This window comes from Rhizobium sp. BK376 (assembly GCF_004341625.1).
In the GTDB taxonomy this organism is placed as follows: domain Bacteria; phylum Pseudomonadota; class Alphaproteobacteria; order Rhizobiales; family Rhizobiaceae; genus Rhizobium.
Map to the genome: position 1 here is coordinate 1 of NZ_SLZG01000025.1, position 57,671 is coordinate 57,671.

Below are 57,671 nucleotides of genomic sequence, written 5' to 3' on the forward strand. Positions count from 1 at the left end.
ACCGACCAGTTCCCGAACAACGTTCCGGAAATGGCGCTGGCTTACTACCACGTTCTGGCAGGCGGCGGCTTCAAGAACGGCGGCACCAACTTCGATTCGAAGCTGCGTCGCCAGTCGCTCGACCCGGCAGATCTCTTGATCGGCCACATCGGCGGCATGGATTGCTGCGCCCGCGGCCTGAAGGCTGCTGCCAAGATGATCGAAGACAAGGCCCTGTCGCAGCCGCTTGCAGACCGCTACGCCGGCTGGGATTCCGCCGAAAGCCAAAAGCTGCTGCGTGGCGAATACTCGCTCGACGAGATCGCCCACTGGGTCGAAAGCAGGGACATCAACCCGCAGCCGAAGTCCGGCAAGCAGGAACTGCTGGAAAACATCGTCAACCGCTACGTCTGATCGTAGCGATCGCACCGACCCAATCCAAAGAGAATGAGGATATCCATGAAAAAGAAAGTCTTGATCGATTCTGACACCGGACTCGACGATGCCATGGCCTTCGTCCACGGCATGCTCTCCGACGACATCGAAATCATCGGTGTCACCAGTGCGTTTGGCAACGCCGAAATGATCGACTGCGCGTATCACGCCCTTGAAATCATCGAGCTGATGGGCAAGAAGATTCCGGTCGTGAAGGGAGCTACCGATCCCCTGATTTCGGGCTGCGGTCCGGCGGCCCACGTCCACGGCCAGTATGGTCGCGGGCCGCTTGGCAAGCAGGATCGCGAGAGCGAAATCACGCCCGGCTACGCTGCGATTTGGATGCTTGAGCAGATCCGCAAGTATGGTGACGAGCTCACAATCGTCGCAATGGGCCGTTTGACAAACATCGCGATCGCGACCCGTATCGACCCGGAACTGATGCGCATGGTCGGCCAGATCTACTGGCTGGGCGGCGCGATCACTGCCTCCGGCAACACCAGTCCTGTTGCCGAGGCGAACGTCGACGGCGACGCGGAAGCTGCCAAGATCGTCTGCACGTCAAAGCTTCCTCTCACGATCCTGACGCTAGACGTATCGATGAATGCTCGAATTTCGGACGAAGATGTCGAGAAGATGAAAAGCGTCAGGCATCCTGGCGTGCAGCATCTGGTCAAGGTCCTCCCGTACTACATCGACTATTATGAGACGATCTATGGCATCCGGGCATGCGCGGGACACGTCGGCCTGCTTCTCGCGCTCGTGATGGATCCGACCTTGATCAAAAAGGTTCATCACCTACCGGTGGATGTAGAAACGAAGGGTGAACTCACCCGCTCGATGCTCGTCGTTGACCGTCGGAAGCTTCGTGCGCTTTCGGAGCCCGACACGTCGAAGGATGGCGGCGCCCGGATCGTTGTGGACGCCGACACCGATCGCTATCACGAGATGTTCATGAACGCACTCATGAGCGCGGACAAGACCGCATCCGCGGTCTGATCGTCTTGACGTCATCGGAGCCGGCAACCAATCTTGGCGGTTCCGTTTCCGCATGGTCTTGTCGCGCGGTTCTATCCGCGCCGACGACCGATAGCAGCGGACACTCGCACTATTCGAGGAGACACGGGAATGCAGTGCGCTCTCCAGGCGGTTGGAATTAACAAGAAATACGGCGCCCTCGTCGTCAACAAGGACATTAACCTCGATATCATCGCAGGCGAAGTCCATGCAGTCATGGGCGAAAACGGCGCGGGCAAGTCCACGCTGATGGGAATGCTTTTCGGCCTCATAAAGCCGACAGGTGGGACGATCAAGCTGAAGGGCAAGGACGTGTCGTTCTCGTCTCCGCTGGATGCCATCGCAGCAGGCATCGGCATGGTTCATCAGTCATTCAAGCTATTCATGTCGCTCACCGTTTGGGAGAATATCACTTTCGGTTCGGAGCCGACCAGCATGGGGCTGATCGCAAGGCGGCAGGCCCGTCAACGGGTCCTCGAACTTGCAAGGCAACACAATTTGCCAATTGACCCAGATGCCACCGTCGGCAAGCTTCCGATTGGAATGCAGCAGCGGGTCGAGATTCTCAAAGCGCTCTACAGGAACGCTGACATTCTGATACTCGACGAGCCGACGGCGGTTCTCTCGCCCTCAGAGCGAGACGGTCTGCTCGCGACGATGCGTTCGCTCGCCGACAATGGCAAGGCCCTCGTTTTCGTCACTCACAAACTTAACGAAGTCATGACGGTGTGCGACCGGGTGACGGTCCTGCGAAAGGGCGTGGTGACCGAACGTTCGCTCGTCAGGGAAACGACCGCTGACGAGATTGTCACCGCAATGACTGGCCGCGAGGTAAGCAAGCATCTCGATCGGCCGTCGGCCAACTTGGGCGATGATGCGCTCGTGGTTGAAGGGCTGACCGTCGGCCCCAGTTCCAAGCCATTGGTGGACGGTCTTTCGCTCACGGTGCGTTCGGGAGAAATCGTCGGCATCGCTGGCGTCGCCGGAAATGGGCAGACGGAATTGGCAAACGCGATAACCGGCATCGGAGAGATGGCGAGCGGGAGGATCCGGATCAACGGCACGGACATCACTGCGCTGTCCGTGAAACAGCGCCGTCTGACTGGTCTGTCGTTCATTCCAGAAGACCGTCACGACGTCGGTTCGGTCTGGAACATGGGAGCGGACATCAACGTCGGCATGGGCAGCCTCGAAAAGGCGCCGCAAAGCCGACGTGGGATCGTCGACCGTGCAGCACTACGTGAAAAGGCCAAGAGACTGATCTCCGCCTTCAGCGTCGCCATTGCGGGACCCACGACGAAGGTCGGCAATCTCTCGGGCGGAAATCTTCAAAAGCTGATCGTCGCGCGGGAATTGGACTACGGCTCTCCGGTCCTCGTCGTGGAGCAGCCGACCAGAGGCGTCGATGTCGGCGCGATCGAGTACATACACCGCGTCCTTCTGGACGAGCGGACGAACGGCAAGGCCATCCTGCTTATCTCATCCGAGCTTCCTGAAATCTTGGCACTCAGCGATCGGATCCTTGTCATGTACGAGGGCAAGTTCGTCGCCGAGTTGGATCCCCGCAGGACCGATGAACGCGAGATTGGTTTCTACATGGCTGGCGCCAAGGAAAAAGGGAGAAGCGAAAATGCTCGCTAGTGTTTTCGGAAACCGTTGGATGGCCGCGCTCGCAGCGCTGGTATTTGGAACGGTACTTGCTCTGGCCATCCTTGCTGGATCGGGCACGAACCCGTTCGTCGCGATGGCGTCCTTAATCCACGGCAGCCTGGCGCCGGAGAGCCTCAGCGACACCATCAACTGGGCCGTGCCCCTCGTCGGAATGACCTTGGCGGCTGCCATTCCACTTCGTGCGGGCATCATCAATCTTGGAGGCGACGGGCAGCTCGTCGCCGGTGGCCTGGTCGCAGCACTCGTCGCGATCTACGGTCCTCAGATGGGCGCTCTTACGACGGCGCTCGCAGTCCTCGCCGCTATCGTTGCCGGAGGGCTAGTGGCGCTGGTCGCGGCATTGGGGGAGACAAAGTTTCGGATTCCGCTGCTGATCTCAAGTCTTCTCCTTAGCTATCCCATTGTCGGCGTCGCCTCTTACCTAGTGACCACACCGCTGGCCGATGTCGGGTCTGGTCTGGCTCAGACCGTCCAGGTGCCTGAAGCAGTTCGTCTCGGCCTCCTCGGCGGATCGGTCAACGCGGGAGCGATCCTCATCTTGTTGATCTGTGTCGCCGTCGTCGTCATCGACCGCTTCACCGTCTTCGGAATGCATGTTCAGGTGCAGGGCAGGAACAGCAAGTTTGCTCTCTATTCGGGCGTGAACACAGAAGCGCAGACCCTTCAGCTCATGGCGGCCGGCGGAGCGATCGCAGGTCTGGTCGGTGGCGTACTTGTACTGGGAAGTTTCTACCGTTTCATCGACGGCGCGCTTCTGACGCCTGGCTATACCTACTCAGGACTGATGGCTGCACTGGTCGGTAACGGGCATCCGCTTCTTTCAATCGTTACGGCGCTATTCTTTTCCGCTCTGCAGACCGGCGGTTTCGCCATGCAGCGCGCTACCGGCGTCCCGAGAGTGTTCACGACGATGATGCAGGCCGCAGTCGTGCTCGTCCTCACCCTGAAACCCGGAAAGCACGAATCCCATGACTGACATCATCTCACCATTTCTTGTGTTCTCCGCAATTCAGGCCGCGACGCCGTTGCTTCTCGCGGCTCTTGCCGGACTCCTTTGCTCCCGTGCAGGCGTCTTCAATATGGCGCTGGAAGGGCAGATGCTCGTCGGCGCCTTCGCCGCGGTCTTCGGATCCTATGTGACCGGAAGCCAGCTGGGCGGCGTCGCTCTTGCGATGGTCGCTACGATGGCCTTCTCCATCATCCTGGGCGGCGGAGCCACCTATCTGCGAGGCAACCCAGTCGTCATCTGCGTGGGAATGAATCTGCTGGCGTCGGGGCTGACCGCCTTTCTACTGCGCAGCATATTCGGTGTAAGTGGGACATTCACCTCGCCTCGGATCGCGCCGCTTTCCAAAATCAGGCTGCCCTTCCTCGAGGCTCTAGGATCATACGGCCGGGCCTTCAGCAACCAGACTTCGCTGACCTACCTGGCGTGGGTGCTGCTCATCGTCTGCACCGTGGTTCTGTTCAAAACCGCCGCAGGGCTTCGCATCAGAGGTGTCGGCCAGAATACTGCCGCTGCAACGACCCTTGGAATAAATGTAATGAGATTTCAGCTCCTCGTGGTCGTCCTAACTGGAGCACTTGTGGGCCTGGCGGGAGCGCAGCTCTCTTTGGGCGCGGTCACCTTGTTCTCCGAAGACATGACGGCAGGGCGAGGATGGATTGCTCTTGTGGCGATCATGCTGGCGCGTGACAATCCCCTAGGGGCCGCGGCCGCGGCGCTCCTTTTCGGTCTCACCGACGCACTGGGACTGCGGCTGAGCTCGTTCGGGGTGCCCTACCAGTTGACAAACACGATTCCTTACGTGGTCACGCTGGTCGCTCTAGTCCTGCTCTCCCGCGACAGAAGAACGCATGCCACCACCTGAACATCTACCGATTGCTCTTGCAGTCAAGACGGGGCGATGGAGATGACATTGCAGCATATGCATAGTCCAATCACTACATTACGCGGTCGAGTACAGTCCGATTAAGAGCGACTCGGAGTGCGCCAGTCGGCAGTTCACGACGCGAGAGTTTAGTCGATACGAAGGCAAGACAAGCCACCCAATCATCGTCGTTATGAATTCGGTTAAATTGAACGGGTTTGGGCATCACTAATAGTTTGACCACGAAACAGAACTGGAGGTTCAAATGTACATTCCTGCGCCAGATCGCTATCAAGGAACCGAGTATAGAAGGTGCGGAACTTCCGGGCTAAAGCTCTCTCCTATTTCCCTTGGCCTTTGGCAAAATTTCGGCGGAACGGACGTTTTCGAGACAGGAAGAGCAGTCATTCGTCGAGCATTTGATCGTGGTGTCACCCACTTTGACCTGGCGAACAATTATGGTCCTCCCTATGGTTCGGCAGAGGAGAACTTCGGCAAAATCCTCAACCTGGATCTTCGCTCACATCGTGACGAACTGCTCATTTCGACAAAGGCCGGCTATGATATGTGGGGCGGACCTTACGGATCTGGCGGATCGCGGAAGCACTTGATTGCCTCGCTGGAACAAAGTCTCGATCGCATGGGCATTGAATACGTAGACATATTTTACTCACACCGGCCGTCAGAAGATGTCCCACTGGAGGAAACAGTGGCAGCTCTCGCTCAGATCGTCAGACAGGGAAAAGCACTCTATGTCGGCATATCTTCCTATAGCCCCGAGCGCACTCGCGCAGCGTTTGAAAGCCTGAAAAGCGAAGGCATCACACTGCTCATCCACCAGCCATCTTACTCAATGCTCAACAGATGGATCGAGGACAAGTTATTGGCAGTACTTGACGGCCTTGGCGTCGGCTGCATCGCGTTCTCTCCCTTAGCTCAAGGGCTTCTGACTTCAAAGTATCTGGATGGTATACCGGCAAACGCTCGCGTTACGCGTTCTACATCTTTTGGTGAAAATCTCCTGAGCGGAGACGTAATCGAAAAGGTACGTGGCCTAAACGAGATCGCAAAAAAACGCGGTCAAACACTTGCTCAGATGGCTATCGGCTGGACATTGCGGTCTTCGTTGGTGACGTCTGCATTGATCGGCGCAAGGAATGTTGAACAACTCGATGACTCGCTTGATGCATTGAAGAATGTTGCTTTTTCCGCCGAAGAACTTACTGCGATAGATCGGCTCGCCACAGAGGGCGGGGTTGATCTTTGGCGAAGCCAGTCACGCATCATCTAGTTCCAGATGCTTTTCGTCCTCGTCGCTGCTCTCGCCAGCGATCCGCCGGAAGCAATCAAGCAAGGCAGTGCGTGAGCGCGGGATGATCGTGACGCGAATTGCAATAGTACATCGTCCGGCAATATAACGCATAATGCGCCGCTAGAGATTTCGTCTTTGATGCGAGCTTTGGGAAAAATAGGTAAGTCCCAAGGCAGCCTTGACGGCACTTATCGTCATCGGGGTATCATTGATCGAAATCAGGCCGGAGTCTTAGCTTTCATCTTCCGGCGCGCTGCCCCGAGTTCCTATCGATAACTGGGGCGTCGCCCAGTCTAATCTGAATCCGAAATGATCAGCTAATTCTGATCGGTCGGTCGGCTTGCCATCCTTCGCCAGGTAGCGCGGTGAAGCCGCAATGACCCATGTTGGCACCCCCGCAAGAGGAACAGCTAGCTGGCAATTCCAGTGACCATTTTCAGATCTGGAGATAGCCTCAATGAAGGTTCGTATATCAGATATTGCTCGTATTATTCGAAGTAAGACGCCATGAGCGCGGGGTCGAGCGTCACCGGGTCGGAAACGACGCCGACATTCAGCGTTCCGCCCCTCGCAGGATCATGGGCTTGCGTTCCGGCCGCAGCGAGCAAGAAGGAAGCTGCTGCGGCAACCACTTCGAGTAATCTTCTGATCACTTGAGTTCCCCTTTGTTAGACATTTGATGGGGGCGCCCGATGTACTCGAGCGTCCCTGATAACCGCGAAGCTTATGTTCTGACGAACGCGAGGTTGCGCGCGAGTATGAACGGCGTCAGATATCCGCAAAGATTACTCATCGGCATCACCTCCTCTCTCAAGCTGATGCCTAGATACTCGACCATGAACTCTCTTCGAGCCCTCATCCTGTCCCAGCAATCGGGATATTTTTCCCGAATCTCAGCCCGCCCGCGTTCATCCAAAAGCACAATGCCGTCCTCCGCGTTCGCCGTTTGATAGGCTGATCCTGTCGCGGGAATAATGTCCATTTGAAGCGCCGAATGACTGTGAAGAGTCTCCACGCTGTTCGGATACACTGGCGAATTTATCCACTCCTCAAGGTGAAGTAGATGTCCCGGATTCAGGAGGACGTTGAAGAAGGGATCGCCGAGGCGTTCACGCACCAGCGCATCAAGGCGGCCACCCTCGACGCCGATTCCGACAGTCGAATACCAATCACACACTGTCTCGAAATAGGGAGCTGCAAGACGCTGTACGTAATCTCGAATGTTGTCATCCAGGTCGTCTGGACCTTCCGCAACGAAGCCGGCACGCGCTGTGAGTGCACCAACATATGAGAATGCAATCAGAAACGGGTCGCCACGTTGGATCGTTTTGCTGGAAGGGCTTCTCAATCCGTCCGCCACGGACTCGCCCGATGTCAGCAGTGTATGTGCGCTGAGAGGCAAGCCGATCGGTGCGAGTAATTGGCTCGCCTCAAGCTCGGTGATGCCGGGCTTGACGTTCCGCAGAAGGCGACGGACAGCCTCGGAGCCATGGGTTGCCGCGAACTCAAATTGAGCAATCTCGTCGACCTCAATATGAGTTCGAAGGCCAGTACTCGAATCCATGAGGACATCGGCCGCATTACCGACAGGGCCAAAACCACGGAGAGCATCGGCAATATAGGAAGGTATGTCTAGACAAGTCGAAGGCTTGGGATGCTCCTTCTGCGTAAAATATTTCCAACCGACCGCAGCAATTCTTGAGCCGGTCTCCAACCCAGCTTCTGCCAAATAGTCCGGAAGGAACTTGGTGTCCGTCCGATCCTGACCGAGCAGACCGAAGGGCTTATAAACGACTACCTCAGCTTCGATTGCGGACTTACGGGCCACACCCTGGTTCTCTATGCCCGTCAAGAGCACCGGCTTTTTTCCCTTCGCAACGATAAGCAGCGCTTCCTCGAAGCGTGGGTCAAAGCCAGTGAGATAGGCGATATTGGCGCAATGCTCTCTGTCGCCGTAAACGGCCACCGCATCGAAACCGCGAGCCCAGACTGCAGTCAAAAATCGATGAAAGCGGTCTTCGTAAACGGTCTTTGCAATCTCCGGTCTTATCGTGGGTGTTCCGAAATCTGGCAATTCGAGATGTCTCAGTTCGACGGGCATTTGCCCCTCCATTTTTTTGATATGGTGCAGCCGCCCTTCTCGCGAAAACCGGAGCGGCACGTTGGATACGTCGTCAAATAAGTTGATCGACCGCTGACTTGACCCGGCGCAATCTTAAGAGCGCCGGGTTGGCGTTTTTCGAAGCGCAGCCGTAGCTACGTACAAACGGCATTCGCGCCGTCTTTCGGCAGCAATGTCCAACCTCGTCCGGCGGGAACCGGAAGAGCGAAAAATCAATTGACGTATGGCTTCTAGAGCAGGCGCTCGACCACCGAGTTGAGCGCGACCACGGCCTGGCGAATGTCGTCGTCGTCCGTAAATTCCGCAGGCGAATGAGAGATCCCATCGCGGCTTCTGACAAAAAGCATAGCCGTGGGGATACCTGCCGCGGCCACTTCGGCGGCGTCGTGGAGTGGTCCACTTGGGATTGTTATGCTCTTGCCTTGCTCGTTCCCAACCACTTCTTCGAAAATCGATACCAGATGGGGATCAAACCTGACGGGTGGCGTCGACCAAAGATCGTCAAGCCGGACATCGACACCTTCTTCGGCCGCGATCTGCCGTATCGCGTTTCTGACTATGCGACCTGTCCTTTGCAGTACTTCTAGATCGTCGTGCCCGTGCTCGATGATGATGGAGGAGCCTTCCGCCACTGTCGTTGTGAAATTGGGGGTAACTTCGCACCGCCCGACGCTTCCCACCCCCCCCAAGCGCAGTGCCGTATCACGGACAAGAGTGATCACTCTGGCCGCTGCGACAAGTGCGTCCTTGCGGCCGATCATCGGGCTTGCCGCAATGTGATCCAACCGCCCACTGAACGTGGCCTGGTATCGGTCAGCACCATAGGTTCCGCTGACTGCGGCAAGGGGCTTGCCGAGACGCTCTAGAACCGGCCCTTGCTCTATATGTAACTCGACATAGGCTCGCGCATTCTTGAGCCACCGTCCCGTGCGCTCAAACTTTTCAATCGAGGCACCGTAGGCATTGATCAGTTCTTCGACACTCTCGCCCTTGAGTGATCGCAGCTTTCGAATGTCCTCAAGACGTAGTGTATTTGCAACCGCGCCAGAACCGATCAGACTTCGGCCGAACTGAACCCCTTCTTCATCTGCAAAACTCACTACCCTAAACGTCTTGCTCTGCCTTTTTCCAGTCTCAGCGAGCGCTCTTCCGATCTCAAGTCCGGCCAACACACCCAGTGCTCCGTCGTATTTGCCGCCGTCACTTACCGAATCGAGGTGGCTTCCGACAACTATGGCTTCCTCGCTTTCGCCCGTGAGTGTAAGCCACTGATTTCCTGCTTCATCATTGTCGGACTGCATTCCGACTTGGCCTGCCTTATCGCGCAGCCATATGCGCGCGTTCTCCCAGGTTGGCGTCCAGCACAATCGCTGCGCCCCGCCACCATTGCCGGTCAATTGGGCAAGTTCCTCGAGATCTCGGAGGACTCGATCAGGATTAATGGTCATGTTTCACCTATTTTCTGCGCTGACCCAGGCCCTGCAGCAGTACCGCAATGACTATCAGCACGCCTCTGGCGATGCGTTGAAGGAAGGGGTCGACCCCCGTGAGATTAAGGATATTTGCGAGTACGCCAAGGATGGCCGCTCCGACGAACGTGCCGGCAATCGTCCCCTGTCCGCCGAAAAGGCTAGTCCCCCCTACGACGGTTGCCGCGATCGCGTCCAGTTCCGAGCCGTCGCCTGCAGTACCGCTTCCAACGCCAAGTTGGGACGCGTACAAGACGCCTGCGAGCGCTGCGCAAACACCCGAAATGACATAGACTGCGAGCTTGGTGAAGCGGACGTTGATGCCGCTGAGACGCGCGGCTTCTTCGCTCGATCCGATCGCGTAGACGCCTCGGCCAAAGACGGTGTTGCGAAGGATGAAGTGGGCAACGACGGCCAGGATAAGAAAGACAACGGTCGGATTTGGGACACCCAGCGTCTTGCGGTTACCGAGCTCATACAGAAAGTCTGCGTCGATCGGAATGGCTTCGCCGCCGCTCAAAATCAACGCTAATCCGCGCGCGGCTGCAAGCGTTCCAAGCGTCATGATAAACGGCTGGATCCGTCCAAATGCCACTCCCACGCCATTGACACCGCCCAGCAACGCTCCCGACAAGATTGCTGCGACAATGCCGGCTGCGGCGCCATAGTCCTTGGTGACATGCGCGATGATGACCGCAACTACCGCCATCATGGAACCGACCGACAGATCGATTCCCGATGTGAGGACAACGAATGTCATGCCAACCGCGAGCACGCCGACAATCGCAATTTGGCGTGAAACATTGAGCAGGTTGGGTTCGGTCAGGAACTGCGCCGACGCGAGCGAGGAAAACAGCAGAAGTGCTATCAGACCGACAACGGACCCTTTCGGTACCTTTACGCGCCAGCGCCTCTTGGCGACCGGCAGTTCTTCAGATTGAGTTTGCAAGGGGTTTGTCCTCCACGTCTTCGGAAAGTGCATATCTGCTGATGGTGTCCTCTGAGATCTGCGGGCGATGCAACATGGCCCTGCTTCTTCCTTTCCGCATGACCATCACGCGGTCGCAAATCAGAATCAGCTCATTGATCTCGCTAGACACAACTAGGACTGCCACGCCGTCCGAGGCGAGTTGATGGATGATTTTGTAGATGTCAGACCGGGCCCCTACATCGACACCCCGTGTCGGTTCATCAAGAATGAGGAGTTTCGGCTTCGTAATGAGCCAGCGCGCCAAGAGGACCTTTTGCTGATTGCCGCCCGAAAGCTCCCGAACTGGCTGGTCGACGTCCTGGTATCGCGTCTTGAGCGGCTTGAGGGCTTCAATCGCGAGAACTTTCTCCTTTGCGCGGGTGATCCAGGACATGGGTGACCGTCCGAACATCCCCGCCAGCGAGACGTTCTCTCGGATGCTGCGGTCGAGAAGAAGTCCGTCGGTCTTGCGGTCCTCCGAAAGGAACGCCATTCCGAGTCTCCGTGCGTGTTTGTGGTCGCCAGAGCGCACAAGCTGATTGGAGAATAGCACATCGCCGCTGATCCGCTTCTCAAACCCGGCTACAGCCCGCACAAGCTCACTTCTGCCCGAACCAACGACGCCGGCTATCCCGAGCACCTCGCCTGCCTTCAATTCGAAACTTACATTCTCGAACATCCTGCCGCTCAAAGCCGCCACTTTCAGCGCTGTGGCGCCGGGGGTACTCGCATCGCGAATTGTCTGAACAACATCTCGGCCCGTCATATGCTTGATGAGTTGCTGCTCGGTCATCTCCTTCGTCGGCCATGTTCCAACACAGCGACCGTCTCGCAGAACGGTTACCCTGTCCGCCAGTTTAAAGACTTCATCAAGATGGTGGGTGATGTAGACCACCGTGACACCTTCGGCCTTCAGACGCATCACGGTCTGATGAACGACCTCAATGTCATGTTTGCCCAGCATCGCCGATGGCTCGTCAAGAACGAGGATCTTGGCATTCCTGAACACAGCCCGAGCGATTTCGAGGAGCTGTCTCTGACCGAGGGACAGGTCGGAGACGAGCGTGTCCACGTCGAGATTAATCTTAAGACGGGCGAGCGCCTCTCTTGCTTGCTTTCTGGCCTCGCGCCAGTTCACAACGCCGAACCGGCTGGGAAGCTGTCCCAGCAATACGTTTTCAGTGACCGAAACACTCGGGCACGCCGTCAACTCCTGGTGGACCACGCTTATGCCCTTGCTTAGCGCTTCGCGTGGACCGAAGGAATCGACGCGGCCGTCATGGAGCCAGAGCTCGCCTGATGATGGAGAGACACTTCCTGACAGGATATTGATCAAAGTACTCTTACCTGCGCCATTCTCGCCGGCGATGGCATGGATCTCGCCGGCTTGGAGTGAGAGGTCTATGCCGCTCAAGGCATAGACCCCCCTGTACTCCTTGGAGATTTTGCGCAGTTCAATGACCGTAGTCATGATTGCGCAACTCCTCAGCAGGGATTTGACGGAGGTGCGAAACGGCCCCAGCCCGTTTTAATTGCTTCGTTCGCGTTCGACTTGGTCACAGGATCGCCGTTTGGAAGGCGCAGTCTCAGACCTGGCTGGTCATATTTCTCAGCATTCGGGAATTCCTGGCCGCGAAGGGCATAGATCGCCGCGCGAAGGCCAATGTCGCCGATCAGTGCGGAGTAGCCGATATTGCCTGCAAGCTGGCCGTCGGCGACCGACTGCATGCCGGCCCGTGAGGCGTCGATGGTGTAAACACCGATCTGCTTACATTTTCCAGCACGAGCGACCGATCGGGCAGCAGCCCAACCCATGTCCTCGCCATGAGTGAAGATCGCGTTCAGGTCCGGAAACCGTGATATAAAATCGTCCGTCACCGAGGCCGTCTTCTCTCGTTCCCATTCTCCGTCGCCGCGGGCCACAAGCTGTACGTCCGGATGCTCCTTAAGAGCTTCCGCAAGACCTTTGCCCCGGTCAATTGCTACGGAAGTTCCCGATAGGCCCGTAATTTCCGCTATCTTGCCCTTGCCCCCGATGTCACTGATCATCTGCTCGGCTTCTGCCTTGGCAAGTGAGATGTTGTCTTGGCTGATGAACAGAGTTTTGGGACCATAAATATCTCGGTCGATTGCGATCACGGGCTTTCCGGCGTCCATGACCCGACGAACGGCATTAGACAATCCGTTTGCCTCGAGAGGACTTACGATCAGTGCATCGACGCCCTTGGCAAATAGGTCGTCAATATCGTTGCTTTGCTTCGATAGGTTGCACCCGGCATCTGTGGTAATAATTTCGACATCGGGATGACGCTTAGCCTCTGCAAGCACGCTTTCAAGCATGGCGACGCGATAAGGAAACGTAAAGCAAGTCTGGGAAAATCCAACGAGGATCTTCTTCTTGCCTTCGATGTTCACTGGCCCTTCCGGAAGAGGAAGGACGGACGTGTATGGTAAATCGGCATATGTCTCCACCGACTTTTCTTTAACGAGGGCTTGTCCATTGCCTGCTTCCTCCCCATGGGCCGAGGCAAACGCGGCGCAGACAAATAGAGGTGCCGCGAAACCGAGCCAAGCCCGGCGCGTCTGAATATAATTGATCATTTCAAGTGCTCCCAGTTACGATAAGTTTTGTCAGCATACAAATGCGTGGCGCTTATCTTCACGCCTTTACCTCGGATTGACTGGCAAAACCATCTTGCAATTCCGAAGATAAGTTGATTGAATAAACTAAGTCAAGCGGGCGGAGATAATTTTGTTTCGGCCTCGCCGAGGTCGCATGACGTCGTTGTCTGCTGGCAGATGATCGCGGTATCAGGTATCTCACGTCGACTGGCGATGTAGAATCGACCTGCTGGAGGAGCTGCCGTAGGAGGCAGATATCCTCTTCGTATGGGCGGCAAGGAAATGAATGTGGACAATTTGATCAGAAAGGGAAGACAAACCCGGCAGATGACAATGGACCGGGAAGGCATGCGTCGGGCGAACCTTGCAGTGATCCTGAAAGAGATTGTGCTTTCCGGTCCAATCTCAAGAGCACAGCTTACTAAGTTGACAGCTTTGAACAAGGCAACCGTCACAAACCTGACTGACGAATTGCTTGAAACGAACTGGATACGAATGAGCGGCACGAATCGCGGCCCCGTGGGGCGTCCTCAGGAACTTTTATCTCCAAATCCTGCTAAAGGCGTCATCGTTGGAGCAGAGATTAACGTCGATCACGTGAAAGTTCTCGTCTCTGACCTTTCGGGGAGAGAAAGGATCGTTTCCAAGGTAGAACGGGTCCTCGGTGCGATGACCTTTGGGGAGAGTATCCAGCTTGTCGGTGATACTATACGGGCTGCTCTAAACGAATTGGGTCTCTCGCCATCGTCGGTGCTTGGCATTGGGTTAGCAGTTCCGGGTGTCGTGGACGAGAAGAAGCAGTTGCTCGTAGCCGCGAATCTCGGATGGCGTCGCCAAGACGTCCAGCGACTACTCCGGGCCGAGTTGCGGGATTTGATCCATCCTAATGTGATCATCGCCATAGACAACGAAGCGAATCTTGCTGCGATAGGAGAGCAGGTTTATGGCCCCCTGGGGTCGCTGGAGAATTTCATTTATCTTTCTGGCGGGCCAGGGATCGGGGCAGGGGTCATGGTCAATGGGCATATCCTGCGGGGCGCGCACGGCGCCGCCGGTGAAGTGGGCCACATCACGGTCCAGCCGGATGGGCCGCAATGCGAGTGTGGAAAGAAAGGCTGCTGGCAAGTCTACGTCGGTCGAGATACCCTGGCGCGGCGGTACACAGAGAGGTTGCGGATCGCGGGAAGAGAAGCTGCTGGGGCTCTCACTCATCTTGACATTCGTTCGCGTTCAAGAGCCGGCGATGAGAACGCCGCTGAATCGATGCGCACCCTTGGACATTATCTCTCGGTCGGGCTCGGAAATCTGGTCGAGATGTATGATCCGGCCGCAATTGTCCTTGGGGGTTTTTTTGCAGAGATTTACGATGATGATTTTGCGGAGTTGAAGGCCGAGTTTGTTGACTGGTTGATGGACAGCTTCGGCCGCAACGTTGATTTGAGGAGCCCCGTAAAGGGTCAAAATGCGGCGGTTTGGGGGGCGGCTGGCGTGATCACCGGCCTGCTTCTTGAGGATCCGCGGTCATGAGATCTTGAGGCTTTGACTGCATTGCTCAATATCAGGTTGTAGCGCAGCGGCCCCGAGCAGATAGGAGTTCGAGTAAAGCGCCCATCGCGAGACAAGTTCTTGCCCGTGAAAATGGACCAAGCAAAACATGGCCGTGGCACAAAATGCACGTAATCGTTCCGGGGCCGAAGCAGCACGCCTTGCCACTGATCACGATTGCGCGCAACTCGGGCCTTACGCTATTGGCCGCTGACGATTCAGAATAGATGGTTGCGTGATGTCCGCCGAGCTCTACATCGGAACGAGCGCGCCTGTCCGAGGTGCGATGCGCGAGGCCATCCATCTGCCAGGGTCCTAGCTCGCTTCCCGCCGACAGCTCGGCCGGCGGGAGGTGGCATATTCGCCGTTTGTCATCCGGACTTCAACGCGACGCGTTTTGCAGTCTGGCCTGGATTTCTTCTAAGAAGCCGGGCAGTGGGTACCAGCTGGAGTGCACGAGATGAAGCGATCCGTTGATCGTCGAGACGCCGATGGTTTGCTCCGTGTCGTGGCCTCGAAGAACCACAGGTGCCCACAAGGCCTCAATCGTCAGTTCTCCGATCGAAGACGAGAACGGGACTTGCCCCAAGTTGGACACGAGCATGGTATCGGAGAAGGCGTCTGCATTGAAACGAGCCCCATCAGTTTCATCCATGTCGGTCGACATTGCTTCATAGACCGCACTGAAGACCGGGGCTCCGCCCTCGAGTGTCTTCACCGAAAGTAAGGAAGCAGCGACTGACCTAGCCATCTCCCAAATGTCGCTAGGCGCTTTGGGATCTATCACGGTTGATGTCTTGCTGACAGCGACAACACATTCATCGTTTAGCTGTAACAGCTTTCGAAGATTGACCGGAGAGAAGATGCTGACGGCTTGATCGCGCCACGCGGCGTCAATGGCGCGCCCTGCCAAAGTCGCTGCGGCACAAATAATCCCGTGCATTGTCGTGCCTTCCCGTCGTGCGCGCTCCCTCAACAAGGTGGTCGTTTCGGACGCAACGGCTAGGCCCTTTACGTGCACAGGCTTCTTTAAGCGTTCAACCGCTAGAGCGTGCGACAGCCGCTTGCCGGGCGCTGATGTCGGTCTAGTCGGGGCGCCCAATATCTGGTCGATTGACGGCGGAAAATCATAAGGGGCCAGCTGCTGCCCTGATAGTGCCTCCAGCAAATCTCGAAGCATATAGATCGACGACAACCCATCGGAAATGGCGTGATGAGTGACAAGGAGGACGAATACTTTTTCACTTTCGTGTATCAACACTACACGAGCGAGCGGTCCTTCGGTCGGATCGAACAATGTGGCGATTTCCCGCTCCACTTCCCGCTCCCAAGTTGTTCCTAGCGGAGCAACCCGCAAAGGAACCCTGCCGCCGGACGTTCTGTAGAAATGGGGAACCCGCTGCTGCGAGGAGTCGATAGAGACGGACAGCATTGGGTGCCGCGCCTGGAGCGCATCCACTGCAGCGCGCCAATCGGATACACGTGTCCGCCCTTTCACCTCCGCAGCGATGCAGAAATGCATCGGGGAACTATGATCGAAAAGCCAGAAGTACTCTTCAATGACCCCGAGCGGGCGTAGAGTAGGAAAACAGGTGTCCATCGCGTATCCTCAAAATCCTGATGATTGTTTTGTCGGTTGTCGGGTGCCTATCCGGGGGCAAAGTGTGAAATTCTGTGACGTCTCCGTCGGTACTGACCTGCCCAAAAAGCGACGTCGCTTGGGACAAGCGCAATCCTTCAGAATGAGCGTGATCTCAGGTTCATTGTCCTGAAGATTGCTGTAATGGGCTTCCCGGCCGGAAGAACGCTTCCTGACCAAATCCTATATCCCCGCCGTCGGCGGGTTCCGAACGCCGTTATGTCACTACAGGAGTGACCAACAATCATTGTCCCGCATCAGGAACCGCGTTGGGCCCACGGGGAATCAGAATGAAAAGTTCTAAAACAACACTTATACGCCAACAATGCGGTTGTGCTGTGAGTTTAATTTCGCGTAGCGCACATTGCCTATCTGGACCAACGGGGGCCGAGATTGCGACGACGTCTGGCGGTCGAAAAGGTTGGACACATATCGTGTTGCCGCGCGACTACCACGGCGTAAATAGACGGCGTGGCTGTTCCAAATCCTGTCAGATCGTTCTCATGATCACCGAGTGACGATCGAAAAGGATAAAATCATCGCGTTTGATGGGCGCTGCGGTGCCGGATATCGAGTTACCAGCACCCGATTGTGATGGCAGCTCAAAGCTAGGTAGTTTGCGATGCGAAGGCCGTGATCAGTTGCTGAATTTGATAGTCGGCGTTTTGCCAAGCAGCTAGTCTGATTGGTATTTTTTCGTCACCTTAGACACGTGCCGCTCCCATCTTCGAGAGCGGCACGTCTATTCCATCAAAATTTTATGCCTCGCTAACCGCAGCGCGACCGGAGTCAGCGGCGCTCCCCCGAGCGAAGGCGAGCCGCGGTCGCCGGGACAAGGCGAAAGCATCATCAGAGTCCAGCTTAGCGGATCGAGGCCCTAAGTCGAACCGTGAGACAATCCTTCGAAGTGTTGTAACCTCGGCCTTCAAGGATGCACTCGCAGCATTGCTTTCCTCGACCATTGCTGCGTTTCTCTGGGTGACCTGATCCATGTGATTGACCGCCGTGTTGACCTCTGAGAGCCCGGCAGCCTGCTCTTTCGCGGAGGTTGCGATCGCATCCATGTGTCGGTTTATTTCGACAACGTTACTTTCGATACTCTTCAATGCCACCCCTGTTTGGCTCACGAGTCTCACCCCTCCCTCGACTTCCGTGGTGGAGGTGCGTATCAGGCTCGTGATTTCACGCGCCGCCACCGCCGACCGCTGCGCCAGTTCGCGCACCTCTTGAGCGACAACTGCGAAACCTTTGCCAGCCTCGCCAGCTCGCGCAGCTTCGACTCCTGCGTTGAGCGCAAGAAGGTTTGTCTGAAATGCGATGTCATCGATGACCCCAATGATGTTGGAGATCTGTTGCGATGAGGTTTCGATCTTTTGCATAGCCGTGACTGCGTCGGCGACGATCACGCCGGAACGCGCAGCGCTGTCATTTGTCTTCTGTGCAAGCTTTCTTGCTTCATTTACCCTATCAGAGGCGTTGACGACATTTGTCGTAATTTCGTCGAGAGCTGCAGCGGTCTGCTCAAGCGAGGCAGCTTGTTGCTCTGTACGTTTTGAGAGGTCACCAGCACTGACGCTGATCTCTGTTGTCCCGCTATCGATGGAGCCGGTTGCATCCTGCACGTTAGCGAGTGTTTCTCTTAACTGAGCGACGGCAGCATTATAGTCGGCTCGCAGACTTTCGAAATCGTCAGCGAACGGTTCGGCGAGCTGAAAGGTCAGATCCCCCGTTGCGAGCCGCTGCAGGCCTTCAGCCAGTTGAGCGGTTGCCACCTGCATCTCTTCTGAGCGTGCGCGTTCGATTGTCGCATTGGCTTCACGCTCCTTCTCGTTCTTGTCTCGCAACAACTGGGCTTCGTCCTCAAGTTGGCGGGCGCGAATACCATTGTCCTTGAAAATCCGCACAGCCTTCGCCATGCTCCCGACCTCGTCTCTCCGCTCCGCGTTCATAACGGGCGCAGCCAAATCACCGTTCGCGAGTTGCACCATCGTTGCGGCAAGTAGTTTGATCGGTTGGACAAGTGAGGATCTGGCTGCAAATATCGCAAGGGTCATCACCACGACGAGGCCTGCGATGATGATGACGAATGTTGCATCGATCGCGTCTTGGGACGCCGCTGAAAGCTCAAGATTTCTGGTCTCCACCATGTCGCTAAGACGCTGGGCTGCGACGCTAATTTCGGCGCTGAGAGACGGAAAGCGTGGTTGGCAATCGCGAAGGAACGTCGCTTGTGAAGCTGCAACGTCGGATGCTGCTGTCGCGATCATCGCCGCCTTAACGGTCGCTTGGCAGACACCGTCAAGAACATCAAGACCTCTGGCCTTTAGCCGTGGCAGGGCGGCGTCGTCGGATGCTGCCGCGATTGCCGTGTCCATTTCGCGCAGAAACCTGTCGTGCGCATCTCTCAATTCCCCGATCGCCTTTGCGTTCAGGTCGTCGTCCGTTAACATCAGCAAGTCGCCGATGGCAGCACGACTGTTCTCAAATGCTTTATCGGCCTTGCCGAGGGCCAGTGCTGCAATCGAATCATGCGTCAGGACTTCCGTATAGCTTGAGTTGATCTTCGATATCTGGCTGACCGAGTAAGTGGCGACAAGGATTGTAAAAATACCGAATGCTGCAATGAGCGTAGCGAGCTTTCCGACGATGGGTAGGTTGTTCATATGGTATGCCTCCGCGCCACCGCAGCGGTGGTGTGCTTGATGATTGTGACGACGTGGGACGGACCATCAGCAAATTCATTCTGCCAGGGATACCGGACGAGGCGGGGAAAACATGTCTCGTTCATTGGTGGAAACGGTCAAGGAAGCCGGACCGATATTCTTCGTGTGAGTAGCTTCACCGGATCTCTATTCACTATGAAGCGCTAAGAATAGAGAACGGTGAAGTAGTACCTTTATTGAAGACAGATTTACGCTGGCGCTTTAAGTCTGGTTCAACGCAGCATACGGATGTCAGCAAGTGGTCGGGGATGGTCAAAAAGATATCCCTGCATGTCTCGGCAACCAATACGCGATACCCATTCTTTTTGGGCTTCTGTCTCTATACCTTCTACGGTGACAGGCGTTCCTAATGCCGCAAAAAGCTCCATAATGGCTCGGAGTATCTTCTCAGATTGCATTGACGTCCCTATGCGCTGCACGAACGAGCGGTCGATCTTCACTGTGTCGAAGGGGAAGTTTTGGAGATAGCTGAGTGAAGAAAACCCGGTGCCAAAGTCGTCGAGCGCGATTGCGACGCCAGCCGCTCGAATTTTCCGCAAGATGTCCATATTTGCATCGCTGTCGTGGAGAAGGACTGACTCGGTAATTTCAAGCACCAGACGGCTTGACGAGAGTCCCGCTGCCGCTAGGGCCGCCTGCACCGTGGAGGGGAAAGAGCCATCCAGGAACTGCCGTGGCGAAACGTTGACTGAAACTTTTATTGTCTCCGGCCAAGCCACAGCATCCTGACAAGCCTGGTAAAGCACCCATTCCCCGATTGACGATATGAGCCCGGTTTCTTCAGCCAGCGGCACAAATTCCATCGGCGAAATCAGGCCATGCTCTGGATGTTTCCATCTTAGCAGCGCTTCGTAGGACGACGCACGTCCGCTTTCGCTGTCTACCAGCGGCTGGTAAAAAACACAAAATTGTCCGAGTATCAGGGCTTGGCTGAGATCTCTAAGGAGCGCTTGCCTGCGAAGAAAATCCTCCTCCATCAAAGGCTCATAAAGCAGGAAGCAGCTTCCCTGCTCCGATTTGGCTCGATAGAGAGCCAAATCAGCCCTCCGCAAAAGGTCGTTCGATGACTTGGTCCCTTCTATCTCCACCACACCTATCGAAACTTCTGGGATCAAGACCACTCCATCAATGTCGATCGGTTCGCAAATTGCGGAAATCAGTCGTCGGACAAAAATTCCAAGATCAGCCCCGCCGCTGAATTTTTTAAGAATTACGGCGAATTCGTCGCCACCAAGACGGCCGACGTTGCCTCCGGACTGAACGACTTGGATCATTCGAGTAGAAACGATCCGCAAGAACGCATCGCCTGTCGCGTGTCCATGAACGTCATTGATTTTCTTGAAGTGGTCGAAGTCCAACATCAAGATGGCGCTCCCGGTGAGATCATCACCTTTGCACGCGAGCCAGCGTGTGAGCTCTTCTTCCAGCGAGCGACGGTTCCCTAAACCTGTGAGGCTGTCGTGATAGGCAAGATGTCGAGCGCGCCCTTCCGCAATGATCCGTCGTTCAATCTCTTGTCGTTGAACGACGTACTGCCATGCTCCAAGACCGAGAAGCCCTAAGGTGATCGTCAGTCCAAGATACAGGGACTCATCAAGTTGTACGATTATGTTGTTTGGACTGACGCTTTCGCTCTCATCGAGAGCATTGATCGCCCACGCGAGGTAAGTTATCGAAGTTCCGCCCAGCAATACGAGGGCGCGCAGCCAAGACGTTGTTTTCCTGGCTGCAAAAGAGTGAGCTGTTAGCATTCGACTGACCCAAATAGAAGTCTGCGATCCATGTTGAGCGTTACCGCCGCTCATATGAACAGTCGCTCAACATCAGTCGCTGGCGTTCCAGTCGCAGGCGAAAGGCGGATTGACGAACCGCTGGTCCTTTGGCAAGGCCGCGATCAGCGCGAGGTCTTCTTCATCCAGACGTACCGACATTGCCTCAAGATTGCTCTTCTGGCTCTCGACCCTGGCTGCCTTTGGAATTGCGATTACACCGTCCTGGCCAAGGAGCCATGCGATGGCAACCTGTGTCGCCGAGACAGCGTGCTTCCGTCCAATGTTCTCAAGAACTTGGTCGCTTGCTGCCCGTCCCTGGGCCAGCGGTGCGTAGGCCGTCAGTGCAATGCCCTTAGAGCGCAGATATTGAAGCATCGGTGTTTGCGAGAGGTACGGGTGGTACTCGACCTGGTGGACGGCGATCGGTACCTGGACCTCCTCCACAGCGCGCCGGATCATCGGCATGTTGAAATTGCAAACGCCGATCGCGCGCGCATAGCCGTGTTCACGAAGTCGCTCCATCGCGGTCAGGGTTGCCGCAATGTCCATGTCTGCCGATGGCCAGTGCACGAGAAAGAGATCGACATAATCCATCTTCAGCTTTTCGAGGCTTGTAGCAAAGGCTCGCTGCAAAGCTTCCGGCGCCAGTTGATCGTGCCAGACCTTGGTTGTGACGAAGAGTTCGCGGCGATGAATACCGGAGCCTGCGATCGCCGTGCCGACCGCCGCCTCATTCTCATACATCGCCGCGGTATCAATATGTCGATATCCGAGCGAAAGCGCGCTTTCGACTGCCGGCTGCGCACTAACACCGGGCATCCGGAACGTTCCAAGGCCAAGACGAGGCATCGCCACACCTTGAGTTTCGATTGTGTCCATTGGATATTCTCCTTCCACGACAAAGCTGCAGATGCAGGCGGAAAAATCCCCCTGCATCCTGATCGTTCTCTTAGACTCGATCGTCCGTATTGTACCCGGCGACCAGCGCGTTGATGACCTGCTGTAGCAAGGTGTTTCCCTTTTCCGCGAAGCGACCGGCATCCTTGAACTCGATCCAGCTTTCGTTGAAGCCATCGAGCATACGGATGCGTGGCACGGGATTTTTCATCCCCTGAGAGCGGAACAGCTCCTCCCAGGTGTCACGTTTGACAATTTCGACCTTGACCGGCCTGTTGAGTGCGACTTCGAACGCATGCGCCAGGTCGTCCGGCGAAACGCGTTGTGCAGCCTCGAGCTCGACAACGCGCTTGCCGGTCCAGTCCTGCTGGATCAACTCTGATGCCAGGATGCCGATGTCCTTCGTCGCGATCATCGGGAACTTCTTGTCTGCTGGCTGCAGGAAGCTGTAGAGAACACCTGTGTCACGCGCCGTGGCGACATCCCAAAGCGCGTTTTCCATGAACCATGCAGGCCGCAGGAAGGTGACGGGAAGATCAAGTTCGTTAAGGGCCTTTTCCAGCATCGTGCGCTGAGAGAGCAGATTGTCCTCTTTAGCGTCAGCGCCGATCGTCGACAGGCAAAGCACCTTTTTCGGGCGGGCTGCCTTGAGTGCCGCGACGACACTATCGATTACCCTCTGGGCCTCGGGATAGCCGGGCTCCGGATCGAATTCGGACGGCGGAAGGATGAACACAGCTTCGGTGCCGGTGAAGGCGGCCGACAGCGCCTTTGCGTCTTCCATTTCTGCTATAGCGATCTCGCAGCCGAGAGCGGCCCAGGGAGTGCCTTTCGCTCGATCGCGAACGATTGCCCGCACGGGCTTGCCGTTTTCAAGCAGGGTCCGCGCAAGTGCGCCGCCGACTTTTCCGGTGATACCAGTTATTGCGTACATGTCTGATTTTCCATTCAGAAAGAGGGGAGGTTAAGCGAGCCCGTCATAGAGCCCGCGTTCGAAGTCGCCGTAGAGAGCGACCACACGGTCGTCATAGAAGGGGAGAAGCTGGGTAAAGAGCGATCCAGTCACTTTGCGAACCGGATCGATCCAGAAGTAGCAGTTGAGCAGACCTGCCCAGGAGACGCTTCCCGCAGAGCGGCCATGTGGGCCGGCTTCGGTGTTGATGTCGAAGGAATAGCCCCATTTGTGTTTCTGCTCGGGAAACTGGTCAAAGCTGTTGGAGTAGGCGGGCGCCGACGAAATCATCTTGCGAACATTCAGCTCGCCAATCTGGTTCTGCATCATCATCGCGACCGTCTCAGGCTTCAGGATCTTTGCCCCGTTGAACTTGCCGCCATGCAGAAGGGCCTGAAGCAACATCATGTAGTCACGGGGTGTGCTGTATGCACCGCCACCGCCCATGAAGAATTCGGGACGCTGAGGCATTTCGAAGGGCATTGCTTTCAAGCCGCCATCGCTCTCACGGCTGAAGCATGTCGCGACGCGACGCTTCTGTTCGCTGCTGATCAGGAATCCTGAGTCCTTCATTCCCAGCGGCTGGAAAATATTCTCCCGGAAATAGACCTCCAGAGACTGATCGCTGACCGCCTCAACCAGCTTGCCAGTCCAGTCCATGCTGATGCCGTACTGCCAGCGCTCGCCGGGTTCGAACTCGAGCGGTACATTGAAGGCCGCGTTCTCACAGGTTGCGATATCAGGCAAACCGGTGGCCGTCTCGTAGCGCGGTATCACGTCACTCCAGTTCGCATAGGTGTAACCGGAGGTGTGGGTCAGCAGGTGATGAACCTTGATCGTATTCTTGGCCGGGCGCAGTTGCGGCTGACCGTTGGCGTCAAACCCCACCAGCACCTTGGGTGCGGCCAGCTGCGGCAGATATTTCGATGCGTCGTCATCCAACTTGAGCCGGCCCTGCTCGATCAGCTGCATGCATGCCGTTGCGGTGATCGCCTTGGTCATCGACAGCAGCCAGAACACCGTGTCGGGCTGCATTGGCGCGCCGGCTTCCGGGTTTGCCTTGCCGAAGAGACCTTCATAGATCATGCCCTTCTGCGTTGCCGCCATCGCGACAGCGCCAGCAACTGTGCGGTCGCTCACGGCCTTCGACATTGCAGCATCGATGGATTTGAATTTTCCATTCGAGCGGCGCGGGGCTTCGCCGGCTGCCGCCTGCACGGCTGTCGCCCCGAGATAGGCCGCCGCAGCCGCCATGCTGCCGCGCGTCAGCACGGCTCTTCTCGTCATCTCATTCATGATTTTCACCTTCAACCCAGACGTATGGCGGGTCTGGTAAACCGCTCGCCTTCTCGAGGCGGACGGAAATTTGCTAACACAGCGATGTGCGTTGCTAAAAGATCATAATAGTCATAATCAAAGTGATAAAAAATCACTACCATTCGTGTTCACGGGATGCGAGACCATTTGCATGAGCTTTGATGGACGTCTTCTAACTGGAGTGAGTGTCTTCCTGGCGGTTGCCGACGCCGGCAATTTCGCCAAGGCCGCTGACGTATTGGGGGTGACGCCTTCCGGTATCAGCCGGGCGATTGGACGACTTGAAACGAGAATGGGCGTGCGTCTTTTTGACCGCACTCCTCGTTCCGTCGCCTTGACCGAAGAGGGTCGTCTGTTTCGTCTGCAAGCCTTGCCGCTCGTTGCGGGTCTCGAAGAAGCGGCCGCGACCGCCGCGGGATCGGCAGCTGCGGTTGCTGGGAGGCTGCGTGTCTCGATCGACCCATGGTTCGCAAGGACGGTGTTGGCGCCTCAGCTACCTCGCCTTAGCGAACAATATCCCAATCTGAAGATCGATTTGATGACAGCCAATGGTCGTGACGACATGATGAGCGGGTTTGATGTTGCCGTCCGCTTTGGCTCGACTAACGCCGGCTCGCTGATAGCGAGAAAGCTTCTGGACGTCCGCGTCGTCACCTGCGCGGCACCGTCATATCTTGAGAAGTTTGGCGTTCCGGCGCGACCCGAAGAGATAGCCAATCATGAAGCGATCCTGTTTCGAGACCCCGAGACTGGCCGAGCTTTCCCATGGGAATTTCACCGCGGCGACGAAATCGTCAGGGCGAAAGTCGAGGGTCGGATTGTTTTTGACGACCCGTCTGCCGCCGTCGCGGCCTGTGTCGCCGGTCAAGGGATCTTTCAAAGCCTCGAAATCGGCCTTGAATCATGGTTGCAAACGGGTCATCTCAGACAGATCCTAAAAGACTGGCCGGATGAACGTTACCCGCTTTATGCTTACCATCCGGCGCGCCATCTGCCTCCGGCAAAGGTTCGAGCGTTCCTCGATTTTGTCCAGCAGATTACAAGGGAGAAGGCGCGTCGGAGCTGACGATAGAGGACATTGGACGGCTGCGTGGTTTCGATCCGTCTGTCACCGAACCGAACGACGCAACTTTGAGAATCGAGTCAACTGCTGTTTCTGAGTGTCAGGGATCCCGTGAGCATTCGGGTGATGCCGTCATCGGTCGGCTTGATGTTTGGATCATCAATGAGGCTCAGAGCCTCCTGTACCATGAGTTCCACCGGCTGCCTCACCGTCGTCAGCCTGTAAGCGTTCCATGAGGCCATGGGAATGTCATCGAAGCCGACCACAGCAAGATCGTCTGGAACCCGAATGCCTCGTTCGCGAGCAACGTCGATCAAGGCAAGCGCCATGATGTCGTTGCAGCAGAAAATTGCGCCCGGAGGGTCATTCATGGAGAGTAAGGCCTGTCCGGCTCGGTAGCCACCAGGATATTCGAAGTCGCCCAGGGCCTGGGCGTGGATTCTCACCCCTGCTTCGGCAAGGACCTCACGAAATCCCCGTGCCCGCTCCGCATGCGTTGATGTATTGGCAACCCCGCCGATAAATCCAATCTTGCGATGACCGCGCTCTAGCAAAAGTCGGCCGACATCTCGTCCCCCTTGATAGTTGTCGCAAGCAACCGCGTTAATTCGAATGTCTCTTTGTACCCGGTTGAGGAGGACCACTTTGATCTGATGTTGGCGGCAAGCTCGTGCCATCTTTGAGGTGAGCTGTGCCGAGGTCACGATGACCGCCGATGGTCGCGACGCCAAAATTTGATCTGTAGCTGCGTCAACATCGGAGTTGGCGGGAAGGGCATAGACCACGAGCTGCCGGCCGCTCTCTTGAACCCGCCGTGCCAGAAGATCCAATACGGTGGGGTAGAAGGGATTCAACAGGTCGCCTGCGACAAGGGTTATTGTCCCCTCTGCGATGATCTCAGCAGTTCTTCGGGCAGGGCTGACGTACCCGATAGCTTCTGCCGCAGCCAATATCCGCTTCCGCTTTTGATGGTCGATCGGCGCATTTGGGCTGAAGGCGCGTGAGACAGCTGAAATCGAGACGCCGGCAGCATGGGCCACTTGCTTGGCGGTAGGCTTGTTGGTCAGCGGCATTGAAAATTTTTCACTTTCTCGATGAAAACTTGCAATGAACTTTTAGCACCGTAATCTCTGTGCCGGAAGGGAGAACATTATGGCTATTACCTACCTTAAGCACGGCAAACCTCAATCTGAGCGCTCCGAGGATGACACCAAGGTCAGCAACGTTGTCGCTGACATCCTGAGGAACATTGAAACCCGCGGCGATGCGGCGGTTCGGGAACTGTCTGAGAAATTCGACAATTACGCACCACCATCGTTTCGGCTCTCCGCCGGCGAGATCGAAGCCCTCGTAAGCAAGGTTTCGGCGCGTGATATGGCAGACATCGAGTTCGCCCAAGCGCAGGTGCGCAATTTTGCGCAGGCACAACGAAATTCGATGCTCGATATCGAAGTCGAAACGCTTCCCGGCGTCATCTTGGGTCACCGCAATATTCCGGTCCAATCGGTCGGATGCTATATTCCTGGCGGCAAATTCCCTATGGTCGCCTCTGCCCACATGTCGGTCGTCACCGCCGCCGTTGCCGGCGTTCCGCGCATTGCGGCCGCAACGCCTGCGTTCAAAGGGGCGCCAAACCCTGCCGTTATTGCGGCGATGCATCTTGGCGGGGCCCATGAAATCTATGTTTTCGGCGGCGTTCAAGCGATCGGTGCTTTGGCGCTTGGCACTGAAACGATCAAGCCTGTTGACATGTTGGTTGGCCCAGGCAACGCCTTTGTCGCGGAAGCCAAACGCCAGCTCTACGGTCGCGTCGGGATTGATCTCTTTGCGGGTCCGACTGAAACGATGGTGATTGCAGACGAAACAGTAGACGCTGAGCTTTGCGCGACGGACCTGCTTGGGCAGGCCGAGCATGGCTACAATTCGCCAGCTGTGTTGCTTACAAACTCTCGCAAGCTTGCCCAAGGCACACTTGAGGAAATTGACAGGCTTCTCGCGATCTTACCGACAGCTGACACCGCTTCGCGAAGCTGGAGTGACTACGGCGAGGTTATCCTCTGCGACACTTACGGCGAGATGCTCAAAGTCGCCAACGACATTGCTTCAGAGCACGTACAGGTCATGACTGACCGCGACGATTGGTTCCTCGCCAACATGCATTCCTACGGGGCGTTGTTCCTGGGCCCGAGGACAAATGTGGCGAACGGTGACAAGGTGATTGGCACAAATCATACGCTTCCGACCAAAAAAGCTGGTCGCTACACCGGCGGCTTGTGGGTCGGAAAGTATCTTAAGACGCACTCCTATCAGAAGGTGTTGACCGACGAGGCCGCGGCCAGAATCGGGGAATACTGCTCGCGCCTCTGCATCCTGGAGGGTTTCGTGGGTCATGCCGAGCAAGCGAACGTGCGCGTGCGGCGCTATGGTGGCAAGAATGTTGCATATGGAGCGGCGGCTGAGTAGCCGCCGCCAAGACAAGGTTAGGTGATCTCATGACGTTAAAGTTGCCCCGCACCCCGTCCTTCAGGTTGGACGGCAAGACCGCGCTCGCGGTTGGAGCTTCCTCCGGGATCGGCCAAGCCGCCGCTGTCGCACTCGCCGAGGCGGGTGCCAAGGTGACGCTTGCGGCGCGTTCAATCGACAAGCTCGACCTAACTGTCGGCGCTTTGCAAGCCCTGGGTCTTTCCGGCTCCGCTCTCGTGCTGGATGTCGGAAACGTCGAGGCGTTGGAGGAGACGATCGCGTCTCTTCCTGCCTTCGACATTCTTGTCAACAGCGCGGGCCTTGCGCGGCATGGTCCTGCGTTGACCACAACTCCCGCGGATTTCGACGCGGTCGCGTCGATCAATCTGCGAGGAGCCTACTTCCTGACACGGGCCGTCGCCAAACGCCTTATTGAAGCTGGGCGGCCCGGCTCGCTCATTAACGTTTCCTCCCAAATGGCGCATGTCGGCGGTATAGATCGTGCCGTCTATAGCGCCACCAAGCATGCCATTGAGGGCTTCACCAAGTCTATGGCGATCGAGTGGGGTTGTCACGGGATTCGGGTCAATACTATCTGCCCGACGTTTATCAGGACGCCGCTCGCCGAACAGACGCTTTCCAATCCTGAGCGGCTCCGCTGGATCCAGGACAAAATCAAGCTCGGCCGCATTGGTGAGCTTGAAGACATCATGGGACCGGTTACCTTCCTCGCCTCCGATGCCTCCGCAATGATTACCGGAAGCGCTCTGATGGTGGATGGCGGCTGGACAGCGGGCTAGCATCGAACGAGGTTTCAAGATGAGAATCGGTGTCCCGCGAGAGCGAACCGAGGGTGAGGCGCGGGTTGCGTTGACGCCCGAGAGCGCATTGCAGCTGCAAAAACTTGGCCACGAATGCTTCATTGAGGCTGGAGCTGGCTTAGCGGCCGGCATTTCGGACGACGCCTATAGTTTGGCGGGCGTAGAAGTTGTCAATACGACGACAGCGCTGATCGCGACAAGCGATTTGATTGCCAAGGTGCGTCCCCCCACCGCCGACGAGATCGGACAGTACCGCAATCGACAGACGCTGATCTCATTCTTTTATCCGGGTCAGAACAACGACCTTCTGGAAGTCGCTTGTGCGAATGGCGTGAATGTGATCGCCATGGACATGGTCCCGCGCATCTCGCGCGCGCAGAAAATGGATGCCCTGTCGTCGATGGCGAACGTCGCGGGCTATCGCGCAGTGATCGAGGCCGGCAATCATTTTGGCCGGTTCTTCACTGGTCAGGTGACCGCCGCCGGCAAGGTGCCGCCAGCTAAGGTTCTGGTTATCGGCGCCGGTGTCGCCGGCCTTGCGGCGATCGGCACAGCGACCTCGCTCGGCGCCATCACCTATGCCTTCGACGTGCGGCCCGAAGTGGCCGAACAGATCGAAAGCATGGGCGCCGAGTTCGTCTACCTCGATTTTGCCGATCAGGCTGCCGATGGTGCAGCGACTGGCGGTTATGCGGCCCCGTCCTCGCCGGAATTCCGCGAGAAGCAACTAACAAAGTTCCGTGAACTCGCTCCCCAGATCGACATCGTCATCACGACCGCGCTAATCGCCGGCCGCGATGCACCAAAGCTCTGGCTCGCCGACATGGTAGCGGCGATGAAGCGGGGTTCGGTCGTCATTGACCTTGCCGCCGAACGCGGCGGCAACTGCGAATTGACCGTCGCCGACCAGAAGTTCGTCTCAGACAACGGTGTCGTGGTGATCGGTTATACCGACTTCCCGAGCCGCATGGCAGCCCAGGCCTCGACGCTTTACGCCACCAATGTACGCCACATGATTGCCGACCTGACGCCGGGCAAGGACGGCAAGCTCCTCCACAACATGGAAGACGATGTCATCCGCGGCGCGACTGTCACCTTCGAAGGCGCGGTTACCTATCCGCCGCCGCCGCCCAAAATCAAGGCGATTGCCGCGAGCGTGCCCAAGGAGAAGGTGAAGGAGCTGACACCCGACGAGAAGCGGACACGGGAAGTCGCCGCCTTCAGGGCGCAGACCAGGAACCAGGGCCTGCTGCTTCTCACCGGCACGGCATTGCTGCTTCTTGTCGGCGCCTATGCCCCGGAAAGCTTCATGAGCCATTTCGTGGTCTTCATGCTCTCCTGCTTCATCGGTTTCCAGGTGATCTGGAACGTCTCGCATTCACTGCACACACCGCTGATGGCAGTGACCAACGCCGTCTCCGGCATCGTCATCCTCGGGGCGCTGCTGCAGCTCGGCTCCGGCAACTGGCTGGTCGTGGTTCTCTCAGCGCTCTCGGTGCTGATCGCCACGATCAACATCGTCGGCGGGTTCCTTGTGACACGGCGCATGCTCGCCATGTTCCAGAAGTCCTGAGCTGGCAAAAGGGGAATAATCTTGACCATCGGTATCGCTTCTGCGGCCTATGTTTCCGCAGCTGTTCTTTTCATCCTGTCACTTGGCGGGCTTTCCGGCCAGGAACGTGCCAAGCGCGCTGTCTGGTACGGCATGGCCGGCATGGCGCTTGCCGTCATCGCCACAGCCTTAGGACCGCAGGTTCTCGGATCTCGGGCTTCCGGGTCCCAGATCGTCGGGTTAGAGATCGGCAAAAGCGCCGGTACCTGGCTCATCGTCCCGCTGATGATCGCCGGCGCTCTGCTCGGCACTGTCGCCGCAAGGCGGGTGCAGATGACCGAGATGCCGCAGCTCGTGGCGGCACTTCATTCCTTCGTCGGTCTGGCTGCCGTCTTTATCGGCCTCAACGCCCACCTCGAGGCGGGACGCATCGCCGATATGGATGAGACGGCTCGGGCGACCCTTGAAGGGTTTGCCGGCATCCTCGCCCACAAGACACCGGTCGAGCTTGCGATCATGAAGGTCGAGGTGTTTCTCGGCGTTTTCATCGGTGCCGTCACCTTTACCGGTTCGGTCATCGCCTTCGGCAAACTCGCCGGTAAGGTGGACGGAAAGGCGAAGAAACTGCCAGGCGGCCATATGCTGAATGCCGGCGCGGTCCTCCTCTCGTTCGTCCTGCTTATCGTCTATGCCAATGACGGCAGCGCCGGGGCGCTGATTGTGATGATGCTTCTTGCCTTCTTCATTGGTTATCACCTGATCATGGGCATCGGCGGCGCGGACATGCCCGTCGTCGTCTCGATGCTGAACTCCTATTCCGGTTGGGCTGCCGCCGCGATCGGCTTCACGCTCGGCAACGATCTGCTGATCGTCACCGGCGCGCTGGTCGGCTCGTCGGGTGCCATCCTCTCCTACATCATGTGCAAGGCAATGAACCGCTCCTTCGTCTCGGTCATTCTTGGCGGGTTCGGCGCAACCAGCGGCCCGGCGATGGAAATCATCGGTGAGCAGATCGCCATCGATGCCGATGGTGTTGCAGCGGCGCTGAACGATGCCGACAGCGTCGTGATCGTCCCCGGTTACGGCATGGCGGTGGCGCAGGCCCAGCAGGCCGTATCCGAGCTGACCCGCAAGCTGCGCGCCGCCGGCAAGACGGTCCGCTTCGCGATCCATCCGGTCGCCGGCCGGCTACCCGGCCACATGAACGTGCTGCTTGCCGAAGCCAAGGTGCCCTACGATATCGTGCTCGAAATGGACGAGATCAACGACGATTTTCCTGCCACTGACGTCGCAATCGTCATTGGCTCAAACGACATCGTCAACCCGGCCGCCCAGGAGGATCCAAACTCGCCGATCGCAGGTATGCCGGTTCTCGAAGTCTGGAAGGCAAAGCAGGTATTCGTCTCTAAGCGTGGGCAGGGAACCGGCTATTCCGGCATTGAGAACCCGCTGTTCTATAGGGATAATACCCGCATGTTCTATGGTGATGCGAAGACGTCGATTACAGCGCTCATCAGCCAGATCTGACCCATCCAGCACCCTTAGCGTTTTTCGCTGTCCCGTGAGAGCCTCGACGTGGAAGTCTCCGACGGGACTGCGTCATGACGGTCGTTGGCCAAAAGACAGTTTCGTTGCATGACGCCACGGCGACGGATTCACTTCGGCTTAGAAGATTCTTGAACTGTCATAACGGCATGTTGGTTGTTTCCATCGCTTCCGTTCTGTCATCGAGGTGCCTCTGCCGTCTTGTTCGGCTGAAAACGACCGGCGTGCTCGCTTGTGAGAAGCACTGATAACCACGGTTTATACGGGTTCAGCCGGGTGAGTGGCCTGCACACCAAAACCAGCAATTTGTACTCCTAAGCGTCCAGTTATCGCGCCGCGGACGAATGTAATGGGCTGGTTGCATGAGTTCCCGTGACGTCTTGCCAAAGCCAAAAATTCGAGCTAAGTTATCAATCGATAACGAAGGAGGTGCGCCGCGATGGCGTTTCGTTACCACTGTTCCTGACAACCAATGGGAGGATGTTATGAAAATTTCTCACACTATGGCGCGCTGCCTCCGGGGGGTAGCCGCGGTTGCCTTGATGGCAGCGTCAACCTGCGCAGGCACGGCGTACTCTGCGGATCAGAGCTTGGTCGATGCGGCGGTGAAGGAAGGACACCTTACCTACGCAACTAATATGACCGCCCCTGAAACGCAGAAGGTCCTCGAAAAGGCTTTCCGCGAGACATACAAGTTGCCCGACTCCTTCCAGATAGAAGGTTATACGGCGGACTCGTCAGGAGTGGTCGCACGCGTAGGACAAGAGATGGCGGCCGACAAGGTATCCATCGATTGGGTTGCGGTGAATTCAGAGTCGTTCTGGCGAGGACTGGCGAAGAAAGGTGCCTTGCTCGAATATTGCTCCGAGAGTTACAAGACCCTTGTTTTCCTTAAGCAAGCCAAGGTCTTGGATGGTGGGTGCTACTTCCAGGCCGCGTCAGTGATCGTCTTCGGAGTAATGTGGAACCCTGCTTACGTAAGTGAAGACATTACCAGCTGGGCTCAGCTCGCTGACCCCAAGTACAAGGGGCAGATCATTATTGGCGACGCCCGAAAATCAGCTGGTTATCTCGACCAGTACGCCGGTCTCCGCCAGGCTAACGTCTGGACCGACGAATGGCTGCAAAAGATGAAGGCGCAGGACCCTTTCTTCGTTGTTCGATCGACGGATATCAGGGACCGTGTCATGTCGGGCGAGTTTCCGATTGCGATCTTCGGCTTTGGCCCTCGCGCTTACCAGGTACGTGACCAAGTTCCCTTGAAGATGGGCTGGCCGAGCGAAGGTATCGTGGCAACCGGCAGCTACGGTGGAGTGCTGGCTAAAGCGCCTCATCCAAACGCAGGGAAGCTTTGGACCGACTTCATATTTAGCGAAAAGGGGCAGGAGATTCTTGTCGAACAGGAAGGAATTTCGTCCATCGCAAAAGTCAAGGTTCCCGATGACGCTGTTCCGTTTATCGCTGATGTCGATAAGATCAAAACCGTGACAGTCGACTGGGACGCCATGACCCAGGAAGCGCTTGATAAATGGCGTTCTGATTTTCGGCGGGTCTTCGGGGAGTGATGGCTATGCTTAGTGAGGTGATGATCGAGAGGAAACGGTCAACTTGGCCGAATATACCGAGCGATCGCATAGTTCAGATCTTGGCCAGCGTCTTTGTATGCGCCATTATCCTGCTGCCGATGGGCGTCATTCTTCAACAAGCGCTGTCGGTCGAAGGCCTCGACGGCACGAAAGAGCTTGGTTTGGGCAACTTTGCACGGGCGTTCCAGACGCCCGTGTTCTTAGACGCGGTCACGAATACCATTCTGATCAGTACCGGAACGACATTGCTCGCCTCACTGGTGGGCGTGTCTCTTGCGTGGTTCGTTACTCGGACGGATCTCCCGGGGAGGCGACTGCTGCATGTATGCAATACCATCCCATTCTACCTTTCGCCCTTCATAGGAGCGATCGCATGGACGTACCTAACGGCCCCCCGCGTTGGTTTGCTCAACGTCGCGGTTAATAGCTTTCTAGGGGTATCTGCAAACCCGTTCAACATATACAGCTTATTTGGGATTATGTGGGTCCAGGGCATTTTCTTCGCTCCGGTCGTCTACATCATGACCTGCGCGGCCTTGCAGCAGATGGACCCCTCACTTGAAGAAAGTTCTCGTTCATGTGGACGAGGCATAGTCTATACGATGTTGCGGGTAACGCTTCCGTTGGCGATGCCGTCGATCTTGTCCTCGGTTATCCTGACGTTCGTCGCATCGGCAGGCGAGTTTGGTGTTCCGTTGACAATCGGCGTTCCCAGAAACATTGAAACGGTCAGTACGCAGATTTTCGAAGTTTTGCAAAGGGCGCAACCCGACTACGGGATGGCGGCTACCCTTGGAAGCCTGCTAGGGGCGGCAACGATCGTTTGCGTGCTCTTCTATAGACACATGATCCTTCGCCGCAACTACATCACACTCACCGGCAAAGGGTTTCGGCCATCGACGCTACGGCTTGGATCCTGGCGGTGGCTTGGGTTCGCCTTGAATATTGCCTTCTGCCTGGTCGCAGTCGTCCTTCCTCTCGTCGCCCTAGCCCTTCAGTCCTTTCAAAACATTTGGCTTGGGTCATTCAAGTGGGCTCAGTTCACATTGAGCAACTACACGTACGTTATTTTCGAGAACGAAGTGACAATACGCGGTTTTGAAAACTCGTTGATTCTGGCCCTTGTTGGGGCAACGGTCGGTGTTCTGCTCAGCGTGATCATCGCGCAGACGATCTACCGAAGCCGGCTTCCCGGTCATCGGCTGATCGATGTCGTGACGTCCTTACCGGTCGGAATTCCCGGTATTGTTTTGTCCATGGGATTTCTGCTGATATCGCTGCGCAGTCCTCTCTACGGCACGCTCGTCGTGATGCTGATCGCCTATCTTTCTCGCGACCTACCGCTGGGACTGCGAAGCGTATCCGGCGTCATGCTTTCGGTTTCTCCCGAACTTGAAGAGGCCTCGCGTTCGTGTGGCGCGGCTTACAGCCGTACCTTCCGGCGGGTCACGCTGCCACTGCTGAGGCCCGGAATCCTGGCTGGTTGGGTTCTGCTCTTTGTCCTCTTTCTTCGAGAGTTGCCGATGTCCATCCTTCTCTGGAAGCCAGGTACGGAAGTGACCTCCGTAGCGCTTTGGCAGCTACTTGAGCACGCAACAAGCGGGAAGGCGGCGGCTTACGCCATGCTGCAATCGTTCGTCATCCTTGGCGTTGTTGTAATTTTTCAATTCGCCACGAAAACAAGCAGGGAGAAGTGAAATGAGAGGAGCGGAAACGAAGGGATTTTTAGAAGTCGACCGCATCGAGAAGAACTACGGCGCGATGAAAGCGGTGGACCGTGTCAGCTTTTCGCTTGCGAAAGGAGAGTTTCTGACGTTGCTCGGACCGAGTGGTTGTGGGAAAACAACCTCACTGAGGGCAATTGCCGGCTTCGAGACCATCAGTGGCGGAAAGATATCCATTGACGGCGAGCCTGTCTCCGACCCTGCGAATAACATCCATTTGCCACCGGAACGGCGGCAGTTTGGCATGGTCTTTCAGTCTTACGCGGTCTGGCCACATATGTCGGTCGCGGAAAATGTGGCCTACGGTCTGCACAACCTTAAACTAAGCCGCGCTGAGAGAGATCAGCGCATTCGGCGAGTTTTGGCCAAGGTTGGTCTGGAAGCCCAGTTGGACCGGCCAGCGACGATGTTGAGCGGTGGACAGCAGCAACGCGTCGCGCTTGCTCGGGCAATCGTTTATGAGCCAAAGGTGCTTCTTTTCGACGAGCCGCTGAGCAACCTCGATGCAAAGCTGCGTGAGGCTATGCGCCTTGAATTGCGGCGGCTGCAAGCGGAGCTCGGCATCACATCTCTTTACGTAACCCACGATCAGGAAGAGGCCATGGTCGTATCTGACAGGGTCATCGTCATGAGAGGGGGCCACATTCAGCAGATCGGCTCTCCTTCAGATATCTACGACCGTCCGGCGAACCGTTTTGTTGCCGATTTCATCGGATCGAGTAACCTGCTGGAAGCAAAGGTGTTGCGGTGCCAAGGAAAGGCAGCGTTTGTCGAAACTGCCGTCTTGCCTGGCGCTGAAATCGCTTGCGCGACTGTCGGTGCGCTAGAGCCGGGTTCCAACGTTACATTGAGCTTCCGTCCAGAGCACGCGACACTCAGCGTAGAGCCGGCGAGCAGTGATCAGAACGTCTTGTCTGGCCATGTGAGCGGAAGAATCAACATGGGAAGTCATCTCGACTACCGCGTCGCGATCGGAAAGGCTGAAGTGCGCGTCAGTGCTCCCAGGAGTGTCGAGATTCCGTTGTCGCAAAATGTCGCGGTCGTGCTCGACCGAGACAGGAGTCTGGCGTTGGCCTCATGAGGGGGCGCCGGGTACCAGATTGACGATTGGTTCAAAAACGGGAAGGTGATCGATGATCAGCTTCCCGATTTTGGATGCTCGCCATCAGGTGAAAAAATGCCGTGGGCGCCTAACTCAACAGCTAGACTGGCGGTCGCCACATCACGATTTGGCACGATTGGACACGGTAGTGCTTTTCCCACGGTCGCTTGGAACCGTCACTGCGAAGCACGAATAAACCATGCGGCCGCACCCTCGACAGATCTGAAATCGCCGAACGAGCGCGATTTAATATCTGGCTGCTGCTCTCGGGCTATCGCTGCCAGGTCCGTGCCCGGAAGTAATTCGAGTAGTACCTTGCAGCCGCGCTCCTTCAGGCTTGAGAGACATGTCATCCAGTCGATACGGGTGTTCAATTGCTTCGCTAGCTTCTCTGAGGCTTCGGCCTTGGTCCGGACCCATGAGCCGTCGATACCGGAAAGGATCGGAAAGGCGGGAGCATGGAATGTTACCTGTTCCAGCGCTCGACGAAACGGGGCAACCGCGTTCGTCATCAAGGGAGTGTGAGAGGCAATCGCGATCGGCAGCGAAGTCGTCCGAGCACCCATTGTCTGAACGGTCCGGGCTACGTCACCCAGAGAATCAATGCCACCGCCTATTACGAACCGATCCACCCCATTGCAGATGGCGATGTATGTGTCGTTTTGCCTGCATATGCTCTCAAGGGCTCGTTCAGACACTCCTCTGACAGCCATCATTCCGCTTGGCGCAGCCCAAGCCCTGTCCATCAATTCGGCTCGCAGAGCGGCAAGCCTGATGACATCAGCCGTACCTATCGCACCAGCGCATCCATAGGCAGCCAGCTCGCCGATACTGTACCCAGCGATGCAGCTTACTGTAATGCGAGGTCGGGCGATCGCTGAAAACGAGGCCATCTCGATAGCGCAAATGACCGGTTGGGCCACAGCGTTTCGATGGAGGTCCTCGCTGCTCACCACATCTCCAATAGGCCTTTCCATCACGCTGTAAAACGCCTCTAAAACCGGCTGAGCCGCGGGATGCTCGAGCAAAAAATCGAGAGCTGATGCCGATTGAGAGTTCTGCCCCGGACACAGAATACCGACGCTCATTGGCTCGCCTCAATGTCAAAGAGAAAGGTGGTGCACGCCAACATATCCGCCGCACCTCCTGGGGAAAGCCGCCGCCGCGAAAACTCCTTGTGAAGCTCGATCGCCCAGTCATGTGCGTTGGTGGCGTAGATGCCGCCGTGAGATAGGAAGCTACGCGCGGCGTCTTGAACGAATGAAAGTCCAGCCGGGCCCCCGCGGTGCAGAATGTTGGTGTCTTGCAGGACTGCCATCACAGAAAACAGCGTTTGAAGTGAGGCATCTTCGCGTGTCGAACCGTTCGCCAGCATCGTCCTGAACACTGGTAACGCCACCTCCAAGACAATTGGGAACCCAGCTGCCGCTGCCTCTCGGGCTCCTGTACCGCCGTACAGCGCGCGCACCCGCAATCCATTGGAAACGGGGGCGTCGATAGCGGACGCCAGAATGGCAGAACCCCACAAATTCGTAACTGTACTGCAGACAGTCTCCGCAGTCGCCGCCAGCCCCTTCGATCGACAATAACCAGCAGCGGCAGAGAGTAGACCAAGATTGAATATAGCGCCGCGATGGGTGTTAACCGATCCGGTGGCGCGCATCATCCGCTTCTCGGCCGTGAGGGCCAGAGACCGCAGTGAGGGAAATTCTTGACCTCGAGCGCCGACCTCGGCGATCTGGGGGAAATAAGACCGTAACGAAAACAGGCTGCGCATGAATGTTGTGATGTCCATGTCAGCGTGTGCGCCGGCGTCGATTGGACTAACCAGGCCCGGCTTCGGATATAGGGAAAGCTCGCCATACAATGCTCGTATCGCGATCCTCCCGATCGACCTGCTCATCGGAGAGAGGTCGCAGGCCCTATGATCAAAGTCGCTTTTGAGGTTCAGGTTCATCTAACACCCAGTGCCTGAATAATCGCAGATGCGGCGACCATCTCCGGTCCACCATGACGTTTCAGCAATACATGTTCGGGCATCATCGTGAGCTCCTTGAGATTTACCCCACCGCGACCTCTGAGGTAGAGTTCAGGATCAAGTCGAGGCGAGCCTTCGACTGACAAAAGCGCATGTGCAGCTCCTAGGATATCTGTTGTCCGATCGCATCTAACCACTAGATCGAGGTCGGAGCTTTCCCGCAGATAGGTTGCGCCGGTCAGATGGGTCCAGGCGACTGAACCGAATACCGTCAACGTCAATCGTTGCTGCGCGGCTACCTCCAATGTTTGGGCGATTTTGATCCGCCACGAGAGAGGCGTACAAGCAACCACCGCAGCAAGTTCAAGCTCGGGCAAGAGCCGATCGATTGCAGCGGGCATGACAACAATGCCAAAGCGTCTTTTGTCAGGCGTAGCAATTCCGAGGCGAATGCTGCCTTCGCGGTCGCATTTAGCCGACGCCGCCACAACGAGAGGCCGTCCTGCGTCGATCCAATCCTCAATGACCCCGGCCGCTGGCTCTTGGGCCAAAATGGTCGGCGCTACAACGTGATCCCGCCAAACGCGGCGCAAAAGTATAAAGCGGTGGCGATCAGGCCGGATCATAGCGGACTCGGTCCGAGACTATTTTTGCCAGTGATCGGCCACGCCGCTCCTCTCCGTATTGTCGACGACGATCAGCCGACCCAAGATCGGCGCCTAGTGCTTCAACGAGTGCTGTAGAAAGATCACCGTCCCAGATTTCGGCGATAGCGCCCATAGCAAAGTAATTTGAGACTCCGGGCGCAAAGACAGGGCTGCGCTCCGAAAGGAGTTCGAGGCGCTCAACGGGAATCTTTGTGACGCGGGACATGGCCTTCAGGTTCATTACCCGAACTTCCGCGCCGGGCAGTGCATAGCAGGCATCTGCAAGCATACTGGTCGAGAGGAAGCCCGCGCTGACAGCTTCGCCAGATACGAGTCCAAGGATTTTGTGTCCTCGCCGGCGTGCGACCTCGAGGCATTTTGCGACATGTGCAATATAGCCGTTCAGGCCCAACAGTTCATCACGACGGCTCATCTTCTGCCCTGCGGTGTCGATCAACAGCAGAATTGTCGATCCGGGATGGTCTCTCATTACCACGACAATCTGACTCGCGATCCGCAAAGCTAGATCAACACCGATAAGCGCACGCTCGCGAGTGCCTATGATGCTGATTTGCTTTTCTTGCAGGGACCCAGCGCCGTAGAAAAACTCATTTTCGAAAGTGATGGAGTGACCATCGGGGAATAGGCGATCAGCAAGATCTTTAACGATCACGACACAATCCTCAACGAATCCGCGGTCTTATGAAACTCTTTAACATCAAAAAGCGGAATGGCGTCCGGGTTTGGAACGCCAAGTGCCGCCCACATGTCTAATGCGTCGTGCGACGCCTCGAATCGGGCAAGGCGGTCCTTCAAACGCATCTGTTCCGTCTCGACTTCATCAAGATTAAGGACAGAGCCACTGCTCAATCCGTAAATCGCTTGCTGACGAAAGGCAGCAATTTCGTCTGACACGAGCGCCGATGCCTCGCCTATGAGATAGCGGTGCTTGCCACCTACGGTTCGCCACACGAGTGGCCGATCTGAGGCGTCGAATTCCTCAACGCCAACGGTTGCCTCGATGACCTCTGGCCCAGACAACCCAAGCCGACCTTCCTCAGACATGACGATGTAGGAAGCGAGACGAGCGGCGATTCCCATTCCGCCGAAAACACCGTAACGGCCACCATCCAAGACGATAACGGGTAGGGCCGCGGCTCGCAGATTAAGCATAGCCCGCATGATTTCAGACACGGCTATCAAGCCGGCATTTGCTTCATGAAGTCGCACCCCTCCAGATTCCAGCAACAGAAGCACGCCGTCCGGCCGTTCGTCTAATGCGCGCTCAAGCAAGCCGGTGATTTTTGCTCCGTGGACCTCTCCAACTGCTCCACCCATGAAGCCGCCTTCTTGTGCCGCGAGCAGAATAGATCTGCCGTCGAGCATGCCTTTGCCGACGGTCACCCCATCATCGAAGGCGGCAGGCGAGCCAAGAGGTTCCAGATGCGGACTTCTTAAACGGCTTTGAGGCGGGAGAATTTCAATGAAACTTCCCGGATCCAATAGGCCCGCTATCCTCTCGCGGGCCGTCGCTTCATACCAGCTCGTCTTCATCTCTTTGCCTACTTTCGATCTCGGCTATATGCGGTCAGCGCCTGGTTAAGCCGCAGCGCGACCACGGCCGGCGTCGCGCCAGCGTCATTAATCGAAACTAATACATCGCCGATCTTCCAACGGTCGAACACGTCGGTGAGGACGGCCTCCCATATTTTGGCGAATCCAGACGCCGAGGTTTCAATCTCGACACGGCAAGCTCCTCCCAGATCCGCAGCTTCCACCATGATTTCAAGGTTTCCGGAACTCACGACGCCGCACAGGACGGGCTTCCAACCTGCGGCGAATTGCTTCGTCGCAGTGAAGTCAAATAACAGCTTCTCCATCTCAACCTCACCAGTTTCTAAAACGCGCAGGCGGCCGATAAAGCCCGTGAGATGCACGGACGATGTCTTTCATCGATCGCGCTGCCAACAAATCGCGCGTTGCAAGCGACACATCAATGCCCAGATCGGTCGGACGGCGGATAACGCCTCGATCCCTTAGATTTTCCACCATCCGCTTGTCGCGTGACAGCCCAACCGGCGTATAGCCGGCGACACCCCGGATCGCTTGTTCACGTTCCTCTAGCGTGCGGCAAAGCAACAGGTTGGCAATACCTTCCTCGGTGAGAATATGTGTGACATCGTCGCCGTAGATCATCACCGGGGGGAGCTCCAGACCGGCACTCTCCGCCAATTCCCAGGCATCGAGTGTCTCGACAAATGCCGGCACCATATGTTCGCGGAAGGACTCGACGATCTGGACTACCAGTTTTCGTCCGCGCGGCATGAGACCGGTGGTCGCCTCGCGGCCCGCCTTCAACCACGCGGGAGAAGCATGCCGCCTCCCGCGGGCGTCCGATCCCATGTTTGGAGCGCCACCGAAACCCGAAACCCGATCGAGGGTGGCCGTTGAGCTATTGCCCGCAAGATCAATCTGCAGTGTCGAGCCGATAAATAGATCGCAGCCATATAGGCCGGCCGTCTGGCTGAGTGCGCGGTTGGACCGCATCGAGCCGTCCGGACCAGTGAAGAAAACATCAGAACGCGCGCGGATGTAGTCTTCCATTCCGAGCTCGGACCCAAAGGAGTGCACGCTTTGGATGAAGCCAGCTTCGATGGCGGGTATGAGCGTCGGATGGGGGTTCAGTGCCCAATGCGTCGCGATCTTCCCCTTGAGCCCTAAGCTGTCGGCGTAAGTTGGTAGGAGAAGCTCGATCGCTGCGGTGTCAAAACCGATGCCATGATTGAGGCTTTTTACCTCATACTCTTGGTAAATTCCCTTTATCGCCATCATCGCCATCAGGACCTGGATCTCGGAAATGAGCGCCGGGTCGCGCGTGAACAGAGGTTCGATGTAGTGAGGCTTGGGGCTCGGGACCACGTAGTCAATCCAATCAGCAGGAATGTCCACCCGCGGAAGAACGTCGACCACTTCATTCACTTGAGCGATGACCACCCCTTGCCGAAACGTTGTCGCCTCGACAATGACCGGTGTGTCTTCCGTGTTTCCACCGGTGTAAAGGTTGCCATCTCTGTCAGCAGCCTGAGCGCAGATCAGTGCGACCCTCGGGGTCAGATCTACGAAGTAACGGCCAAAGAGTTCGAGATAGGTGTGGATCGCACCGACTTGAAGATTTCCGCTTCGTATCAATCGCGCTAACCGCGTTGCCTGCGGGCCGGCGAAGGAGAAATCCAGTCGAGAAGCGATGCCGGTTTCAAATATGTCGAGGTGCTCGGGTAAAGCCAGCACGGATTGCACTATGTGTAACCCGTGGACTAAGGCGGGATCGACTTTGCTAAGCGCCGCGGCGAGAAAGTCAGCCTGTTTTTGATTGTTCCCTTCCAGGCAAAGACGATCGCCAGGCTCGATTACCGCCTGCATGAGAGCTGTCGCATCCGAAGAAGCTACCATCTTTCCTGAAGCGAATCTCGCTCCTCGCCCCAGTCGATCACGCTTGTTTCTGCTCAGCTCGTTCCACATGTGCCATCCCCGATGTGATCCTTAAAGTATACATTTACACGTGATAACGGCAATAGAGAATTTATAAATACGTATATATTGCCATAAAATATACACACGTGCTATTCAGCGGCTAACAAAGGGGAGGTGAGTTTGCAGAAATATCCGAACACCGAGGGAATGCGGTCCCGCAGAGCAGCCCTGATTGATCAGGTCACATACGAGACGTGGTATCAGGAGAGCGTCGAGGATCCCGACAAGTTCTGGGGCAAGCATGGCAAGCGCATCGACTGGTTCAAGCCCTACACCAAGGTCAAAAATACCTCCTTCGTCGGCGATGTCTCGATCAAGTGGTTCGAGGACGGGGAAACCAACGTCTCCTACAACTGCATCGACCGTCATGTGGCCGAGCACGGCGAGCAGGTTGCAATCATCTGGGAAGGCGACAATCCCTATATCGACAAGAAGATCACCTATAACGAGCTGCACGAACACGTCTGCCGGCTGGCGAATGTGTTGAAGAAGCACGGCGTCAAGAAGGGCGATCGTGTTACCATCTATATGCCGATGATTCCCGAAGCCGCCTATGCCATGCTAGCCTGCGCGCGCATTGGCGCCGTGCATTCGGTGGTCTTCGGCGGTTTCTCGCCGGAGGCGCTTGCCGGGCGCATCGTCGACTGTCAGTCGACCTTCGTCATCACCTGCGACGAGGGACTTCGCGGCGGCAAGCCCGTCCCGCTCAAGGATAATACCGACACGGCAATCCACATCGCCGCCAAACAATATGTCACCGTCGAGAAGGTTCTGGTCGTACGCCGCACCGGCGGCAAGACCGGCTGGGCGCCGGGACGCGACCTCTGGTATCACCAGGAAGTCGCGACCGTGAAGGCCGAATGCCCGCCTGTCAAAATGAAGGCCGAGGATCCGCTGTTCATTCTCTATACGTCGGGCTCTACCGGCAAGCCCAAGGGCGTGCTGCATACGACGGGTGGCTATCTCGTCTACGCGGCAATGACGCATGAATATACATTCGATTACCATGATGGCGATGTCTACTGGTGTACGGCCGATGTCGGCTGGGTGACGGGTCATTCCTACATCGTCTACGGACCGCTTGCGAACGGCGCGACGTCGCTGATGTTCGAAGGCGTGCCGAACTTCCCGGACCAGGGGCGCTTCTGGGAGATCATCGACAAGCATCAGGTCAATATCTTCTACACAGCGCCGACCGCGATCCGTTCGCTGATGGGCGCCGGCGACGCGTTCGTGAAGCGCTCCTCGCGCTCCAGCCTGCGCCTGCTCGGCACGGTTGGCGAACCGATCAATCCGGAAGCCTGGGAGTGGTACTATCATGTCGTCGGTGACGGGCGCTGCCCGATCGTCGATACCTGGTGGCAGACGGAAACCGGCGGTCACATGATCACACCGCTGCCGGGCGCAACGGACCTAAAGCCGGGCTCGGCCACCTTGCCCTTCTTCGGCGTCCAGCCTCAGTTGGTCGACAATGAGGGCAACGTTCTCGAAGGTGCTGCCGACGGCAATCTCGTCATCGCCGACAGTTGGCCAGGGCAGATGCGCACCGTGTACGGCGACCATGAGCGCTTCGTCCAGACCTATTTCTCCACCTACAAGGGCAAATATTTCACCGGCGACGGCTGCCGGCGCGATGCGGACGGCTATTACTGGATCACCGGCCGCGTCGACGACGTGCTCAACGTTTCCGGCCATCGTCTCGGCACGGCGGAAGTCGAATCAGCGCTGGTGTCCCACAATCTCGTCTCGGAAGCTGCTGTCGTCGGCTATCCGCATGCGATCAAGGGCCAGGGTATCTATTGCTACGTGACGCTGATGGCTGGACAGGAAGGCACGGATGCACTTCGCCAGGAATTGGTGAAACACGTCCGCGCCGAGATCGGCCCGATCGCCTCACCCGACAAGATCCAGTTCTCTCCGGGCCTGCCGAAAACACGCTCAGGCAAGATCATGCGCCGCATTCTGCGCAAGATCGCCGAAGACGATTTCGGCGCGCTCGGCGACACGTCGACGCTGGCCGATCCAGCCGTCGTCGACGATCTCATCGCCAACAGGCAGAACAGGGCGAATGCCGAATGAATGAAATATGGAACGGTATGAGATGAAATTGGTGCTTTTAGGTCCTCCCGGCGCGGGCAAGGGAACACAAGCCAAGCGGCTTGCTGCGCGCTACCACGTCCCGCATCTTTCCACCGGCGACATTCTGCGCTCTGAGGTGAAAGCGGGGAGTGAGCTCGGTCGACTGGTTGAAGACAAGATGGGTGCCGGCAAGTTGATCGACGACGAGACGATATCGTCAGTCGTCGCCGGCAGGCTCGCCCAGTCGGACACGGTGAACGGCTTTATTCTGGACGGCTATCCTCGTACTGTTGCCCAAGCGAACACGCTCGAACAGCGCCTGGGGTCGGACGGTCTTACGGCGGTGATCGAGCTTTCGGTTGACGAAGCAGAGTTATTCGATCGCATTCAGGCACGGGCAACGGAAGCCGGGAGTGCAGGCGCGCAGGCGCGGAAAGACGACAATACGGCGATCTTTCGCAAAAGGCTCCAAACGTTCGCTATCGAGACGAAGCCATTATCCGAGTTTTATGCAAGCCGCGGACTGTTGATCCAAATCGATGGGCGGGCGTCGGCTGATGAGGTAGCAGCGCACATCGCCGATCATCTGCCCAAGCACGGATGAGGTAGCGGGCGAAAGAAAAAGGGCATTATACCCGGTCGAGTCGAAACTGAGAGCATTGAATTGCGGCAATCAAATTATGTTCGTCCGCCCGCGCAGCATCGCCGCTGATAGTATCTAGGCTTTGTCAGTCGACGTCTGTATCAAGTGTGAGTTCAACGTCACACACGTGACTTCACGCACGGAAAGGGCTGTCATGCAGGGAAGCGAGGATATTCGATCCTTAAGTCAACGTATCCGTGTTTCGCTCATGGACGACATATCAACAGGCAATATCGCTCCCGGGACCGTGCTTGATGAAAACAATCTGGCCATACAGTTCTCAGCCTCTCGCACGCCGGTTCGAGAGGCACTTAAACAGCTAGAAAGCAGCGGTCTCATCGAAATTCGACCGCGAAAGGGAGCAATTGTCCTTCCGTTGACGCTTCCAAAACTCATGGAGATGTTCGAGGTAACAGCTGAGATGGAGGCAATGTGCGTAAGGTTGGCAACACATCGCATCACAGGAGATGAGCGGGCCCTTTTGTGTGTGATCCATGATGCAGCCGCGATTGCCGTTACAAACAAGGACCTTGACCTCTACGATGAGTCGAATCTTCGCTTTCACGAGCAGCTCTACAGCTCCGCACACAACGCCTTTCTTTTTGAAGAGCTTCTGCGCTTGAGATCACGGCTCATGCCGTTCAGACGAACCCAACTCAGACATGAAGACCGCCTGGAAAAGTCGCATTCAGAGCATGCTGAGATCCTGAGAGCGATCATGCGGGGCGACGGAGATGAAGCGGCTCGAGTGATGCGCGAACACATGTTGAACGCTGCAGTAACTTTAGCGCGGTTCATGTCCGCCGGATCTCGGAGCAGCGAGCCAACTGATCTATGACGCCTGTCTCACGCTCTCGAATTTTCGTTTTCCTTCGGCCACGAAGCTACGAATATATTCACGACGTCATCAATGACAACGCTTCTTGGAACACTCGGGTCCAATTCGTAGGCGTACTTCCTGACACCGTAGTAAAAGATGCTTCCTTGTAGGCTCCAAGCTATCTCCATGTAACGCGCCTCGCTGGATTTTGAAATCTGAATGCCGTGGGCAGCACAGATTTCCATTGCAATCCGTCGAATGACGCGCTCTTCCACCAAGCGGATGTAAGAACTTGTAATCCCTACGTTTTTCAGACCGGCGAAAAGATAGATCCGCATCCAGCCGCGGTTCATAATGACGTCGGTGTAGCTCCTGTAGAATCGGATAAGCCGCTCCGTTATCGGCCGGCTGCGGTCGACCAAAATCTCATCCCACGCGGTATCCCAGACATCTAAAAAGACCCGCTTGTAAACTTCCTCAATCAGATCGTCCTTGGTCTTGAAATACTTGTACATCAAAGGCTGGGTGGTCCCCAGATGACGCGCCAAGTCACGCGTCGTTGCGTCGAACCCACGTTCAGCAAAAACATCGACGGCTTTTTTCAAGATCATCTCGCGACGCTGTTCGAACGGGAGGCGTTCTGACGAACGAACCGGCTTCGATCGGGTCTTCGAAACGACGTCAACCTTCAACACTTCAGCTTTCTTTCCGAGACCCATTGAGGGTTGCACCTTATTTTTAGATTTCATCACGTCTGCCTTGTTTTGATGTCGCAGGCATTGTCCCTCCGGCGTTGCAGATTTCTGTCGACTTTATTGTCCCGATAACCAAGCGATGAGGTCGTAACATAACACAAAGATTGAGTTTTTTCGCAGAAATCAGAAAGAAGGCATTTTTTGATAACCTAACCGCAAACTAAGGGTTGTTTCAAGGGGAAATCGGCGCTTTGACGAAGCGTATTGACTGAACAGTCTTCGTTCGGTAAGTTATCAATCGATAACCAACCTAGTGGAGGAAGCGATGAAGGTTGATCTGACTGCAATTCAAACGGCATCTCGGGAATTGTCGAACTGGGGGCGTTGGGGGGAGGACGATCAGATCGGCACCCTGAACAATATCACTCCGGCGAATATCGTCGATGCGGCGCGGTTGGTGCGCAAAGGCAAGGTCTTTGCGCTGGGTCTCTCCCTGAAGGAGCCAATTCAGTCAGGCCTCTTTGGTGGCCGATGGAACCCGATCCACACGATGCTTGCCACCGGTACTGACGCGGTGCTCGGCAATCAAGATGAGCCTGCACCATATCTGAGGTATGCTGACGATGCCATCAACATGCCGTGCCAGGCGTCGACGCAGTGGGATGCACTGTGCCACATCTTTATGGGCGACAAGATGTACAACGGCTTTGATGCAAGTTTGGTCGACGTCAAGGGCGCCAAGAAGAATGGTATCGAACACGTTCGAGACAAAATGGTCGGCCGGGGCGTTCTGTTGGATGTAGCCCGCTACAAGCAGGTTGATTCCCTCGATGACGGGTATGCAATATCGCGCGACGACCTGGATGGATGTGCAGCGTCGCAGGGAGTCGAAATAAGGAAGGGCGATTTCGTCATTGTACGAACCGGCCATCAGGAACGTTGCCTGGCAAAGGGCGATTGGACCGGCTACGCTGGCGGATCTGCCCCGGGCTTCGGTTTCGAGACATGTTACTGGCTGAAAGAGAAGGATGTTGCCGCTATCTGCTCCGACACCTGGGGTTGCGAGGTTCGTCCTAACGAAACCAACGATGCAAACCAACCGTGGCACTGGGTCGTGATCCCGGCAATTGGGATCTCGATGGGTGAGATATTCTATTTGAAGGAGCTCGCACAGGACTGCGCGGAAGACAAGATCTATGAGTTTTTCTTCTCCGCGCCGCCTCTCCACCTCCCGGGGGGCGCCGGCTCGCCGATCAATCCGCAGGCAATCAAATAAGAGCGGCAGCGGATATCCAACCTGGAGGAAGAATAGCAATGGCCCAAGAAGTCGCCGAAATCAAAGATGGTATGCAAATCATTTGGGATCAGCCGATCGCAATGGACGATGGGGTGGTGCTCAGAGCGGACGTTTTTTGCCCGATAGGCGAGGGGTCCTACCCCGTCATCATGACCTATGGCCCGTATGGTAAAGGACTACATTTCGAGGATGGCTACAAGACCGCCTGGGACCGCATGTGCGCCGAAGATCCTGATGCTGTCAGTAACACCTCCAACAAATATGCGAATTGGGAGGTAGTCGATCCAGAGAAATGGGTGCCAGATGGCTATGTTGTAATCCGGGTTGACTCTCGTGGTGCGGGACGTTCTCCAGGTTACCTTTGCCACAACAATGATCGCGAGCAGCAGGACTACTATCAGTGCATCGAGTGGGCGGGCAGCCAGGCGTGGTCAAACGGCAAGGTTGGCCTGAACGGAATTTCCTACTACGGTGCTAACCAGTGGCGCGCCGCGGGAACGCAGCCGCCACACTTGGCTGCAATCTGCGTCTGGGAAGGGTGGCACGACAATTACCGCGATGGCAATCGCCATGGAGGTATTCTTTGCACCTTCCGAAAGCATTGGCAGGATATGCAGGTCAAGACCGTGCAGCACGGGGTGGGCGACCGAGGCCGGCGGAGCAGAGTAACGGGGGAGCTGGTCTGCGGACCGGAGACACTGAGTGACGACGAGTTGCTCGCAAACCGGGAGAACATGCACGAAGAAATGCTCGCGCGTGAGATGCTGACGGACTATTACCTCGAACGCTCGGCAAAACCCGATCGAATAAAGGTGCCGGTTCTATCCGCTGGCAACTGGGGCGGAGCAGGCCTTCACGCCCGGGGTAATTTCGAAGGGTTCCTCGCCGCTGCCTCTGAACAAAAATGGTTGGAGGTCCACGGTGGATCTCATTGGGCCCCCTTCTATACGGACCGTGGGGTCTTCATACAGAAGCAGTTCTTTGATCACTTCCTGAAGGGCCATGAAAATGGCTGGGATGAGCGTCCTAGGGTTCAACTGCTGGTCCGGCATCCCGGCGAACGCTTCGTTGAGCGTTACGAAAATGAGTGGCCTCTGGCGAGGACATCGTGGGAGAAGCTGCATCTCGCTGACTTGAGCGAACTTCGACCCACCAAATCAGCCGTCGAAAAGCAATTGTCATTCGATGCGATGGGCGATGGCTTGACCTTCCTGACCGAACCAACAGAAAGCGACACGGAAATCACGGGCCCCATCGGTGCTCGATTGGCGATTTCGTCTTCTACCGTGGACGCTGACCTATTCCTGGTGGTGCGTGTGTTTGCACCAGATATGAAAGAAGTAACGTTCCAAGGTGCGCTCGATCCGCATACGCCGATCGCGCAGGGTTGGCTTAGAGCGTCCCATCGTAAGCTCGATCCGAAGAAAAGCCTTCCTTACAGACCGTGGCACACTCACGATGAAAAGCAGCCACTTGAGCCAGATCAGATCTACCAGCTCGACATCGAGATATGGCCGACGTGTATCGTTATTCCCAAGGGTTACCGGCTTGCCCTAAGCGTTCGTGGTAAGGATTATGTCTATCCGGGTGGGAGCGGAGGGCGCTTGTCAAACATGAAGAACGAGTTCACCGGATGCGGCCCGTTTCTTCATGATGATGAGAATGATCGGCCACCGGAGGTTTTTGGCGGTACAACGACGATCCACTTTGGAGAAGGACGCGAAAACTATGTCTTGCTTCCATACATCCCCGCTGCGTCATAAGTATCGCAAGAGATACTCTGACATCAAAGGGTTGAACCGGCGCGACTTAGCTTGGCGATTCTCTTTCATTAGTGCGCTCGCGTTTGGAGGTGGGTGGTGTCTCTTCCGAGATTGGACCGCAGACCTCGCACAAGCGCATTGCTGCTATGACGGGGAACTCGACAGGCAAGTGCAGGCGAAAATTAGGCGGGGGGTCCCGCGGTAATTCGCGGCGCTCAGAGCCTAAAGATCTGCCTTATGCAGTCGACCTTTCAAGGCCGGCTGCAAACGTCCCTTTCATCATTTGAGCCGTTGGGACAAAGGGTCTTGTCAGAGCCGTTCCGCCGATTGGCCGAGTTTCTCGTGCTGCGCCGGAGGTTGAGGTGCTCGTCGAGATCGGCATTCAGGATACGCCCCAATCGCGCCTTCTTTAGGTCGTCTGTTGAGCCGTGCTTGCCGAAACCGCGGGCGGATCACGTCCAGCAAGAAGCTGGTCCAGAAATTCTTTTTCAATAGCCAGGCGACGCCTTGGGAGATAACCAATTCAGCGCGGGTGTTGCCGTTTACCTGGAGAACGACAGAATCTACGTTGTCAGAGCTTCGTCATAGGCCGGCCATCTGGCTAGCGCCTGCAAGTAGTTTCAGCCGGTAGTCGAAACGGAATCACGTTTGAATCCCCCGTCGCAACGCGCAACTGGTAAGTTGAATTACGTGATCCGCACTCTTTCGCCACAATGGGTGCACGCTGCATTTTCGTCACCACCCTGAGCGAATGATTGCGCTGCTCCTCCGCGAAAACTCTCGGTACCTTTGTAATCACAAACGATGCAAGGTATGGGAGCAGCGCATTGCAGGACAACATCCAGGACTTCGAATGTGATCGAGTAGGATACTCTTACCAGACACGGGGACGCACCGTCACCGAATCTGACATTGTCGTTCACGCTGGCCAGACGGGCGACCTTTTTCCCATCCATCTTGACGCAGAAGCCGCCAAGGCAAGTCCCTATGGACAGCGCATCGCACATGGGACGCTGACACTGTCGATCGCGATCGGTCTGAAATTCACCACCGATCTAACGATGGGGCTGCGGATTTCGTATGGCTACGACAGGGTCCGCTATCGGAAGCCTGTGTTCATCGGCGACACGATCCACTGCCAAGTCGAAGTGACGAAATCGGAAGTCGACTCCCAGCGCCCGAACATGCGGCGTGTCACCGAACAGACGACCGTGATGAACCAGCGGGGCGAAGCGGTGCTGTCGATAGACCATATCCTTATCCGTTGGCTCTGACTGAGCAAAGCCAACGAAACAACATCCTTGCGTGTGTCGGCCATTGCCTTGGCTGCAGTTGAAAGCGGCGGGGCCGCGTCTCCCTTCGCATACGCACTGAGACCTTACCGTGAGCCGACAGAGTAGAAGGTGGAGGAGAAACCATGCTCAAGAAAGATATCTATGAAGAACCGACTGGTCCTGTTCCCGTCGTCGTGTCGACCGATGTACTCGTTATCGGCGGCGGCCCATCGGGAATTGCGGCGGCAGTCGCCGCAGCTCGCAACGGGGCGTCCGTTACGCTGGTGGAGCGCTATGCCCACCTCGGGGGTCTCGCTGCCGGGGGGATGGTCCTTGTCTTGGACGACATGAACAATGGTACCGAGATTAGCGTTCGCGGCATTTGCGCAGAGATGATCAAACGCATGACTGAATATGGGCTGTGCGTTACGCCGCCAGCCGAGGAATGGTCTTCAGATCAAGCGGTGTTCGAGAAATGGGCGCGCTGGGGTTTATACGACTTCCATTCACATTCGAAACCTCAGCCAATCTGTTACGCTTCGGCTTTCGACCCGGATGCCTTTAAGCGTGTCGCGACCGAGATGGTAAACGAAGCAGGTGTCAATCTTCGCCTTCATTCCTGGTTCTCAAAGTCGATCGTCGAAAACAATGTCGTCAGGGGCGTGGTCTGCGAGACGAAGGCAGGTCGGCAGGCACTGCTTGGCAAAATAGTGATCGACGCGACTGGCGATCTGGACGTTGCGGCTTCTGCGGGTGCCGATTTCGCCCATGGCAAGTTCATCGTGACAACGGTCTTCCGGCTTGGCGGGGTCGACGTCGAGAGGGCCGAAAAGTTCGAGTATGGAAATCCGGAGGAATTCGCTGCTCTCGACCGAGAAGCAAAGCGGATCATGGGCGGTTCCTGGGAACGTTGGTGGCTGAAAACGCCTCTGCCGGGTATTGTGTGGTGCAATTGCCCTCACATGTCCGGCTACGACGGGTTGTCGGTCGAGGATCTGACAAGCGCGGATGCTAAGGGCCGTCAGAAGATTGCAGAGCTTGTAGCGTTCATACGGGACAAGATGCCAGGCTTCGAGGAAGCCTTCGTCGTCGATGTGGCTCCGCAACTCGGCGTCCGTCAGACCCGTGTGCTCGAAGGAGAATATGTCGTTACGAAGGAAGACGTAATCGGACGACGCCATTACGCAGATACAGTCGCCCGCGGCCGAGACTACTATTATCCCTACCGCGCATTGCTTCCCAAGAAGATCGATCAGTTGCTTGTCGCGGGGCGGCATTATTCCGCAACGCCGTCTGCGCAGCGTATCTCACGCGAGATCCCTCCGTGCATGGCGATGGGCGAGGCAGCGGGGACCGCGGCAGCAGTCGCAATCCTGGCATCCGCGAGCATACGCGATGTGGATGTTGTTGAAGTGCAGCGGCGGCTGAGGAGCCAGGGGGCCGATCCTGGCGATCTTCCGGCCGCCAATGCCACCTTCCAAAGCGATGCTGCGGAGTAGGGGGCGAGCCATGCATAGCACACTCACCCAGCCACTGGCCGGTGTCACGGTAATCGACTTCACCCAGGTCATGATGGGGCCGTGTTGTACTCAGATCCTGGCGGATCACGGAGCACGCGTCATCAAGATCGAGCGCCCGAGACACGGTGATCTGTCCAGAGGGTCGAGACCAAACGACCCGGAGGGCGCAAACAATCCGGTCTTCAAGAGCCTGAACCGAAACAAGCTTTCGCTCGCGGTCGATCTGCATTGCGAAAACGGCCGCAAGATCATCGATGATCTCGTTCGTCACGCTGACGTTGTCGTAAGCAACTTCCGCCCGGGTGTGATCGAACGGCTCGGCTACGGATACGAGCGCATCTCCACGCTCAATCCGCGGATCATCTCGGCCGAAGGAAGTGGGTTCGGACCGGGCAAGCCGTTGTCGCACAAGGGCGGTCAGGATGTCCTTGCCCAGGCAATGACGGGGGGGATTGCGCGGCGTTCTGATGACAGTCACCCGCTGACCGTCTACCCGCTTGCAATTGCAGACTATTCCGCAGGTATGCACCTCGTCCAGGCAATCCTCATGGCGCTGCTGCAAAGAGTCCAGACGGGACGAGGGCAATCGGTCTCAGTATCGCTGTTCGAATCCATGCTGAATCTCCAGATGCAGGAGGCAGCGGTCCTGTTGCAACGCAGCGAGGATTTGAACTGGGCCGCCTATCCGCTGACCGGGGTCTTTCCGACGGCGGACGGGGCGGTCGTTATCGTCGGAGCGTTCAAGACAAACCCACTACAGGACATTTGCAAGGCACTCGACATGCGGGATCTTTCGCTGCTGCGCGAGTATTCAGATTTCCATTCGATGAAGATGAACAGGTCTGCGCTGCAGGGCGAGATCGGCCGTCGGTTGCGCGAAATGCCAACGGAAGAAGCCATCGGGCGCCTCGAGGGACAGGATATTCTGTGCGCGCCAGTTCTCACCTTGGCGCAAGCACTGCAGCACCCCCAAACGATCGAGAACTCGACGGTCGTTGAGACGCCCTCGGGCAACTTGATCGGCGCGCCCTTTCGAATGGAGGAGGGATCCTTCGCGGTTTCGCGAGGGGCTCCTAGCCTTGGCGAGCATTCGGCGACCATCCTCGCTGGGATCGGATATTCGGACGACAACATCCGCCAGCTCATCAACGATGGCGTAGTCGGGGGGCCCGAAGTCGGCGGTCAGCCCTCGCGTCGTGCTGGCTAGGGGCTCGGCATGGCCTATGTGATCACCCAACCCTGTATCGATGTGAAGGACGGCGCATGCCAGGTGGCATGCCCTGTGGAGTGCATCTATGAGGGAGGCCGCATGATGTACATCCAGCCATCCGAGTGCATCGCCTGCGGGCTCTGTCTGTCCGTCTGCCCGGTGGACGCAATCTTCGAGGACAGAGACACTCCATCCGATCGCCAGCACTTCATTGCCGTGAACAGGGAGTTTTTCGAGGAAGGAGTCACCGGGTGGGGGCAACCCGGTGGCGCGGGTCCGAAATACCGCAGCGAGATGGACCATCCACTCGTGACAAGCTTTCAGGGGAGAGAACAGTGATGTTGAAGTTGAAGAATTTCGTGGGTGGAGAATGGATCGGTGGCCGGCGTGATCAGCGCGATGAAAACCCATCGGATCACAGCGACGAGTTTGCAACTTACCAAGTCGCAACTCCAAACGACGTTCTGAAGGCAATCGCCGCCGCTCGCGCAGCCTTTCCAGCCTGGTCCAGAAGCAATCCTATGGTCAGACATGATCTGTTGAAGCGGGTGGCCACCGAGATCTTCGCGAGGAAGGACGAACTCGGTGCCATGCTCGCGCGTGAGGAAGGAAAGACGATTGCCGAAGGCATCGGCGAAGTTACGCGGGCGGGTCAGGTGTTCGAGTTCTTCTCGGGGGAGGTTCTTCGAATTCCTGGCGAACGGATTGCTTCGGTTCGGTCCGGTATCGAGATCGACATTACCCGCGAACCCGTTGGTGTCGTAGGACTGGTGACGCCCTGGAACTTTCCGATCGCGATACCCGCATGGAAGATCGCGCCTGCGCTCGCCTACGGGAACTGCGTTGTCTTCAAACCTGCCGAGCTAACGCCCGCATCGGCATGGGCACTGGCTGATATCATAGTGCGGGCAGGGGTGCCGAGCGGGGTATTCAACCTTGTCATGGGGAGTGGTTCGTCGGTCGGACAGACTATCATCGACTCTCCGGATATCGACGCAGTGTCTTTCACGGGCTCGGTCGGGACGGGTAAGTTGGTTGCCCGCGAATCCACGAAGCACTTGAGACGCTTCCAGCTCGAGATGGGGGGAAAGAACCCGCTGATTGTTCTGGACGATGCTGATCTGACGGTCGCCGTCGAGTGCGCGGTGAACGGCGCTTTCTACTCGACAGGCCAGCGGTGCACGGCGTCGTCCCGCATCATCGTGACGGATCAGATTCGGAGCAAGTTTATCGACGCGGTAGTCGAGCGATTGCTATCGCTGAAAGTGGGGCACGCGCTTGACCCAACAACGCAGATCGGTCCGGTTGTAGACAGCCGACAACTGGAGCAGGACCTCAACTACATTAGCCTGGGCAAGCAGGAAGGCGCCAGTCTGCGATTCGGCGGCGAACTGCTGAAGCAGGAAAAGCGAGGACACTACCTTCAGCCAGCGTTGTTCACCGATGTGAGCAGCAACATGCGTATTGCTCGGGAAGAGATTTTCGGACCAGTCGCCTCGGTCATCGCAGCCAAGGACTACGATGAAGCGCTTGCTATCGCCAACGACACCGAATTCGGCTTGTCTGCGGGGATCTGCACAACAAGCCTTAAGTACGCCACGCATTTCAAGCGCAATGCTGAGGCGGGAATGGTCATGGTAAACCTGCCAACGGCGGGCGTAGACTTCCACGTTCCATTCGGAGGCCGGAAAGGCTCATCCTGTGGAACGAGAGAGCAGGGACGGTACGCCGTCGAGTTCTATACGACCGTAAAAACTGCCTATACGGCAGCCTGATCAACGTACGAGGGCGGTTGCCGCATCAGTCACCCTCGTATTCGTCCATAACCTGACTGGCGATCTTCACAAAAGCCTGTTCAGCCGCATTGATGAAGCGGTTGGAAGGAATGAAAGCTGCGATCCGATATGACGACATCGTGTCGTTGTCGAGGGGAAGAAATACGACTCTCCCCGCTCTGATGAGATCCCAGAACCCGTATTTTATGTATATTCCTAGCGCTGTTCCGTTCTCAACTAGCATCTTCGCCACGTACATCGAGTTCGTGAAGACTACCGAATCGAGTCGGATGCGTTCGCGGGCCAGCACGTCGTCGAGAAACATATTCTGGCCCGTAGGGTGGTAGTGCTTCACCGACGGATGGCTTGCGATGTCCTCCAGCGAAACGGAAGGGTTCCCTACCAGCGGATGGTCACTGTTAACGAGGACGCCGAACGGCGAACGGATGTCCTTCACCGGACGCACCGAATTCCGCTCGAAGCAGGTGAATGTCAGGCCGATGTCGGCGAGACCCTCCTCAACAGCGTGAACCACCTCATTGGCGGGATCCTGTCTTATCGTGAGCGAGATGTTCGGATACTCCGCCCGGTAGCGTCGAATGATCTCCGGCACGAGCGACATGTTAAGCGAGTCTATGCAGGAAATCGCAATATTGCCCGCCTGGAGAGCCCGCACGTTTGCGATTTGCGGCCTAAGCTTCTCGTATTCCTGCAACGTCCTATTGGCGTGATCGACAAGAAGCTTTCCCGCTGCGGTGAGCACGACACCGTCCGGTAGGCGGTCGAACAACCTTACCCCCAGCTCCTCCTCGAGCTTGATGATCTGTCGGTTCACCGCAGAGGATGCAACGTTCAAAACAGGCCCGGCTTTGCGGATTGATCCCTGTTTGGCTACCTCGATGACGTATCTCAGGACAATTGAGTGCATGCCAGTTCAGATTTCCTCCGGTTTCTCTTTCAGCGTGTTCAGCGAACCCTCTCCGATCGCGAAGCTTCGATCGGTCCAGGGTTATTGGCAAGGTCTCCGTTTAAAAATACGCGCATAGGCGCTCCGAAAGCGAGCGCACCCTGTTCGAATATTGATGGCACCACATCGAGCTGATTTGTGAAAAGCTCTCTCTCTGACGCGGATGATCGCGCCAAAAAAGGGAACGGCCACAATGGCCATCAAACTGTGAGGAGAAACCCCGATGCACAGACGTCAGTTCTTGCAAACGGTTGCCGCTGCGGCGGCGGTTCAGGCGTGCAGCGCAGGACTTGCCAAGCAAGTGTTTGCTTCCGACGCGGGCGATATTGTCATGCAGCTCGGTTGGCTAGGCAGCAACGGTGTTCTCGGTGAAGCGGCAGCGCTCAAGCGGGGGTTCTACAAGGATGCTGGGCTCAACCTCACGATTACACCTGGCGGCCCAAACGTCGACGGCATCGCCAGCGTCGCGTCGGGAAGGGCTCAAGTAGGCCAGTATAGCTCAAGTCCGCCGATCATGATGGCGAGAGCTGCAGGCATTCCCATCAAGGCTATCGCTGCTGGTTTCCAGCGTCATCCGTTCGCACTGTTTTCACTTCCCCGCGCTCCAGTCCACAAGGCCCAAGACCTCGTAGGCAAGAGGATCGCCGTGCAGGCGACCGCAGTGATCCTCGTCAAAGCAGTTCTTGCGCTGAACAACATCGCTGAGAAGGATGTCGAGATCATCGTTTCCGGCGCTGATGTGACCCCTGTCCTGACCGGACAGGCCGACGTCGTCACAGGTTGGGAGACAAACGTTCACGGGGTGAGCGCGCTCGGGCCAGACCGCATCGTGCTCCCGCTCTGGGACACCGGAGTTCAGCTCTATGCAAATCTCTACTATGCCAGCGACGAAACGATCGGGAAGAACCAGAAAGTTCTCGAGAGCTTCCTATCCGCCACCGCAAAGGGATGGCAGTTTGCGCGCGACAATCCGGAGGCCGCCGTGGATGCGCTGGTCGAACTCTATCCAAATCTCAATCGCAAGGACGAACTGGAAGCGGTTGGCGCAGTCGTTAAGGCGAGCTTCAACTCCACCAGCAAACAGGAAGGATGGGGTGCGATGGATCCCGCGAACTGGGACAAACAGATCAAGCTCTTTGATGAACTCAAGCAGTTCAAGTCGGCGCCTCCGACTGTTGCCGACATCATGACAGATGCCGTCCTCGGCGCCACCAAAACCATTCGGATGGGATGAGCCGATGGGACTTGTAGCCACCTTGAACACTTCGGCGATCAAACACGATATGAATCCTGCTATTTCAAT

At 56.7% G+C, this 57,671-nt stretch carries 48 protein-coding genes and 2 pseudogenes (1 of these 50 running past the window's edge); 27 read left to right on the plus strand and 23 right to left on the minus strand.

Annotated features, from left to right (window positions below; translation table 11 throughout):
• From EV561_RS30895 to mgrA, 6 genes and pseudogenes are all read left to right on the plus strand, one after another.
• Positions 1-393, plus strand: a pseudogene (locus tag EV561_RS30895) (xylose isomerase); the annotation flags it as partial.
• A gap of 45 nt (positions 394-438) precedes the next feature.
• Complete coding sequence (locus EV561_RS30900; RefSeq protein ID WP_165927979.1) at positions 439-1,413, plus strand: nucleoside hydrolase; 975 nt, start codon at positions 439-441, stop codon at positions 1,411-1,413.
• A gap of 129 nt (positions 1,414-1,542) precedes the next feature.
• Positions 1,543-3,072, plus strand: coding sequence for an ABC transporter ATP-binding protein (locus EV561_RS30905; RefSeq protein ID WP_132527714.1), 1,530 nt, complete (start codon positions 1,543-1,545; stop codon positions 3,070-3,072).
• Between the two features lie 19 nt (positions 3,073-3,091).
• Complete coding sequence (locus EV561_RS30910) at positions 3,092-4,078, plus strand: ABC transporter permease (RefSeq protein ID WP_165927980.1); 987 nt, start codon at positions 3,092-3,094, stop codon at positions 4,076-4,078.
• A complete protein-coding gene (locus tag EV561_RS30915) occupies positions 4,071-4,973 on the plus strand; it encodes an ABC transporter permease (RefSeq protein ID WP_132527718.1) in 903 nt (300 codons plus the stop codon). Before EV561_RS30910 ends, EV561_RS30915 begins: the two co-directional genes overlap by 8 nt.
• 265 nt (positions 4,974-5,238) lie before the next feature.
• Positions 5,239-6,264 carry an L-glyceraldehyde 3-phosphate reductase gene (gene mgrA / locus EV561_RS30920; protein WP_132527720.1) on the plus strand — a complete coding sequence of 342 codons (1,026 nt, stop codon included), beginning with the start codon at positions 5,239-5,241 and terminating at the stop codon, positions 6,262-6,264.
• 509 nt (positions 6,265-6,773) lie between these two features.
• Here mgrA and EV561_RS37390 read toward each other — a convergent pair.
• From EV561_RS37390 to EV561_RS30945, 6 genes are all read right to left on the minus strand, one after another.
• On the minus strand, positions 6,774-6,938 hold the full coding sequence (locus EV561_RS37390; protein WP_165927981.1) for a hypothetical protein: 165 nt from the start codon (positions 6,936-6,938) through the stop codon (positions 6,774-6,776).
• A gap of 71 nt (positions 6,939-7,009) precedes the next feature.
• Positions 7,010-8,386 (minus strand): aminopeptidase P family N-terminal domain-containing protein, encoded by a 1,377-nt coding sequence (locus EV561_RS30925; RefSeq protein WP_132527722.1) that lies wholly within the window; start codon positions 8,384-8,386, stop codon positions 7,010-7,012.
• Positions 8,387-8,637: 251 nt separating this feature from the next.
• The gene (locus tag EV561_RS30930; protein ID WP_132527724.1) at positions 8,638-9,855 is read right to left on the minus strand and encodes a Zn-dependent hydrolase; all 1,218 of its coding nucleotides are present in this window, start codon (positions 9,853-9,855) and stop codon (positions 8,638-8,640) included.
• Between the two features lie 7 nt (positions 9,856-9,862).
• On the minus strand, positions 9,863-10,825 hold the full coding sequence (locus EV561_RS30935; protein WP_245513110.1) for an ABC transporter permease: 963 nt from the start codon (positions 10,823-10,825) through the stop codon (positions 9,863-9,865).
• On the minus strand, positions 10,809-12,317 hold the full coding sequence (locus tag EV561_RS30940; protein ID WP_132527728.1) for a sugar ABC transporter ATP-binding protein: 1,509 nt from the start codon (positions 12,315-12,317) through the stop codon (positions 10,809-10,811). The genes EV561_RS30935 and EV561_RS30940 overlap by 17 nt, the downstream gene beginning before the upstream one ends.
• Before the next feature lie 14 nt (positions 12,318-12,331).
• A complete protein-coding gene (locus EV561_RS30945; protein WP_132527730.1) occupies positions 12,332-13,447 on the minus strand; it encodes a substrate-binding domain-containing protein in 1,116 nt (371 codons plus the stop codon).
• Positions 13,448-13,735: 288 nt separating this feature from the next.
• Here EV561_RS30945 and EV561_RS30950 point away from each other — a divergent pair, with 288 nt between their 5' ends.
• Positions 13,736-14,995 carry an ROK family protein gene (locus tag EV561_RS30950; RefSeq protein WP_132527732.1) on the plus strand — a complete coding sequence of 420 codons (1,260 nt, stop codon included), beginning with the start codon at positions 13,736-13,738 and terminating at the stop codon, positions 14,993-14,995.
• A 400-nt stretch (positions 14,996-15,395) separates the two neighbouring features.
• On the opposite strand, the gene EV561_RS30955 is transcribed toward EV561_RS30950, so the two are convergent.
• From EV561_RS30955 to EV561_RS30980, 6 genes are all read right to left on the minus strand, one after another.
• The gene (locus tag EV561_RS30955; RefSeq protein WP_132527734.1) at positions 15,396-16,613 is read right to left on the minus strand and encodes a condensation domain-containing protein; all 1,218 of its coding nucleotides are present in this window, start codon (positions 16,611-16,613) and stop codon (positions 15,396-15,398) included.
• Positions 16,614-17,410: 797 nt separating this feature from the next.
• Positions 17,411-19,315: a methyl-accepting chemotaxis protein gene (locus EV561_RS30960; protein ID WP_132527736.1), complete on the minus strand. Its 1,905-nt coding sequence runs from the start codon at positions 19,313-19,315 to the stop codon at positions 17,411-17,413.
• A 272-nt stretch (positions 19,316-19,587) separates the two neighbouring features.
• On the minus strand, positions 19,588-21,180 hold the full coding sequence (locus EV561_RS30965) for a bifunctional diguanylate cyclase/phosphodiesterase (protein WP_132527738.1): 1,593 nt from the start codon (positions 21,178-21,180) through the stop codon (positions 19,588-19,590).
• A gap of 18 nt (positions 21,181-21,198) precedes the next feature.
• On the minus strand, positions 21,199-22,026 hold the full coding sequence (locus tag EV561_RS30970) for an aldo/keto reductase (RefSeq protein ID WP_132527740.1): 828 nt from the start codon (positions 22,024-22,026) through the stop codon (positions 21,199-21,201).
• 70 nt (positions 22,027-22,096) lie between these two features.
• Complete coding sequence (locus tag EV561_RS30975; RefSeq protein WP_132527742.1) at positions 22,097-22,978, minus strand: NmrA family NAD(P)-binding protein; 882 nt, start codon at positions 22,976-22,978, stop codon at positions 22,097-22,099.
• Positions 22,979-23,008: 30 nt separating this feature from the next.
• Positions 23,009-24,292 (minus strand): serine hydrolase domain-containing protein, encoded by a 1,284-nt coding sequence (locus EV561_RS30980; RefSeq protein WP_132527744.1) that lies wholly within the window; start codon positions 24,290-24,292, stop codon positions 23,009-23,011.
• 91 nt (positions 24,293-24,383) lie between these two features.
• Here EV561_RS30980 and EV561_RS30985 point away from each other — a divergent pair, with 91 nt between their 5' ends.
• The gene (locus EV561_RS30985; protein ID WP_245513111.1) at positions 24,384-25,379 is read left to right on the plus strand and encodes a LysR family transcriptional regulator; all 996 of its coding nucleotides are present in this window, start codon (positions 24,384-24,386) and stop codon (positions 25,377-25,379) included.
• Between the two features lie 77 nt (positions 25,380-25,456).
• On the opposite strand, the gene EV561_RS30990 is transcribed toward EV561_RS30985, so the two are convergent.
• Positions 25,457-26,449 carry a substrate-binding domain-containing protein gene (locus EV561_RS30990; protein ID WP_132527746.1) on the minus strand — a complete coding sequence of 331 codons (993 nt, stop codon included), beginning with the start codon at positions 26,447-26,449 and terminating at the stop codon, positions 25,457-25,459.
• Between the two features lie 79 nt (positions 26,450-26,528).
• Between EV561_RS30990 and hisD the strand changes: the two genes are divergently transcribed.
• From hisD to EV561_RS31025, 7 genes are all read left to right on the plus strand, one after another.
• Complete coding sequence (gene hisD / locus EV561_RS30995; RefSeq protein ID WP_132527747.1) at positions 26,529-27,839, plus strand: histidinol dehydrogenase; 1,311 nt, start codon at positions 26,529-26,531, stop codon at positions 27,837-27,839.
• A 29-nt stretch (positions 27,840-27,868) separates the two neighbouring features.
• Positions 27,869-28,639 (plus strand): SDR family oxidoreductase, encoded by a 771-nt coding sequence (locus EV561_RS31000; protein ID WP_132527749.1) that lies wholly within the window; start codon positions 27,869-27,871, stop codon positions 28,637-28,639.
• Positions 28,640-28,658: 19 nt separating this feature from the next.
• On the plus strand, positions 28,659-30,233 hold the full coding sequence (locus tag EV561_RS31005; RefSeq protein WP_132527751.1) for a Re/Si-specific NAD(P)(+) transhydrogenase subunit alpha: 1,575 nt from the start codon (positions 28,659-28,661) through the stop codon (positions 30,231-30,233).
• A gap of 21 nt (positions 30,234-30,254) precedes the next feature.
• On the plus strand, positions 30,255-31,739 hold the full coding sequence (locus EV561_RS31010; protein ID WP_132527753.1) for an NAD(P)(+) transhydrogenase (Re/Si-specific) subunit beta: 1,485 nt from the start codon (positions 30,255-30,257) through the stop codon (positions 31,737-31,739).
• A gap of 503 nt (positions 31,740-32,242) precedes the next feature.
• The gene (locus EV561_RS31015) at positions 32,243-33,322 is read left to right on the plus strand and encodes an extracellular solute-binding protein (protein WP_165927982.1); all 1,080 of its coding nucleotides are present in this window, start codon (positions 32,243-32,245) and stop codon (positions 33,320-33,322) included.
• Between the two features lie 5 nt (positions 33,323-33,327).
• On the plus strand, positions 33,328-35,040 hold the full coding sequence (locus tag EV561_RS31020) for an iron ABC transporter permease (RefSeq protein WP_165927983.1): 1,713 nt from the start codon (positions 33,328-33,330) through the stop codon (positions 35,038-35,040).
• A gap of 1 nt (position 35,041) precedes the next feature.
• On the plus strand, positions 35,042-36,148 hold the full coding sequence (locus tag EV561_RS31025) for an ABC transporter ATP-binding protein (RefSeq protein WP_132527759.1): 1,107 nt from the start codon (positions 35,042-35,044) through the stop codon (positions 36,146-36,148).
• A gap of 197 nt (positions 36,149-36,345) precedes the next feature.
• On the opposite strand, the gene EV561_RS31030 is transcribed toward EV561_RS31025, so the two are convergent.
• From EV561_RS31030 to mdcA, 7 genes are read right to left on the minus strand one after another with little or no spacing between them, the layout of a single operon-like run.
• Entirely contained in the window at positions 36,346-37,257 is a 912-nt protein-coding gene (locus EV561_RS31030) for an acyltransferase domain-containing protein (protein ID WP_132527761.1), read from the minus strand.
• Complete coding sequence (mdcB, locus tag EV561_RS31035) at positions 37,254-38,126, minus strand: triphosphoribosyl-dephospho-CoA synthase MdcB (protein ID WP_132527763.1); 873 nt, start codon at positions 38,124-38,126, stop codon at positions 37,254-37,256. The genes EV561_RS31030 and mdcB overlap by 4 nt, the downstream gene beginning before the upstream one ends.
• Positions 38,123-38,773 (minus strand): malonate decarboxylase holo-[acyl-carrier-protein] synthase, encoded by a 651-nt coding sequence (gene mdcG, locus EV561_RS31040; RefSeq protein WP_132527765.1) that lies wholly within the window; start codon positions 38,771-38,773, stop codon positions 38,123-38,125. Before mdcG ends, mdcB begins: the two co-directional genes overlap by 4 nt.
• Positions 38,760-39,467 (minus strand): biotin-independent malonate decarboxylase subunit gamma, encoded by a 708-nt coding sequence (locus EV561_RS31045; protein ID WP_132527767.1) that lies wholly within the window; start codon positions 39,465-39,467, stop codon positions 38,760-38,762. Before EV561_RS31045 ends, mdcG begins: the two co-directional genes overlap by 14 nt.
• Entirely contained in the window at positions 39,464-40,348 is an 885-nt protein-coding gene (locus EV561_RS31050; RefSeq protein WP_132527768.1) for a biotin-independent malonate decarboxylase subunit beta, read from the minus strand. The genes EV561_RS31045 and EV561_RS31050 overlap by 4 nt, the downstream gene beginning before the upstream one ends.
• A gap of 8 nt (positions 40,349-40,356) precedes the next feature.
• Entirely contained in the window at positions 40,357-40,674 is a 318-nt protein-coding gene (mdcC, locus tag EV561_RS31055) for a malonate decarboxylase acyl carrier protein (protein WP_132527788.1), read from the minus strand.
• 7 nt (positions 40,675-40,681) lie between these two features.
• On the minus strand, positions 40,682-42,313 hold the full coding sequence (gene mdcA / locus EV561_RS31060; RefSeq protein ID WP_132527769.1) for a malonate decarboxylase subunit alpha: 1,632 nt from the start codon (positions 42,311-42,313) through the stop codon (positions 40,682-40,684).
• A 126-nt stretch (positions 42,314-42,439) separates the two neighbouring features.
• On the opposite strand from mdcA, the gene acs reads away from it, so the two are divergent.
• The 3 genes from acs to EV561_RS31075 all read left to right on the plus strand — a co-directional run bounded on the left by acs (position 42,440) and on the right by EV561_RS31075 (position 45,885).
• Complete coding sequence (gene acs, locus EV561_RS31065) at positions 42,440-44,404, plus strand: acetate--CoA ligase (RefSeq protein ID WP_132527770.1); 1,965 nt, start codon at positions 42,440-42,442, stop codon at positions 44,402-44,404.
• 22 nt (positions 44,405-44,426) lie between these two features.
• Positions 44,427-45,008 carry an adenylate kinase gene (locus EV561_RS31070; protein WP_132527771.1) on the plus strand — a complete coding sequence of 194 codons (582 nt, stop codon included), beginning with the start codon at positions 44,427-44,429 and terminating at the stop codon, positions 45,006-45,008.
• Positions 45,009-45,201: 193 nt separating this feature from the next.
• A complete protein-coding gene (locus EV561_RS31075; RefSeq protein WP_132527772.1) occupies positions 45,202-45,885 on the plus strand; it encodes a GntR family transcriptional regulator in 684 nt (227 codons plus the stop codon).
• 8 nt (positions 45,886-45,893) lie between these two features.
• On the opposite strand, the gene EV561_RS31080 is transcribed toward EV561_RS31075, so the two are convergent.
• Positions 45,894-46,616: a TetR/AcrR family transcriptional regulator gene (locus tag EV561_RS31080; RefSeq protein ID WP_132527773.1), complete on the minus strand. Its 723-nt coding sequence runs from the start codon at positions 46,614-46,616 to the stop codon at positions 45,894-45,896.
• 271 nt (positions 46,617-46,887) lie between these two features.
• Between EV561_RS31080 and EV561_RS31085 the strand changes: the two genes are divergently transcribed.
• Together EV561_RS31085 and EV561_RS31090 are read left to right on the plus strand one after the other, a co-directional pair.
• Entirely contained in the window at positions 46,888-47,838 is a 951-nt protein-coding gene (locus EV561_RS31085) for a cyclase family protein (RefSeq protein ID WP_132527774.1), read from the plus strand.
• A 38-nt stretch (positions 47,839-47,876) separates the two neighbouring features.
• Complete coding sequence (locus EV561_RS31090) at positions 47,877-49,622, plus strand: CocE/NonD family hydrolase (protein ID WP_245513112.1); 1,746 nt, start codon at positions 47,877-47,879, stop codon at positions 49,620-49,622.
• A gap of 305 nt (positions 49,623-49,927) precedes the next feature.
• On the opposite strand, the pseudogene EV561_RS31095 reads toward EV561_RS31090, so the two are convergent.
• Positions 49,928-50,121, minus strand: a pseudogene (locus EV561_RS31095) (IS256 family transposase); the annotation flags it as partial.
• A 328-nt stretch (positions 50,122-50,449) separates the two neighbouring features.
• Between EV561_RS31095 and EV561_RS31100 the strand changes: the two are divergent.
• The 5 genes from EV561_RS31100 (at position 50,450) to EV561_RS31120 (ending at position 55,401) form a co-directional block, all read left to right on the plus strand.
• Positions 50,450-50,896 (plus strand): MaoC/PaaZ C-terminal domain-containing protein, encoded by a 447-nt coding sequence (locus tag EV561_RS31100; RefSeq protein WP_132527775.1) that lies wholly within the window; start codon positions 50,450-50,452, stop codon positions 50,894-50,896.
• Between the two features lie 143 nt (positions 50,897-51,039).
• Positions 51,040-52,395: an FAD-dependent oxidoreductase gene (locus tag EV561_RS31105; protein ID WP_132527776.1), complete on the plus strand. Its 1,356-nt coding sequence runs from the start codon at positions 51,040-51,042 to the stop codon at positions 52,393-52,395.
• A gap of 10 nt (positions 52,396-52,405) precedes the next feature.
• Positions 52,406-53,623 (plus strand): CaiB/BaiF CoA-transferase family protein, encoded by a 1,218-nt coding sequence (locus tag EV561_RS31110; protein WP_132527777.1) that lies wholly within the window; start codon positions 52,406-52,408, stop codon positions 53,621-53,623.
• 9 nt (positions 53,624-53,632) lie between these two features.
• Positions 53,633-53,965 carry a ferredoxin gene (fdxA, locus tag EV561_RS31115; RefSeq protein WP_132527778.1) on the plus strand — a complete coding sequence of 111 codons (333 nt, stop codon included), beginning with the start codon at positions 53,633-53,635 and terminating at the stop codon, positions 53,963-53,965.
• The gene (locus EV561_RS31120; RefSeq protein ID WP_132527779.1) at positions 53,965-55,401 is read left to right on the plus strand and encodes an aldehyde dehydrogenase family protein; all 1,437 of its coding nucleotides are present in this window, start codon (positions 53,965-53,967) and stop codon (positions 55,399-55,401) included. Before fdxA ends, EV561_RS31120 begins: the two co-directional genes overlap by 1 nt.
• Positions 55,402-55,426: 25 nt before the next feature.
• Here EV561_RS31120 and EV561_RS31125 read toward each other — a convergent pair whose 3' ends face one another.
• Positions 55,427-56,329, minus strand: a complete 903-nt coding sequence (locus EV561_RS31125) for a LysR family transcriptional regulator (RefSeq protein WP_132527780.1) — start codon at positions 56,327-56,329, stop codon at positions 55,427-55,429.
• 262 nt (positions 56,330-56,591) lie between these two features.
• On the opposite strand from EV561_RS31125, the gene EV561_RS31130 reads away from it, so the two are divergent.
• Both EV561_RS31130 and EV561_RS31135 read left to right on the plus strand, forming a co-directional pair.
• The gene (locus tag EV561_RS31130) at positions 56,592-57,602 is read left to right on the plus strand and encodes an ABC transporter substrate-binding protein (protein ID WP_132527781.1); all 1,011 of its coding nucleotides are present in this window, start codon (positions 56,592-56,594) and stop codon (positions 57,600-57,602) included.
• Between the two features lie 4 nt (positions 57,603-57,606).
• Positions 57,607-57,671, plus strand: the 5' end (the start) of a protein-coding gene (locus tag EV561_RS31135; RefSeq protein WP_132527782.1) for an ABC transporter ATP-binding protein. Its footprint extends 745 nt past the window's final position; 65 of the gene's 810 nt are visible here — the first part of the coding sequence; its start codon is at positions 57,607-57,609; its stop codon lies off the right edge, out of view.

Excerpts from the sequence above, each read along its gene's own strand:
- EV561_RS30900 (WP_165927979.1), top strand. The coding sequence starts at position 439 with ATGAAAAAGAAAGTCTTGATCGATTCTGACACCGGACTCGACGATGCC.
- EV561_RS30905 (WP_132527714.1), top strand. The coding sequence starts at position 1,543 with ATGCAGTGCGCTCTCCAGGCGGTTGGAATTAACAAGAAATACGGCGCC.
- EV561_RS30910 (WP_165927980.1), top strand. The coding sequence starts at position 3,092 with ATGGCCGCGCTCGCAGCGCTGGTATTTGGAACGGTACTTGCTCTGGCC.
- EV561_RS30915 (WP_132527718.1), top strand. The coding sequence starts at position 4,071 with ATGACTGACATCATCTCACCATTTCTTGTGTTCTCCGCAATTCAGGCC.
- mgrA (WP_132527720.1), top strand. The coding sequence starts at position 5,239 with ATGTACATTCCTGCGCCAGATCGCTATCAAGGAACCGAGTATAGAAGG.
- EV561_RS30925 (WP_132527722.1), bottom strand. The coding sequence starts at position 8,386 with ATGCCCGTCGAACTGAGACATCTCGAATTGCCAGATTTCGGAACACCC.
- EV561_RS30930 (WP_132527724.1), bottom strand. The coding sequence starts at position 9,855 with ATGACCATTAATCCTGATCGAGTCCTCCGAGATCTCGAGGAACTTGCC.
- EV561_RS30940 (WP_132527728.1), bottom strand. The coding sequence starts at position 12,317 with ATGACTACGGTCATTGAACTGCGCAAAATCTCCAAGGAGTACAGGGGG.
- EV561_RS30945 (WP_132527730.1), bottom strand. The coding sequence starts at position 13,447 with ATGATCAATTATATTCAGACGCGCCGGGCTTGGCTCGGTTTCGCGGCA.
- EV561_RS30950 (WP_132527732.1), top strand. The coding sequence starts at position 13,736 with ATGGGCGGCAAGGAAATGAATGTGGACAATTTGATCAGAAAGGGAAGA.
- EV561_RS30955 (WP_132527734.1), bottom strand. The coding sequence starts at position 16,613 with ATGGACACCTGTTTTCCTACTCTACGCCCGCTCGGGGTCATTGAAGAG.
- EV561_RS30960 (WP_132527736.1), bottom strand. The coding sequence starts at position 19,315 with ATGAACAACCTACCCATCGTCGGAAAGCTCGCTACGCTCATTGCAGCA.
- EV561_RS30965 (WP_132527738.1), bottom strand. The coding sequence starts at position 21,180 with ATGAGCGGCGGTAACGCTCAACATGGATCGCAGACTTCTATTTGGGTC.
- EV561_RS30970 (WP_132527740.1), bottom strand. The coding sequence starts at position 22,026 with ATGGACACAATCGAAACTCAAGGTGTGGCGATGCCTCGTCTTGGCCTT.
- EV561_RS30975 (WP_132527742.1), bottom strand. The coding sequence starts at position 22,978 with ATGTACGCAATAACTGGTATCACCGGAAAAGTCGGCGGCGCACTTGCG.
- EV561_RS30980 (WP_132527744.1), bottom strand. The coding sequence starts at position 24,292 with ATGAATGAGATGACGAGAAGAGCCGTGCTGACGCGCGGCAGCATGGCG.
- EV561_RS30990 (WP_132527746.1), bottom strand. The coding sequence starts at position 26,449 with ATGCCGCTGACCAACAAGCCTACCGCCAAGCAAGTGGCCCATGCTGCC.
- hisD (WP_132527747.1), top strand. The coding sequence starts at position 26,529 with ATGGCTATTACCTACCTTAAGCACGGCAAACCTCAATCTGAGCGCTCC.
- EV561_RS31000 (WP_132527749.1), top strand. The coding sequence starts at position 27,869 with ATGACGTTAAAGTTGCCCCGCACCCCGTCCTTCAGGTTGGACGGCAAG.
- EV561_RS31005 (WP_132527751.1), top strand. The coding sequence starts at position 28,659 with ATGAGAATCGGTGTCCCGCGAGAGCGAACCGAGGGTGAGGCGCGGGTT.
- EV561_RS31015 (WP_165927982.1), top strand. The coding sequence starts at position 32,243 with ATGAAAATTTCTCACACTATGGCGCGCTGCCTCCGGGGGGTAGCCGCG.
- EV561_RS31020 (WP_165927983.1), top strand. The coding sequence starts at position 33,328 with ATGCTTAGTGAGGTGATGATCGAGAGGAAACGGTCAACTTGGCCGAAT.
- EV561_RS31025 (WP_132527759.1), top strand. The coding sequence starts at position 35,042 with ATGAGAGGAGCGGAAACGAAGGGATTTTTAGAAGTCGACCGCATCGAG.
- EV561_RS31030 (WP_132527761.1), bottom strand. The coding sequence starts at position 37,257 with ATGAGCGTCGGTATTCTGTGTCCGGGGCAGAACTCTCAATCGGCATCA.
- mdcB (WP_132527763.1), bottom strand. The coding sequence starts at position 38,126 with ATGAACCTGAACCTCAAAAGCGACTTTGATCATAGGGCCTGCGACCTC.
- mdcG (WP_132527765.1), bottom strand. The coding sequence starts at position 38,773 with ATGATCCGGCCTGATCGCCACCGCTTTATACTTTTGCGCCGCGTTTGG.
- EV561_RS31050 (WP_132527768.1), bottom strand. The coding sequence starts at position 40,348 with ATGAAGACGAGCTGGTATGAAGCGACGGCCCGCGAGAGGATAGCGGGC.
- mdcC (WP_132527788.1), bottom strand. The coding sequence starts at position 40,674 with ATGGAGAAGCTGTTATTTGACTTCACTGCGACGAAGCAATTCGCCGCA.
- mdcA (WP_132527769.1), bottom strand. The coding sequence starts at position 42,313 with ATGTGGAACGAGCTGAGCAGAAACAAGCGTGATCGACTGGGGCGAGGA.
- EV561_RS31070 (WP_132527771.1), top strand. The coding sequence starts at position 44,427 with ATGAAATTGGTGCTTTTAGGTCCTCCCGGCGCGGGCAAGGGAACACAA.
- EV561_RS31075 (WP_132527772.1), top strand. The coding sequence starts at position 45,202 with ATGCAGGGAAGCGAGGATATTCGATCCTTAAGTCAACGTATCCGTGTT.
- EV561_RS31080 (WP_132527773.1), bottom strand. The coding sequence starts at position 46,616 with ATGAAATCTAAAAATAAGGTGCAACCCTCAATGGGTCTCGGAAAGAAA.
- EV561_RS31085 (WP_132527774.1), top strand. The coding sequence starts at position 46,888 with ATGAAGGTTGATCTGACTGCAATTCAAACGGCATCTCGGGAATTGTCG.
- EV561_RS31090 (WP_245513112.1), top strand. The coding sequence starts at position 47,877 with ATGGCCCAAGAAGTCGCCGAAATCAAAGATGGTATGCAAATCATTTGG.
- EV561_RS31105 (WP_132527776.1), top strand. The coding sequence starts at position 51,040 with ATGCTCAAGAAAGATATCTATGAAGAACCGACTGGTCCTGTTCCCGTC.
- EV561_RS31110 (WP_132527777.1), top strand. The coding sequence starts at position 52,406 with ATGCATAGCACACTCACCCAGCCACTGGCCGGTGTCACGGTAATCGAC.
- fdxA (WP_132527778.1), top strand. The coding sequence starts at position 53,633 with ATGGCCTATGTGATCACCCAACCCTGTATCGATGTGAAGGACGGCGCA.
- EV561_RS31120 (WP_132527779.1), top strand. The coding sequence starts at position 53,965 with ATGTTGAAGTTGAAGAATTTCGTGGGTGGAGAATGGATCGGTGGCCGG.
- EV561_RS31125 (WP_132527780.1), bottom strand. The coding sequence starts at position 56,329 with ATGCACTCAATTGTCCTGAGATACGTCATCGAGGTAGCCAAACAGGGA.
- EV561_RS31130 (WP_132527781.1), top strand. The coding sequence starts at position 56,592 with ATGCACAGACGTCAGTTCTTGCAAACGGTTGCCGCTGCGGCGGCGGTT.